At 57.1% G+C, this 55,788-nt stretch carries 59 protein-coding genes; 11 read left to right on the top strand and 48 right to left on the bottom strand.

Annotated elements, in window-relative coordinates:
• Positions 1-73 precede the first annotated feature (73 nt).
• The 13 genes from C4S72_RS04520 to C4S72_RS04580 all read right to left on the bottom strand — a co-directional run bounded on the left by C4S72_RS04520 (position 74) and on the right by C4S72_RS04580 (position 10,165).
• Positions 74-856 carry a TatD family hydrolase gene (locus C4S72_RS04520; RefSeq protein WP_104001849.1) on the bottom strand — a complete coding sequence of 261 codons (783 nt, stop codon included), beginning with the start codon at positions 854-856 and terminating at the stop codon, positions 74-76.
• Between the two features lie 30 nt (positions 857-886).
• Entirely contained in the window at positions 887-1,237 is a 351-nt protein-coding gene (locus tag C4S72_RS04525; RefSeq protein WP_104001850.1) for a PilZ domain-containing protein, read from the bottom strand.
• 20 nt (positions 1,238-1,257) lie between these two features.
• Positions 1,258-2,256 carry a DNA polymerase III subunit delta' gene (locus tag C4S72_RS04530; protein ID WP_104001851.1) on the bottom strand — a complete coding sequence of 333 codons (999 nt, stop codon included), beginning with the start codon at positions 2,254-2,256 and terminating at the stop codon, positions 1,258-1,260.
• A complete protein-coding gene (gene tmk / locus C4S72_RS04535; RefSeq protein WP_104001852.1) occupies positions 2,253-2,876 on the bottom strand; it encodes a dTMP kinase in 624 nt (207 codons plus the stop codon). The genes C4S72_RS04530 and tmk overlap by 4 nt, the downstream gene beginning before the upstream one ends.
• Positions 2,876-3,913, bottom strand: coding sequence for an endolytic transglycosylase MltG (gene mltG / locus C4S72_RS04540; protein WP_104001853.1), 1,038 nt, complete (start codon positions 3,911-3,913; stop codon positions 2,876-2,878). The genes tmk and mltG overlap by 1 nt, the downstream gene beginning before the upstream one ends.
• The gene (gene pabC / locus C4S72_RS04545) at positions 3,907-4,737 is read right to left on the bottom strand and encodes an aminodeoxychorismate lyase (RefSeq protein ID WP_104001854.1); all 831 of its coding nucleotides are present in this window, start codon (positions 4,735-4,737) and stop codon (positions 3,907-3,909) included. Before pabC ends, mltG begins: the two co-directional genes overlap by 7 nt.
• A 68-nt stretch (positions 4,738-4,805) precedes the next feature.
• Positions 4,806-6,044, bottom strand: coding sequence for a beta-ketoacyl-ACP synthase II (gene fabF, locus C4S72_RS04550; RefSeq protein ID WP_104001855.1), 1,239 nt, complete (start codon positions 6,042-6,044; stop codon positions 4,806-4,808).
• Between the two features lie 94 nt (positions 6,045-6,138).
• A complete protein-coding gene (gene acpP, locus C4S72_RS04555) occupies positions 6,139-6,372 on the bottom strand; it encodes an acyl carrier protein (RefSeq protein ID WP_027854376.1) in 234 nt (77 codons plus the stop codon).
• Between the two features lie 203 nt (positions 6,373-6,575).
• Positions 6,576-7,319, bottom strand: coding sequence for a 3-oxoacyl-ACP reductase FabG (gene fabG / locus C4S72_RS04560; protein ID WP_104001856.1), 744 nt, complete (start codon positions 7,317-7,319; stop codon positions 6,576-6,578).
• Positions 7,320-7,354: 35 nt separating this feature from the next.
• Positions 7,355-8,287 carry an ACP S-malonyltransferase gene (gene fabD, locus C4S72_RS04565; protein ID WP_104001857.1) on the bottom strand — a complete coding sequence of 311 codons (933 nt, stop codon included), beginning with the start codon at positions 8,285-8,287 and terminating at the stop codon, positions 7,355-7,357.
• Between the two features lie 91 nt (positions 8,288-8,378).
• Positions 8,379-9,434, bottom strand: coding sequence for a phosphate acyltransferase PlsX (gene plsX, locus C4S72_RS04570; RefSeq protein ID WP_104001858.1), 1,056 nt, complete (start codon positions 9,432-9,434; stop codon positions 8,379-8,381).
• A 2-nt stretch (positions 9,435-9,436) separates the two neighbouring features.
• Entirely contained in the window at positions 9,437-9,619 is a 183-nt protein-coding gene (gene rpmF / locus C4S72_RS04575) for a 50S ribosomal protein L32 (RefSeq protein ID WP_104001859.1), read from the bottom strand.
• Positions 9,620-9,637: 18 nt separating this feature from the next.
• Positions 9,638-10,165, bottom strand: a complete 528-nt coding sequence (locus tag C4S72_RS04580) for a YceD family protein (RefSeq protein ID WP_104001860.1) — start codon at positions 10,163-10,165, stop codon at positions 9,638-9,640.
• A 119-nt stretch (positions 10,166-10,284) separates the two neighbouring features.
• On the opposite strand from C4S72_RS04580, the gene C4S72_RS04585 reads away from it, so the two are divergent.
• Positions 10,285-10,872, top strand: a complete 588-nt coding sequence (locus tag C4S72_RS04585; protein WP_104003048.1) for a Maf family protein — start codon at positions 10,285-10,287, stop codon at positions 10,870-10,872.
• Between the two features lie 86 nt (positions 10,873-10,958).
• Here C4S72_RS04585 and sppA read toward each other — a convergent pair whose 3' ends face one another.
• The 13 genes from sppA to C4S72_RS04650 all read right to left on the bottom strand — a co-directional run bounded on the left by sppA (position 10,959) and on the right by C4S72_RS04650 (position 25,133).
• Entirely contained in the window at positions 10,959-12,014 is a 1,056-nt protein-coding gene (gene sppA, locus C4S72_RS04590) for a signal peptide peptidase SppA (protein ID WP_407657693.1), read from the bottom strand.
• A gap of 36 nt (positions 12,015-12,050) precedes the next feature.
• Positions 12,051-12,701 (bottom strand): HAD-IA family hydrolase, encoded by a 651-nt coding sequence (locus tag C4S72_RS04595; RefSeq protein ID WP_104001861.1) that lies wholly within the window; start codon positions 12,699-12,701, stop codon positions 12,051-12,053.
• A gap of 88 nt (positions 12,702-12,789) precedes the next feature.
• On the bottom strand, positions 12,790-14,079 hold the full coding sequence (locus C4S72_RS04600) for a (Fe-S)-binding protein (protein WP_104001862.1): 1,290 nt from the start codon (positions 14,077-14,079) through the stop codon (positions 12,790-12,792).
• Positions 14,076-14,594, bottom strand: coding sequence for a hypothetical protein (locus C4S72_RS04605; protein WP_104001863.1), 519 nt, complete (start codon positions 14,592-14,594; stop codon positions 14,076-14,078). The genes C4S72_RS04600 and C4S72_RS04605 overlap by 4 nt, the downstream gene beginning before the upstream one ends.
• Before the next feature lie 346 nt (positions 14,595-14,940).
• On the bottom strand, positions 14,941-16,251 hold the full coding sequence (locus tag C4S72_RS04610; RefSeq protein ID WP_104001864.1) for an NAD(P)/FAD-dependent oxidoreductase: 1,311 nt from the start codon (positions 16,249-16,251) through the stop codon (positions 14,941-14,943).
• 196 nt (positions 16,252-16,447) lie between these two features.
• Positions 16,448-18,211, bottom strand: a complete 1,764-nt coding sequence (locus C4S72_RS04615) for a hybrid sensor histidine kinase/response regulator (RefSeq protein WP_104001865.1) — start codon at positions 18,209-18,211, stop codon at positions 16,448-16,450.
• Positions 18,195-19,358 (bottom strand): alcohol dehydrogenase-like regulatory protein ErcA, encoded by a 1,164-nt coding sequence (ercA, locus tag C4S72_RS04620; protein WP_104001866.1) that lies wholly within the window; start codon positions 19,356-19,358, stop codon positions 18,195-18,197. Before ercA ends, C4S72_RS04615 begins: the two co-directional genes overlap by 17 nt.
• Positions 19,359-19,501: 143 nt before the next feature.
• Positions 19,502-19,897 (bottom strand): GFA family protein, encoded by a 396-nt coding sequence (locus C4S72_RS04625; RefSeq protein WP_104001867.1) that lies wholly within the window; start codon positions 19,895-19,897, stop codon positions 19,502-19,504.
• Between the two features lie 131 nt (positions 19,898-20,028).
• The gene (locus C4S72_RS04630; protein ID WP_104001868.1) at positions 20,029-21,156 is read right to left on the bottom strand and encodes a DmpA family aminopeptidase; all 1,128 of its coding nucleotides are present in this window, start codon (positions 21,154-21,156) and stop codon (positions 20,029-20,031) included.
• Positions 21,157-21,174: 18 nt separating this feature from the next.
• A complete protein-coding gene (locus tag C4S72_RS04635; RefSeq protein WP_104001869.1) occupies positions 21,175-21,996 on the bottom strand; it encodes an ABC transporter permease in 822 nt (273 codons plus the stop codon).
• 13 nt (positions 21,997-22,009) lie between these two features.
• On the bottom strand, positions 22,010-22,897 hold the full coding sequence (locus tag C4S72_RS04640; protein ID WP_104001870.1) for an ABC transporter permease: 888 nt from the start codon (positions 22,895-22,897) through the stop codon (positions 22,010-22,012).
• Positions 22,884-24,008: an ABC transporter ATP-binding protein gene (locus tag C4S72_RS04645; RefSeq protein ID WP_104001871.1), complete on the bottom strand. Its 1,125-nt coding sequence runs from the start codon at positions 24,006-24,008 to the stop codon at positions 22,884-22,886. The genes C4S72_RS04640 and C4S72_RS04645 overlap by 14 nt, the downstream gene beginning before the upstream one ends.
• Positions 24,009-24,062: 54 nt before the next feature.
• Entirely contained in the window at positions 24,063-25,133 is a 1,071-nt protein-coding gene (locus tag C4S72_RS04650) for an ABC transporter substrate-binding protein (RefSeq protein WP_104001872.1), read from the bottom strand.
• 249 nt (positions 25,134-25,382) lie between these two features.
• Between C4S72_RS04650 and C4S72_RS04655 the strand changes: the two genes are divergently transcribed.
• Entirely contained in the window at positions 25,383-26,255 is an 873-nt protein-coding gene (locus C4S72_RS04655; RefSeq protein WP_104001873.1) for a MurR/RpiR family transcriptional regulator, read from the top strand.
• A gap of 59 nt (positions 26,256-26,314) precedes the next feature.
• Here C4S72_RS04655 and C4S72_RS04660 read toward each other — a convergent pair whose 3' ends face one another.
• The 7 genes from C4S72_RS04660 to exaC all read right to left on the bottom strand — a co-directional run bounded on the left by C4S72_RS04660 (position 26,315) and on the right by exaC (position 33,512).
• Complete coding sequence (locus tag C4S72_RS04660; protein WP_104001874.1) at positions 26,315-28,177, bottom strand: S9 family peptidase; 1,863 nt, start codon at positions 28,175-28,177, stop codon at positions 26,315-26,317.
• Positions 28,149-29,369: a pyrroloquinoline quinone biosynthesis protein PqqE gene (gene pqqE / locus C4S72_RS04665; RefSeq protein WP_235009045.1), complete on the bottom strand. Its 1,221-nt coding sequence runs from the start codon at positions 29,367-29,369 to the stop codon at positions 28,149-28,151. Before pqqE ends, C4S72_RS04660 begins: the two co-directional genes overlap by 29 nt.
• Positions 29,341-29,637 carry a pyrroloquinoline quinone biosynthesis peptide chaperone PqqD gene (gene pqqD, locus C4S72_RS04670; RefSeq protein WP_104001876.1) on the bottom strand — a complete coding sequence of 99 codons (297 nt, stop codon included), beginning with the start codon at positions 29,635-29,637 and terminating at the stop codon, positions 29,341-29,343. Before pqqD ends, pqqE begins: the two co-directional genes overlap by 29 nt.
• A complete protein-coding gene (gene pqqC, locus C4S72_RS04675) occupies positions 29,634-30,404 on the bottom strand; it encodes a pyrroloquinoline-quinone synthase PqqC (protein ID WP_200826669.1) in 771 nt (256 codons plus the stop codon). The genes pqqD and pqqC overlap by 4 nt, the downstream gene beginning before the upstream one ends.
• A gap of 9 nt (positions 30,405-30,413) precedes the next feature.
• Complete coding sequence (gene pqqB, locus C4S72_RS04680; protein WP_104001877.1) at positions 30,414-31,346, bottom strand: pyrroloquinoline quinone biosynthesis protein PqqB; 933 nt, start codon at positions 31,344-31,346, stop codon at positions 30,414-30,416.
• An 85-nt stretch (positions 31,347-31,431) separates the two neighbouring features.
• Positions 31,432-31,503: a pyrroloquinoline quinone precursor peptide PqqA gene (pqqA, locus tag C4S72_RS04685; protein WP_003243383.1), complete on the bottom strand. Its 72-nt coding sequence runs from the start codon at positions 31,501-31,503 to the stop codon at positions 31,432-31,434.
• A gap of 488 nt (positions 31,504-31,991) precedes the next feature.
• Positions 31,992-33,512 (bottom strand): acetaldehyde dehydrogenase ExaC, encoded by a 1,521-nt coding sequence (gene exaC, locus C4S72_RS04695; RefSeq protein ID WP_104001879.1) that lies wholly within the window; start codon positions 33,510-33,512, stop codon positions 31,992-31,994.
• 487 nt (positions 33,513-33,999) lie between these two features.
• Between exaC and luxS the strand changes: the two genes are divergently transcribed.
• Complete coding sequence (luxS, locus tag C4S72_RS04705; protein ID WP_104001881.1) at positions 34,000-34,512, top strand: S-ribosylhomocysteine lyase; 513 nt, start codon at positions 34,000-34,002, stop codon at positions 34,510-34,512.
• A gap of 156 nt (positions 34,513-34,668) precedes the next feature.
• On the opposite strand, the gene C4S72_RS04710 is transcribed toward luxS, so the two are convergent.
• Entirely contained in the window at positions 34,669-35,535 is an 867-nt protein-coding gene (locus C4S72_RS04710) for a helix-turn-helix transcriptional regulator (RefSeq protein WP_160115443.1), read from the bottom strand.
• A 376-nt stretch (positions 35,536-35,911) separates the two neighbouring features.
• On the opposite strand from C4S72_RS04710, the gene C4S72_RS04715 reads away from it, so the two are divergent.
• Together C4S72_RS04715 and C4S72_RS04720 are read left to right on the top strand one after the other, a co-directional pair.
• Positions 35,912-38,107 (top strand): TonB-dependent siderophore receptor, encoded by a 2,196-nt coding sequence (locus C4S72_RS04715; protein WP_104001883.1) that lies wholly within the window; start codon positions 35,912-35,914, stop codon positions 38,105-38,107.
• A gap of 98 nt (positions 38,108-38,205) precedes the next feature.
• Positions 38,206-39,333, top strand: a complete 1,128-nt coding sequence (locus tag C4S72_RS04720) for an alpha/beta hydrolase (protein ID WP_104001884.1) — start codon at positions 38,206-38,208, stop codon at positions 39,331-39,333.
• Between the two features lie 5 nt (positions 39,334-39,338).
• Here the strand turns inward: C4S72_RS04720 and C4S72_RS04725 are convergent, their stop codons facing one another.
• Genes C4S72_RS04725 through C4S72_RS04745 form a run of 5 tightly spaced genes read right to left on the bottom strand, consistent with a single transcriptional unit; the run spans position 39,339 to position 41,701 of the window.
• Positions 39,339-39,674 carry a 4a-hydroxytetrahydrobiopterin dehydratase gene (locus tag C4S72_RS04725; RefSeq protein WP_104001885.1) on the bottom strand — a complete coding sequence of 112 codons (336 nt, stop codon included), beginning with the start codon at positions 39,672-39,674 and terminating at the stop codon, positions 39,339-39,341.
• A gap of 56 nt (positions 39,675-39,730) precedes the next feature.
• The gene (locus tag C4S72_RS04730; protein WP_104001886.1) at positions 39,731-40,456 is read right to left on the bottom strand and encodes a dinitrogenase iron-molybdenum cofactor biosynthesis protein; all 726 of its coding nucleotides are present in this window, start codon (positions 40,454-40,456) and stop codon (positions 39,731-39,733) included.
• Between the two features lie 33 nt (positions 40,457-40,489).
• Positions 40,490-40,921, bottom strand: coding sequence for an ankyrin repeat domain-containing protein (locus C4S72_RS04735; RefSeq protein ID WP_104001887.1), 432 nt, complete (start codon positions 40,919-40,921; stop codon positions 40,490-40,492).
• A gap of 17 nt (positions 40,922-40,938) precedes the next feature.
• Positions 40,939-41,232 (bottom strand): rhodanese-like domain-containing protein, encoded by a 294-nt coding sequence (locus C4S72_RS04740; RefSeq protein ID WP_104001888.1) that lies wholly within the window; start codon positions 41,230-41,232, stop codon positions 40,939-40,941.
• 31 nt (positions 41,233-41,263) lie between these two features.
• The gene (locus C4S72_RS04745) at positions 41,264-41,701 is read right to left on the bottom strand and encodes a F0F1 ATP synthase subunit gamma (RefSeq protein WP_104001889.1); all 438 of its coding nucleotides are present in this window, start codon (positions 41,699-41,701) and stop codon (positions 41,264-41,266) included.
• Between the two features lie 299 nt (positions 41,702-42,000).
• On the opposite strand from C4S72_RS04745, the gene C4S72_RS04750 reads away from it, so the two are divergent.
• Positions 42,001-42,318, top strand: coding sequence for a DUF3301 domain-containing protein (locus C4S72_RS04750; protein WP_104001890.1), 318 nt, complete (start codon positions 42,001-42,003; stop codon positions 42,316-42,318).
• 54 nt (positions 42,319-42,372) lie between these two features.
• Positions 42,373-43,089, top strand: coding sequence for a lytic transglycosylase domain-containing protein (locus tag C4S72_RS04755; protein WP_104001891.1), 717 nt, complete (start codon positions 42,373-42,375; stop codon positions 43,087-43,089).
• A gap of 334 nt (positions 43,090-43,423) precedes the next feature.
• On the opposite strand, the gene C4S72_RS04760 is transcribed toward C4S72_RS04755, so the two are convergent.
• The 7 genes from C4S72_RS04760 to pedF all read right to left on the bottom strand — a co-directional run bounded on the left by C4S72_RS04760 (position 43,424) and on the right by pedF (position 49,764).
• Entirely contained in the window at positions 43,424-45,202 is a 1,779-nt protein-coding gene (locus tag C4S72_RS04760; protein ID WP_104001892.1) for a PQQ-dependent methanol/ethanol family dehydrogenase, read from the bottom strand.
• Positions 45,203-45,296: 94 nt separating this feature from the next.
• Positions 45,297-45,935, bottom strand: coding sequence for an ATP-binding cassette domain-containing protein (locus tag C4S72_RS04765; protein ID WP_104001893.1), 639 nt, complete (start codon positions 45,933-45,935; stop codon positions 45,297-45,299).
• Positions 45,928-46,686 (bottom strand): ABC transporter permease, encoded by a 759-nt coding sequence (locus C4S72_RS04770; protein ID WP_104001894.1) that lies wholly within the window; start codon positions 46,684-46,686, stop codon positions 45,928-45,930. The genes C4S72_RS04765 and C4S72_RS04770 overlap by 8 nt, the downstream gene beginning before the upstream one ends.
• Positions 46,683-47,690, bottom strand: coding sequence for an ABC transporter substrate-binding protein (locus tag C4S72_RS04775; protein WP_104001895.1), 1,008 nt, complete (start codon positions 47,688-47,690; stop codon positions 46,683-46,685). Before C4S72_RS04775 ends, C4S72_RS04770 begins: the two co-directional genes overlap by 4 nt.
• Before the next feature lie 174 nt (positions 47,691-47,864).
• The gene (locus C4S72_RS25590; RefSeq protein WP_146071859.1) at positions 47,865-48,098 is read right to left on the bottom strand and encodes a hypothetical protein; all 234 of its coding nucleotides are present in this window, start codon (positions 48,096-48,098) and stop codon (positions 47,865-47,867) included.
• Positions 48,099-48,407: 309 nt separating this feature from the next.
• On the bottom strand, positions 48,408-49,334 hold the full coding sequence (locus C4S72_RS04780) for a substrate-binding periplasmic protein (protein WP_235009046.1): 927 nt from the start codon (positions 49,332-49,334) through the stop codon (positions 48,408-48,410).
• Positions 49,321-49,764, bottom strand: coding sequence for a cytochrome c-550 PedF (gene pedF, locus C4S72_RS04785; protein ID WP_104001896.1), 444 nt, complete (start codon positions 49,762-49,764; stop codon positions 49,321-49,323). The genes C4S72_RS04780 and pedF overlap by 14 nt, the downstream gene beginning before the upstream one ends.
• Before the next feature lie 300 nt (positions 49,765-50,064).
• On the opposite strand from pedF, the gene C4S72_RS04790 reads away from it, so the two are divergent.
• The 4 genes from C4S72_RS04790 to C4S72_RS04805 are packed head-to-tail and all read left to right on the top strand — an operon-like array spanning position 50,065 to position 54,732.
• Positions 50,065-51,597, top strand: coding sequence for an ABC transporter substrate-binding protein (locus C4S72_RS04790; protein ID WP_104001897.1), 1,533 nt, complete (start codon positions 50,065-50,067; stop codon positions 51,595-51,597).
• A complete protein-coding gene (locus C4S72_RS04795; RefSeq protein WP_104001898.1) occupies positions 51,594-52,535 on the top strand; it encodes an ABC transporter permease in 942 nt (313 codons plus the stop codon). Before C4S72_RS04790 ends, C4S72_RS04795 begins: the two co-directional genes overlap by 4 nt.
• The gene (locus C4S72_RS04800; protein WP_104001899.1) at positions 52,532-53,356 is read left to right on the top strand and encodes an ABC transporter permease; all 825 of its coding nucleotides are present in this window, start codon (positions 52,532-52,534) and stop codon (positions 53,354-53,356) included. Before C4S72_RS04795 ends, C4S72_RS04800 begins: the two co-directional genes overlap by 4 nt.
• Complete coding sequence (locus C4S72_RS04805) at positions 53,353-54,732, top strand: ABC transporter ATP-binding protein (protein WP_104001900.1); 1,380 nt, start codon at positions 53,353-53,355, stop codon at positions 54,730-54,732. The genes C4S72_RS04800 and C4S72_RS04805 overlap by 4 nt, the downstream gene beginning before the upstream one ends.
• A gap of 70 nt (positions 54,733-54,802) precedes the next feature.
• On the opposite strand, the gene C4S72_RS04810 is transcribed toward C4S72_RS04805, so the two are convergent.
• Positions 54,803-55,147: a hypothetical protein gene (locus C4S72_RS04810; protein ID WP_104001901.1), complete on the bottom strand. Its 345-nt coding sequence runs from the start codon at positions 55,145-55,147 to the stop codon at positions 54,803-54,805.
• 305 nt (positions 55,148-55,452) lie between these two features.
• Positions 55,453-55,755: a putative quinol monooxygenase gene (locus C4S72_RS04815; RefSeq protein ID WP_132288575.1), complete on the bottom strand. Its 303-nt coding sequence runs from the start codon at positions 55,753-55,755 to the stop codon at positions 55,453-55,455.
• Positions 55,756-55,788: the final 33 nt, after the last annotated feature.

Here is a 55,788-nt window from a genome sequence, read left to right on the forward strand (position 1 = left end):
AGATGACAGATGCAAGCACCGATGCCCGGGAATCGTTCCCGGATACCGGTGCTACAGACTACAGAGACAGGAATCAGCCCTGGCGGGCTTTACTGAAGAGTGTGTAGAAGTTGTTCTTGGTGATTTCGGCGACCTCTTCCACGCGCAGACCTTTAAGGTCGGCGATGCATTCGGCCACTTTGGGGACATAGGTCGGCTCGTTCTGCTTGCCGCGATAAGGTACCGGCGCAAGATAGGGAGAATCGGTCTCGATCAGAATCTTCTCCATGGGAACCGCTTTGACCACCTCACGCAGCTCTTCTGCGGTCTTGAAGGTAATGATGCCGGAGAATGAAATGAAGTAGTTCATCTCGAGCGCTGCCTGCGCCATCTCCAGCGATTCGGTAAAGCAATGCAGCACACCCGCAGTTTTTGGATCGCCGTGTTCACGGATGATATCCAGAGTGTCCTGACGCGCATCACGGGTGTGGACGATCACTGGCAGCCCGAGCTCGCTGCCGAGCCGGAGATGACCCGCGAAGCTCTCTTTCTGCTCTTCGGCCAGCTCTGAGCTGTAGTAGTAATCGAGCCCGGTTTCGCCGAGCGCGACGATGCGCTTGTTAGCGGCGGCTTTGCGCAGGCGCTGCTCATCCCAGGGGCATTCATTGACGTGACAGGGGTGAACACCGGCAGAAGCATAAACGTTACTGAAGGGCTCAACCTTGGCGTACATCTCGTCGAACTGGTTCAGGTCGATGGCGACGCAGAGCATCTCTTCGACACCGGCTTCGCCGGCGGCATTGATCAGGTTGGCCAGGGAACCATCATGGCGGCCGAGGTCCAGCCGGTCCAGATGGCAGTGGGAATCGATAAACATGGAATAGCCTAGAAAGATCTGAAAGTGTAATCAGAGAGTGTTGGTACGACGACCGCTACCCAGAGCGCCTGCCAGATAGGTTTCAACCTTGTTGACCAGCTGAGAGTCTTCACTGGAGAGCTGAATGCCAATACCTGGTGTACGACCGCCCTGCGCAGCCTTGGGGGTCACCCAGACGACGCGCCCGGTCACCGGTATTTTGTCGGCTTCATCCATGAGGGTCATCAACATGAACACCTCTTCACCGAGCTGGTAAGACCGCGTGGTCGGTATAAACAGACCGCCGTTAGCAATGAACGGCATGTAGGCCTTGAGAAGTTCTTCCTTGTTCCCAATTACCAGCGAAAGAATACCGTGACTGATACGTGGCACGATTGACATCTATTGCTGCTCTCCTGCTCTTAGCGAACCAGCGCTCTCCAATCGAACATCAGTTTTTCAAGGAGTAACTGTCGGTTCGGGTTATAGCGCAACATGAGGCTTTTTCGCTCACTCTGGACGCGATCAACCAATGAGAAGATTCTAACCCTGTCTGCCCGTTGTGCAACAGCAGACAGCATTTTTGTCATATCTACATTATTGAGATCAGGGTTTTCGGCGCCGGATTGCAGTCTCACCAGGTCCGAAAGCAGGCTGAGCCACCAATCGAGCAGGTGGATCAGCTCCTCCTTGTGGAGTTTCTGCGCCAGGCTGATCGCATCGGTTCGATCCCTGATCAGGTCAGCAAGACCCGACATGAAGGTACGCCGCAGCTCAAGCAGGTTGCCCTGTTTCATATCGACGGCAGCCAGGGGCGCGCCCTGAGCTATCGCCAGGAGTTTACCGGCGGCCTCTTCATCCATATCGAGCTTCTGCGCCAACCAGGGCGTCGATTCTGCCGCTGTCGGCATACTGAACTCGATACGCTGGCAGCGGCTGCGAATCGTTGGCATAAGCTGGCCAAGCTGATGACAGACCAGTATCAGCAAGGTGTCCTGCCCCGGTTCCTCCAGGGTTTTCAACAGCGCGTTGGCAGCCGCTACGTTCATCGCTTCGGCCGGTTCCATGATCATGATGCGGTAACCGCCCTGCTGGGCAGTACTGTGCAGCACCGTGGTGAGTTCACGCACCTGGTCGACACGTATCGGCTTCCCCGGCTCTTCGGGAGACAGGAAGGAGCGGTCAGGATGATGCCCGCTGGCAATCAGTTCGCAGCTACGACAGTGTCCACATGGCCGGCCATTTTGCGGCTGATGGCAAAGCAGCAGATGGGCCAGCGCAGTACCGAACGCGGCCTTGCCGATACCGGCGGGTCCGCTGAGAAGCAGTGCGTGAGGCAGGCGTCCGCTTTCCTGTTGTTGAATCAGGTGCTCCCACTGCGCCTGCAGCCAGGGGTAGATCTGTTCGTCCGCCGGGTTCATGCCTGCTCCAGCCGTTCAAGCGCGATATCGATGGCTCGCTGCACGTCAGGCAGAGATGGCGCGGCATCAATCACCGCAACCCGTGCCGGTTCACACCGGGCCTGCTCCAGATAAGCTGTGCGTACACGTTCGAAGAATGCATGCTTTTCGCTTTCTATACGGTCCGGCTTACCGCGGGCGCGGGCCCGGGCCAGACCGGTTTCAACCGGAAGATCCAGCAGCAGGGTCAGGTCTGGACGAACGCTACCCTGAACAAGTTTTTCGAGCAGCGCCACCGGCTCAGCATCGAGCTCGCGGCCGCCGCCCTGGTAGGCGAAGGTTGCATCGGTAAAGCGGTCGCAAAGTACCCAGGCACCGCGTTCCAGCGCCGGCACAATCACCGATTCGAGATGCTGGGCGCGGGCCGCGAACACCATGAGAAGTTCGGCCATATTGGCGATCTTTTCATCGCGCGGAGTCAGCAGCAGTTCGCGGATCTGTTCGCCCAGAGGCGTACCGCCAGGTTCACGGGTAACGACGACCTCTATGCCACGCTGCTCGAGCTTTTCACGTACGTAATTGAGGTTGGTGGTTTTACCGACCCCTTCGATACCTTCAAGGGTAATGAAATAACCAGACATCAGTTGCTTCCGGGGCTGGAGCGGTAGTCTTCGCGTCGTTTCAGCTGGTAACGCGCCACCGCCTTGTTGTGTTCCGACAGGGTATCAGAAAAGTAATGACTGCCATCTCCGCGGGCAACGAAATAGAGTTCGCTCCCTTCCGCAGGCTTGACGGCTGCATGGATCGCTTCGCGTCCGACCATGGCGATCGGCGTCGGCGGCAGGCCGTCGATGGTATAGGTGTTGTATGGCGTGGGACGACGCAGATCCGCGCGACCTATGCGCCCCTTGTAGCGCTCGCCCATACCGTAGATCACTGTGGGGTCTGTCTGCAGACGCATGCCGCGGTTAAGCCTGCGCACAAATACACCGGAAATGCGCGGACGCTCAGCAGCAACACCGGTCTCCTTCTCGATGATCGATGCCAGAATCAAAGCTTCATAGTCGGACTGAAGAGGCAGGTCTTCCTGGCGCTCACTCCAGGCCTGATTGAGCTGCTTTTCAAGATGATCATGAGCACGTGCGAGCAGCTCAAGGTCACTCATGCCACGCTGGAACTGGTAGGTTTCGGCGAGGAACATTCCTTCCGGCGAGCTGACGCCCAATTCCAGTTTTTCGGCAATCTCTTCGTCACTGAGGTCGGTCAGTTCATGGCTGAGCTTATCTTCGGCGGCCAGCGACTGGCGCAGCTCTGAGAAGCGCATCCCTTCGATAATGGTGAAGTGATAGCTGAGCGTATCGCCCGCAGCGAACTTCTCGAGAATCTGATGTGGAGTCATACCCGGTTCGAGCTGATATTCCCCCGCCTTGATGGCGGTCAGTTCCGGCTCGAGGCGTGAAAGCACGCGCATATAAAGCGGCTTATCGATAATCGCCTGCGCATTAAGGTCCTTCACCAGCGAGTTGAAATACTTGCCCTTTTCGATGGTGTAAATCTGGCCTTCCGCGATATTGGCTGGCGAATTGAGATAGGCCTGGTAATCCTTCCAGAACACCCCGCCCGCGATACCGGCAAGCACAACGAATAGAACAAAAACCGCAAACAGACGCTTCAGCATCGGGCGTCATACTCCTTATTGAGCAGTGATTGCAAATGACGGCTGGTGGCGCCGATCTCATAATGCTGGCCTGCCAGCTCAACAACCGGCCAGATCCCAATCAGGCTGTTGCAGACGAACAGCTCATCGGCAGCTTCCACCTCGGCGGGCGAATATTCACCCATTCGGACATCGCCGGCCAACCCAGGCAGCCTTTCCAGCACCCAGCGCCTGAGGATACCGGCCACACCGCAATTCTCAAGCGAAGGCGTATGCCATTGTTCACCTATGCGGAAAAACAGGTTGCTCATGGTGCCTTCGATCACGCGGCCGGACGTATCGCAGGTCAGTCCTTCATGGATATCTGCTGCGTTCCACTCTGCCCGGGCAAGCACCTGTTCCAGGCGATTCAGATGCTTAAGACCAGCCAGTAGCGGCTGCTGCGCCAGAGTCGTTGTGCACCAAAGCAGCCTGGCTCCCGCCTCGGCAGGATCCGGGTCACGACTGGGTACCGGGCCAAGTGTCAGTATTCGCGTTGGCACCAGGTTCTCGGTAACCGCGTAACCTCTGCCCCCTGCCCCACAGGTCACCAGCACCTTGAGGGATGCTTGCTGAGGAAGTGAAAGCCCGGCGATATCCGCTTCCAACTGTTGTTGCAGCCCATCAGTGAGGATACCCAGGCGACGGCACCCCTCAAGCAGTCGCTCCAGATGCCAGGGCCAGAAACAAACGCTGCCGTTACGAATCAGCAGGGTTTCAAATACACCCTGCCCGTAAGCAAGCCCGCGGTCATTGGCCGCAATGTTCTGTGCCGGTGTGCCGTTGATCAGTGTGAGTGGAGTCATGAGTGCGGGGTGTGGAACGTAGAATATGAAAGGTAAAAGGGAGGCCTAAGCCTCCCTTGTGTATCGCATTACAGCTTGTTGAATATCAGCGTACCGTTGGTGCCGCCGAAGCCGAAGGAGTTCGACATCGCCGCATCGATGGTGCACTGCTGTGCCGTGTGCGCTACATAGTTCAGGTCGCAACCTTCGGACGGGTTGTCCAGGTTGATAGTCGGAGGCGCCACCTGGTCGCGAATTGCGAGTACACAGAAGGCCGCTTCGACCGCGCCGGCAGCACCGAGCAGGTGGCCGATCATCGACTTGGTTGAACTCATTCTCACCTGGCTGGCTGCGTTGCCCAGTACGCGTTTAGCTGCGTTGGACTCGGCAATATCACCCGCCGGTGTAGAGGTGCCATGGGCGTTGATGTAGTGGATGCTCTCGGCGTTCAGGCCGGAATCCTTCACTGCATTTGCCATCGACAGAGCTGCGCCTGAGCCATCTTCTGGCGGAGCAGTCATGTGGAAAGCGTCATCGCTCATGCCAAAGCCAGACAGCTCGCAGTAAATCTTCGCACCGCGCGCCTTGGCTGATTCGTACTCTTCCAGTACCAGAACACCTGCACCGTCACCAAGGACGAAGCCGTCACGATCCCGATCCCAGGGGCGGCTCGCCGCCTGCGGGTTATCGTTACGAGTGGAGAGCGCACGAGCAGCGGAGAAACCGGCCACACCCAACGGTGTCGTTGCCATTTCCGCACCACCGGCGATCATCACGTCGGCATCACCATACTGGATCATGCGCATGGCGTGACCAATATTGTGGGTGCCTGTGGTACAGGCTGTGGTAATCGCGATGTTCGGGCCACGGAAGCCGAACTTGATCGCCAGATTACCGGAAATCATATTGATGATGCTGCCCGGTACAAAGAACGGCGAAACCCGGCGCGGGCCGGAGCTGTTCAATACGTCGTGGGTCTTTTCGATCATCGGCAGACCGCCGATACCTGAACCCAGGGCGCAACCGATACGGGGAGCATTTTCTTCGGTTACTACCAGTCCGGCGTCTTCAACCGCCTGGATGCCAGCAACCATACCGTACTGAATGAACAGATCCATTTTGCGCGCTTCTTTGGCGCTCATGTACGGTTCGATATCAAAGTCTTTTACGGACGCGGAAAAGCGAGTCGCATACTGGCTGACATCGAAATGTTCGATATCGGCCGCGCCGCTCTTGCCAGCAAGAATACTATCCCATGTCGCTTTGACAGTGTTACCGACCGGCGTCAGCAACCCTAACCCGGTCACCACCACTCTTCTGCGAGACATGCTTTTCCTCCAGCACTGCACAAGCTGTACAAAAGAAAAGCCGCACTATACGGGTATATAGATGCGGCCTTTCGATCAATTCGATGGGGACAGATTACTGGTGTGCGTTGATGTAATCGATCGCCAGCTGAACAGTGGTGATTTTTTCAGCTTCTTCATCAGGAATTTCAGTTTCGAATTCTTCTTCCAGCGCCATAACCAGCTCGACAGTGTCCAGAGAGTCGGCGCCCAGATCTTCAACGAAGGAAGCTTCTTTGGTGACTTCTTCCTCTTTCACGCCCAGCTGCTCAGCGATGATTTTCTTAACGCGCTCTTCAATGTTACTCATTATCTCTTCCTATTGTCTTCTCAACACCATCACATCCCAAGATGCGTGACGGAATTCTAGTAAAACCCGTAACGCCCTAGCAAGCGCGACGGCTGTATTTTTTTCTCGTCAAGCTGACGGCCAATTATCCTCAAATCGGCGGAAAAAACAATTGTTTCTACACCTTCTGATTACGATCAATCGCCCGTCATCGTTGACGCTGGTCACCCCATGTACATCCCGCCGTTGACCTGGATGGTCTCGCCGGTGACATATGCACCACCTTCGCTGCACAGGAAGCCCACCACAGAGGCGATCTCTTCCGGCTTGCCAAGGCGGTTCATTGGGATCTGAGCCTGCAGCTTAGCCTTATGCTCTTCTGGCAGACCTGCAGTCATATCGGTATCGATAAACCCTGGCGCGACACAGTTCACGGTGACGTTACGTGCACCGATCTCACGAGCCAGCGCCCTGGTGAAGCCTTCCATACCGGATTTAGCCGCCGCGTAGTTGGCCTGCCCCGCGTTACCCATTGAGGCCACCACGGAGCTAACGCTGACAATACGCCCCCAGCGAGCCTTTGTCATGCCACGCAGACAACCCTTTGCAAGGCGGTAGATCGAAGTCAGGTTAGTGCTCAGGACAGAGTCCCACTCCTCATCCTTCATTCGCATCATCAGGTTATCGCGGGTAATGCCGGCGTTATTGACCAGCACCTCGATAACGCCGAACTCGTCCTGAATCGATTTCAGCACTTCAGCGACAGAATCGGCATCGGATACGTTCAGCACCAGTCCCTTACCCTTGTTGCCGGCCGCAGCCAGGTATTCGCTGATTGCAGATGCGCCACCTTCACTGGTAGCTGTGCCGATAACGATCGCGCCCTGGGAAGCCAGGTTTTCAGCGATCGCCTTACCTATGCCTCGTGTAGCGCCTGTTACCAGGGCAATCTTGCCTTCAATACTCATTTAACCCTTTCCTTATATTGCTGTCCTAACGCTACTTACAGACCCAGAGCCTTTTCCAGGCCTGCGGCATCGTTGATCGCTGCAACGTTCAGGGAACGCTCGATCTTTTTGTTCAGTCCGGCGAGTACTTTGCCAGGACCACATTCGATAGTCGTGGTAACGCCGCAGGTTACCATGTTCTGTACGCTGGGGGTCCAGAGAACCGGGCTGTAAAGCTGTGCCAGCAGGTTGGCTTTAAGCTCTTCAACATCGCTGGGCGCTTCGCCGGTGACGTTCTGAATCACCTTGATGATCGGCATACGCAGTTCGATACCTGAGAGAGCTTCCGCCATGCGCTCGGCCGCGGGCTTCATCAGATCGCAGTGGGACGGTACGCTGACCGGCAGCGGGATAGCTCGTTTGGCGCCAGCAGCTTTGCATGCCTCGATAGCGCGCTCAACGGCGTCTTTTTCACCGGCGATAACAACCTGGCCCGGGCAGTTGAAGTTGACTGCGGAAACCACCTGCCCTTCGGCGGCGGCAGCGCAGGCATCACGCACGGCGTCATCATCGAGACCCAGGATCGCAGCCATGGCGCCGGTGCCGGCGGGGACCGCTTCCTGCATGTACTGTCCACGCAGATTGACAAGCTTCACACCATCGGCGAAGTCGATCGCACCCGCGCATACCAATGCAGTGTATTCACCGAGACTGTGGCCAGCCATCACGGACGGCGCGCCGCCCTCTTGCTGTTCCCACAGACGCCACAGGGCAACGCCGGCGGCGAGCAGAGCGGGCTGAGTATTCTCGGTGCTGTTGAGTTCTTCTTCCGGGCCGGTCTGGGTCAGTGCCCAGAGATCCTTGCCCAGGGCGTCGGACGCCTCCTGGAAGGTCTGTTCAATAATCGGATGCTGAGAGGCCAGTTCCGACAGCATACCGAGATGCTGAGAACCCTGACCTGGAAACACGAAAGCAAGCGACTGCGACATGGCGTCCTCTTTCCTAACCTTATTTACATAAACCCTGAGATAGAGACTGAATCTCTACCCTCAGGTTCAAGGGTGGCGTAGTTTACAGGATTTATCGGGTTTTAGAACCGACAGCTTGCTGCTGCGCTGTTTGTAGCGTTGCGCGTTGCACCAGACCGCTGATTCGTTCCGGCACATTCAGTCGCGCCTCTTCCAGCGCCTGGTCGATCGCATAGCCAAAATAAACCCGGTTTGCGCCGCCATGACTCTTAATGACCACGTTACGCAACCCGAGAAGCGTGGCGCCATTGAGGCGACCTGGATCGAGCTGCTGCTTGAGGTCTCGAAGAATCGGCGTTGCAAGCAGTGCGACAAGTCTGCGATACAGGTTACGGCGAAAGCTTCCCTGTACCTGCCGAACCAGCATTTTAGACAAGCCCTCGCAGCTTTTCAGCGCGACATTGCCGGCAAAGCCGTCACACACCACTACATCAGAGCGACCGGAGAACAGGTCGTCCCCCTCAAGATAGCCGATAAAGTTGATACCGCCATGCTCCTGAATCAGCTTGCTGGCCTCACGTATCTGGTCTGTGCCCTTGTTCTCCTCCGAACCCATGTTCAGAAGGCCAACCTTGGGGCTGGGGCGATTTTCTATCGCCTCGACCATCACGGAACCCATAATCGCAAACTGCAGCAGCTGTTCTGCGCTGGCATCCACATTGGCGCCCAGATCAAGCACGTAGCTGTGGCCTTTAAGGGAGGGAATCGCGGCGGTGATGGCGGGCCGCTCTATGCCGGGCAGCATACCCAGCACCAGTCGCCCCATCGCCATAAGGGCACCGGTATTACCGGCACTGATACAGGCATCGGCACGCCCCTCTTCGACCAGCTGCAGCGCTTTCCACATGGATGATTCACGACGGTTGCGCAACGCCAGGGAGGGCTTTTCCTCCATGGAGACAACATCCTGGGCATGAAACAGCTCGAGGCGCTCGAGATGATTACCGCGGTGGCGGCGAAGATAGGGGGTGAGATCGTCGGTTCTACCGACTAGGATGATCCGTAACTGCGGATGACGCTTGAGTGCGTCACAGGCCGCCGAAACGGTAACGCGGGGACCGAAGTCCCCGCCCATTGCATCGACGCTGATGCAATACGATGCGGTCAAGCTTACTCGTCGCCCTTCGCTTCGACGACCTGACGACCGCGGTAGAAACCGTCAGCGCTGACGTGGTGACGACGATGAGTTTCGCCGGTAGTCGCGTCAACAGACAGAGTCGGGTTGCCCAGTGCATCGTGTGAACGACGCATGTCGCGGCGTGAACGAGACTTTTTGTTCTGCTGTACTGCCATGGTTGTGTAGCTCCTAGATCAACTCTTATCGGCCTTGCCTTTCAACGCGGCCAATACACTAAATGGGTTGGGTTTACTTTCCTCTTCTGGCTCCGCTTCTCCAGCTTCACCAAAGGAGGTCTGAATCGTGCAGTCTTCGTGATAAGACACCAGCGGAAGACTCAGTATCAATTCATCCTCGATCAGAGACAGCAGCTCGATATCCTCAGCCTCGACGATCAAGGGATCGTAATACCGGGGCAGATTTTTCGCCTGTTCTTCGTTGAGAACCACGGCCAGATTGACCTCGGCATCAACATCTACCCCCACCGGTTCCAGGCATCGCTGGCAAGTCTGCAAGACTTTGCCTGATGCCGTCCCGGAGACGGTTCTTAAACGCTGCTCATCCAGTGCAAATTGTAGAGAAATATGAATTTCTCCGGATCCGTCGGCGAGAAGTGAGTTCAATCGTGGCATTGCGGATACATCTGCAACGCCTTCAATTTTCGCTTCACGCTCGGCAAATTTGCGTGGATCAACTCTTTTCGGTAATGGACCGTACGACATAAGCGCGCAATTCTAGGCATCTAGTAGATGGGTGTCAAAGGAAAGCAGGCGTTTTCAATGAGAAAAATGGCGGTATCATGCCGGTTTGCGAAAAACAGGACCAAACTCAGGAGATTCTGATGTCCCGCCCTCTTATTCTCGCTTCCGGCTCAGCATATCGCCGTGCCCTGCTCAATAAACTCGGTCTGGATTTCGACTGTGACTCTCCGGATATCGATGAGAGCCCTCGCCTGGGCGAGGAACCGGAAAGTCTCGTGGCACGACTCGCACAGGAAAAAGCCCGTGCGGTAGCTATCCGCCATCCCGAGGCGCTTATTATAGGCTCGGACCAGCTGGCAACTCTAGAGGGAAAGGTGATGGGCAAGCCACATACCCATGACCGCGCCACCGAACAGCTGAGCCAGGCATCGGGCAAACAGGTCCGATTTTTGACCGGTCTCTGCCTTTATGACGCTAAGGATGGCAGCTTTCAGTGCGAAGTTGTGCCCTTCGATGTGCAGTTTCGAGAGCTTAGCGATTCGCAGATAGAGGGTTACCTGCGCGCTGAGCAGCCCTACGATTGCGCAGGCAGTTTTAAATCGGAAGGACTCGGCATCGCATTGTTTGAGCGTCTTATCGGCGATGACCCGAATACTCTGGTTGGGCTGCCGCTGATCCGGCTCATAGCGATGCTTGAGAACAAGGGTTTTGACGTGCTGGCGAGCTGATCACACAACACTGAACCGCTCCTATTGAGCGCAAATAAAAAGGAGGGCCAGCTGCCCTCCTTCTTTATCACTTCGTTTGGATCGTATCAGCGCAGCTGCACGGCGCCGTTTAGACCCAGCACATTGGCCAGATGACCGGCCATGCTGACACCCAGACGGTCGACGATCTGTTCCAGGGGAGTCTGCTTGACGCTGTAATCCACCAGTTTGTCGACGCCGACCACTTCCCTGGCCACATAGCTCGAGCTGCCAAGACCGTCGATCAGACCCAGATCAAGCGCCTGCTCGCCGGTCCATACCAGGCCGGAGAACAGATCCGGATCCTTTTTCAGACGATCGCCACGGCCCTTTTCAACCTGCTCGATAAACTGGCGATGGGTAGTGTCGAGCACCTCCTGCCAGAATTCGCGCTCGGAGCTCTGTAGCGGCTGGAACGGATCCAGCAGCCCCTTGTGCTCGCCGGCGGTCAGCATGCGGCGCTCAACACCGAGTTTTTCCATCAGATCGACAAAGCCAAAGCTTGAGGAAACCACACCGATAGAGCCCACCAGGCTCGCCTTGTCGGCGTAGATATCATCGGCTGCGGCAGCGATATAGTAGGCACCGGATGCGCCGATATCGCTGATCACCGCATATACCTTCTTGTCGGGGTGCAGCTCTTTCAGACGATTGATCTCGTCATAGACGTAACCGGACTGCACCGGGCTACCGCCGGGGCTGTTGATGCGCAGCAGTACCGCTTTGCTGTGCTCGTTTTCGAACGCCTTGCGCAGCGACCATACCAGCGTATCGGCATTGGCCTTCTCGCTTTCGGCGATAGGACCATCGACTCGCACAACCGCCACATGATCTTCCGGCGTGACCGATGAGATGTTCGGGTTCTGTACGTAAAAGTAGATACCGAGCAGTGCAAATAGATAGGTGAAGGTCAGCAGCTTGAAAAAGATGCCCCAGCGACGGGTACGGCGATGTTCAACATGCAGCCCGCTGACCATTTTCTCGATCAACCGCCACTCCTTGGTTTCTTTGCGCTGTTCGCTTCGAGATTGCGGGCTGTTCGATTCAACACCAGCCGTAGAATTGGATTCGGGGCTATTGCTTTCGGGGCTCTGACCCTCTTCACCCCAGGCGTTTTTTGTCACGATAGGATCCTCTGATTCTTCCTGTCAGTCTGTACTTTAAGCCAGCTCTTCAAGCCAGAGCTCCAGCTCCGGAAAGTGATGGATCTCCGTTAACGGCTTATGGCCGCGCAAACGATCCAGGTGATGAGCGCCATAGCTTACCGCTACGGTGCCAACGCCAGCACGGGTGCCCATATCGAGATCGTACTCTGTATCACCGACCATGATCGCATCGCTCGCCGGCGTTCCGGTTTCCGCCAGAATCTGGTGCAGCATTAGAGGGTCTGGCTTGGAGCGGGTTTCATCGGCACAACGGGTGATTTCGAACAGTGGACCAAGCCGGGTCTGTTCCAGCGCCCGGTCGAGGCCCCGACGGCTTTTACCGGTGGCGACGGCAAGACGGTATCCCTGCTCTTTGAGTCGGTGAAGCGTTTTTTCAACGCCAGGATAGAGTTCGGTGGGCGTTTGGTTCTGTACCAGGAAATGATGAGCATAGCGATCCCGCAGTTGTTCCATCGCAGGATCCTCGATGCTTGGAATCAGCGCGCGGATCGCTTCAGGCAATCCCAGGCCGATGATATTGCGGACCGCTTCAGCACCCAGAGGCTCATGCCCCAACTCTTCAGCCGCCGTCTGCATACTGGCGATGATCCGCGCCTGGGAGTCGATCAGGGTTCCATCCCAATCAAAAATCAAAAGTTTGTACAAAAAGAACTCCTTGGAAACCGTTTACCAGAGGAGTCTGTATATAGGAACGTGGGGCAGGAACACAACCCCGCAACTCTCTAAACGCCGATCACGCCAGATGTCGGGCGAGGATTTCGGCGATATGGATACCTGTGGGCCCGCCCAGGCGAGCTACCTGCTCGCGACATGAAAAGCCGTTGGCAATCAGCTCCGCTCTCGGCTCTTCAGCGAGTTTCGGCAGCAGGGCCAGCTCGGCCATTTTCTGTGAGTCTTCGGCGTTTTCCGCTTCAAAGCCGAAGCTGCCGGCGCCGCCACAACAGGACGCTTCGATAAAGTCGAAATCGAGACCGGGCACAATCTTGAGCACCTTGCGCATCGATTTCATGGCGCCCACTGCCTTCTGGTGACAGTGACCGTGAACCCGCACCGGTGGCGCACCAGGCAGTTCTTTCAACGGCAGCTTAAGGCGATTGGCGGAGATCTCACGCGCAAGAAACTCTTCAAAAAGCAGTGCAGACGCGGCGATTGCCTTGGCTCGATCTCCAAGATCCAGGGTAAGCAGTTCATCGCGCAACATCAGCAGCGTTGAAGGTTCAAGGCCGATAATCAGACGCGCCTCTTCCACATGGGGCCAGAGCGCATCAATCAGCGCCTGGGCCTGATGCCGAGCGGTAGCGATCATCCCCTGCGAATAGGCGCTGCGCCCGCCACAGTGTTCCTGATTAAGCAGATGCACCCTGAACCCTGCGGCCTCCAGTACCCTCAGGGCAGCCTCGGCGCTTTGGGGAGCAAAGTGCGCGGTAAAGCTATCGACCCAGAGCAACACCTCACCGGCTACCCCAGGTGCCGTTCGCGGCGCAAGTTCAGGCGCAGGCTGCACTCTGGGCAAGGGGTGGGTCGGGTTCAGCTTCAAGGCAGATTGAAGCCAGGGGCTGGCGTTAACGGCACTATTGGCCAGATTAACGAGCCACGGATAACGTAACAGTGCGGGCAGTTGGGCAAAGAGCTTCTGCCGCAAAGACGGTGACTTGGAACGCTGGGCAACATATTCGCTACGGATGGTCGCCATATCCAGGTTTGTGTCGCACTCCCGCTTGCATCCTTTGCAGGCAACACAGGCATCCATGGCCCGGTCCAGAGTCGTCTGTTCCTCTGCGGTGATCTCGCCATTGAGCATTCGCTTGATCAGCCTGCTGCGACCGCCCGGCGAATACGCCACCTCGTTATGGACCCTGAAACTGGGGCACATTACACCGCGATCGATAGGGCGCAGGCACACCATGCTGTTGATGCAGACCGCTACGGCCTTGGCATAGTCGCCACCGGTTTTCGGTATATCGGCGTAGGCATCGCCAAGGCCAGCGTTTTCATAGCCGGACCAGTCCAACTCCGCTTTCATGCGACCTCCTCCATATCGATCTCCTCTTCGATAAAGCGTTCGGCGATCCCGAGGAAGTTGCTGCCGCCAATTTCATCGTTGCAGTCCAGCTCCAGTAATTTGCTCAGTACACGATGGGCCAGAATCACGCGGCCGCGACGTAAACGTACAACGCCCAGGGCCTTGAGACTGAAAAGATAGAGACGGGCGATGGTCTGGTCTTCAAGCCAGGGCGCGGTATCGGGTTTAAGCAAACGGTAGTTCCAGCGGAACCCACCAAGGCGCGCAGAGGCTTTCAGGGTGCGCCAGACCTGGCGTTCTGCCTCCTGGTATCGGGCGGTGCGGAAATAGAGCTTGTACAGGGCGATATAGGTGTCGAGCGATTCTGGCCATCGCTCCAGTGCGGTTAACAGCAGCTGTTCCTTTTCCAGTGGATCTGCTTTCGTCGAAGCCTGATAGAGAATCAGGCCCAGCTCATCGGGAAGATTGTCGGAAAAGTAACGTTGCTGGCCGTCGATCAGGGCGATGTTATCCATAGGATTCCTGTAAGAAAAACGACAATCACACAGACTCACACCTGCGCGGTTAAACAAGGTCAAGTCGCTAAAGCCGGCGCAGCTACTGCGTATGCAGACGACGCCGGTCAGGCTGACGCTCTTTCATCGCCAGTCCGAACCTGGAATTCAACGGGGATTTTGCAAGAACCAAACCAGCACAGAAGATCTATCTTCCGCAGCGGTATAGTGGGCGGGTACGCGGTAGGGGAAATGCTGAGAAAAAAGGCTGAGAAAAGGCGGGATAAGCAGAAGGGTTGCGAGCCTAACCCTTCTGCGTCAGTCGATCTGGACCGAATCCTTCGAGACGCGGTCCTTCAAGGGCGGATCAGTGTAGCTTCATACGCGGCCTAATCACCTTGTTGATACGGGCGACAATGGTGACCAGCATGGTCTTGAAATAGCCATAGAGCGCCACCTGGTGCAGACGATAGAGCGAGACGTAAACCAGTCGCGCCAGCGTACCCTCCACCATGATGCTGCCCTTGGTAAGGTTACCCATCAGGTTACCCACGGTGGTGTACTTACTCAGCGAGACCAGTGAGCCGTAATCCTTGTAGGTGTAGGCCGGGATATCCTCGCCCTTGAGGATGCGGTCGAAGTGCTTGTAAAGGTGGCTCGCCATCTGGTGCGCGGCCTGGGCGCGCGGAGGCACAAGGCCGCCCTCCTCGTCCCGGCGTTCGCAGGCGGCGCAGTCGCCCAGAGCAAAAACCCGTTCATCGCGAGAGGTGCGCAGATCCGAGCCGACAACGAGCTGGTTACGGCGGTTGGTTTCCAGGCCATCCAGCTGCGTCAGCAGTTCGGGCCCCTTGATACCCGCGGCCCAGACCACCAGGTGGGCCGGAATGCTCTCACCGGTGCTGGTGACCAGTTCCTTGTCGTTCACCTCCACCACCTGGGTATTCTCGCGCACATCCACACCGAGCTTACGCAGCTCTGTTTTGGCTGCGCTGGAAATGCGCGGAGGCAGCGCCCCGAGAATGCGCGGAGCAGCCTCGATCAGCGTTACTTTAAGGCTGCTCGGCTGAATACTGGAGAGTCCGTAGGAGACCAGCTCCTGCGCGGCATTATAGAGCTCTGCGGAAAGCTCAACACCCGTGGCACCGGCGCCAACAATAGAGATGCGCAGCTGATTATCGGTGCCATGGGTACTGAGCCTGAGGCAGGCTTCCAGCAGGGTATTATGGAAATTGTCGGCCTGGTTGCGATCATCGAGGAAGCAGCAGTTTTCCCGGACGCCAGAGATACCGAAATCGTTGGTGCGGCTGCCAATGGCGATCACCAGGTAGTCGTAAAATAGAGTCCGCGCCGGTACCAGCTCTTCGCCATCGCTGTTTAACACGGGCGCCAGCCGGATGCAGCGCTGCGAGCGATCCAGGCCTTCCAGCTCGCCGATCTGGAAGTGAAAGCCGGCCTGACGACCCTGGGCGCGGTAGCTGAGCTCATCGATACTGGAATCCAGACGCCCGGTGGCGACCTCATGCAGCAGTGGTTTCCAGACGTGGGTGGTCTCCCTGTCCACCAGGGTGACTTTCAATCCTTTGCGGCCGTAGCGCCGGCCCAGGCGAGTGGCGAGTTCCAGGCCACCGGCGCCTCCGCCTACAACAATGACATGCTGGTAGTAGGATTTTTCCTTCATACTCGGGTGAGTCCTTATACAGCGGGTGGATGCATTTGCTGTCGGGACGTCAGCCATGCCCGGAACCGGACGATGCAGGCTGCTTCCCGTTTCTTCTAGTGTATCTCAGTGCTGCGGCAAGGGCGTTAGCACCTTGGAGTTAAGCGCCGAGCTCCCTTTGCCGCTTAAGTATCAAAAGCACCAAATGCGATAAAACTCAGGCGACCTGGTGTTGGCCGCTGAGATGCTGGATTAATGCTCTGAGCTTGCTGGGCTTGATCGGTTTATTGAGCAAGGGCAGTTCCAGTTCGCGCAGCAGTTTACGAACTTCGCTGCTGCGATCCGCCGTGAGAATAGCGGCCGGTATCGCCTGCTTGAAATAGCCCCGCAACGCCGCCACTGCATCAGTACCGGTTGCGTCATCATCAAGGTGATAATCGGCAAGTATCAGTTCCGGCGCAAGCCGGTTTTCTGCAATCGCCTGTTCCGCGCTTGCGGCGGTCGTGACCTGGCAGCCCCAGCCATCGAGCAACGCTTTCATGCTCACCAGCACTTCCGGCTCGTTGTCGATCACCAACACCTCAACCCCTTCCAGACCGCTGTCTCTTCGCAACGGTGTTTCAAAGGATCTCAGCGGTATCACCTGATCACTGAGGGGCACCGAGAAGCTGAAGCGTGAGCCTCGCCCCTCAACGGAGTCCACCTGGATACTCAGGTCCAGTACCCGGGCGATTCGGTCGACTATCGCGAGCCCCAGGCCAACACCGCCGCTGCGCCCCGCGCGACGGCCGAGCTGCTGAAACTCCTTGAAGATATCCTGGCGCTTATCCTCAGGAATACCCTGCCCCGTGTCCCATACCTCGATTCTCAATGTGTTGGCGCGCTTCCTCAAGGCCACCAGCACACCACCGCTGTCGGTATAGCGGATAGCGTTACCGATCAGGTTGCGCAGCACCCGGGACAGCAGGCGCATATCTGACTGCACCGCCAGATCGGGTGCGCGGAACTTCAGCGACACGCCCGCTTCCTGAGCAATGGGTTGGAACTCGGCCTCGAGATTGAACAGCAGATGCTGAACCGAGAAGGTCTGGATATCGGGCTGCACCGCGTTCTGGTCCAGCTTGGAGATATCCAGCAGATCGGAGAGCAGATGTTCGGCGCCGGACAGCGCGAGATGTACCCGGTCTACCAGGTCGCCTTCATAGCTTGGCAGTTCCCGTTCACGCAGGGCGGAAACCAGCAGGCGCGCCGCATTCAGAGGCTGCAGCAGGTCATGACTGGCCGCCGCCAGGTATTTATCCTTGCTCAGGTTGGCGCTTTCTGCCGCGTCGCGTGCCCGCGACATCTCACGCTGTGCTTCCTCCCTTACCGCCATTTCCGCGATAAGACGGGTATTCAGATCGGTAAGCTCGGCGGTACGCGCCTGGACTCGCTGCTCCAGCGCTTCGTTATCGGCCAGTACCCGGTTTTGCATCTCCATGCGGCGGGTAATATCGGCGACGAAGCCCTCGATGATTTCACCCTCTTCATGGGGGCGCAGCAGCAGGTTCATGGAAACGTCAATCTGACTGCCGTCGAGGCGCTTGATACGGGTTTCGTAGAGAAACAGCTGACCTTCGCCCAGCAGCCGGTTACGGATCTGCTGAAACTCCTCCTCGCCACCCTGCAGTAGCGCGGCAAAGTAGACGCCCTCTTCGAGTCGTGCGCTGGTCTCGGTAGCGCAGATGCGCGCCATCGCAGCGTTGGCGCTCTGTATCCAGCCGCGGGTATCGGCCTGAAATATGCCGTGGAAGGCGTTTTCAAACAGCCATTTATAGCGGTTGCGCTCCGCCTCCAGTTCGACAACCTTCTGCTGCAAGGCTGGATAGTAACTTTTGCGGGCAGAATGGCCGCCGAGGCCGATCAGACCGTCTACCGAGAGGTTTTCTTCGGAGCTTGATTCGGTACTTTGGTAACTGTTTGGGTCAGAGTGCTTCTTCATAAACGAGTTCGACATCGCGCTTGTTGGAGCGCCGCGGGTTGGTCAGGATACAAGGGTCCTTGATGGCGTTGGTGCTGAGATACGGGATATCGCTCATATTGACGCCAAACTTACCCAGGGTATCCGGCAATCCTACGTCGCGCTTCAGCGCCTGAACGTGATTCCTTAATCGTGTCTGGATCTGGCGACTGGTCAGGCCGCGGGTATCTATACCCATTGTCTGAGCGATCACCGCAAAACGATCCTCGGCGGAGCTGTAGTTGTAGTCGATCACGTGCTCGACAAGCATGGCGTTACACAGGCCGTGCGGCAGATCGAGAAATCCACCCAGACTATGTGACATCGCGTGCACCGCACCAAGAATCGCGTTGGAGAACGCCAGCCCCGCCTTCATCGAGCCCAGCATGATCTGCTCGCGCAGGTATTTATCTTCCGGCTGCTCTACCAGCAGTGCCAGGTGACTGTTGATCAGGCGGATCGCATCCAGCGCATTCATATCAGTCAGCGCGCCGCTGCCGGTGGAGACAAACGCCTCGATGGCATGCACCAGTGCATCCACCCCGGTACAGGCGGTCAGGAACGGCGACATGGTGCTGGTGGTATCGGGGTCGATCAGTGATACGTCCGGGACTACCGACTTGCTGACGATAGAGAACTTCACCCTATCCTGCTGATCGGAGATGATCGCGAACTGAGACACGTCCGCTGAAGTCCCTGCGGTGGTCGGGATGAATATAAGCGGCGGAATCGGGTTAGTGGTCTTATCGATCCCTTCGAACTCACGAATCTGGGTACCGTGGGTGCTGACGATCCCGATCGCCTTGGCGCAGTCCATGGGGCTGCCGCCGCCGATGGCGACAATGACGTCGCAACCATTTTCGAGGTAGACCTGGGATCCGAGCATCACCTCTTCAGTGCGTGGGTTCGGTGAAACCTGGGTGAAGCGGACCACGTCGAGCCCTTCTTGCTGCAGTAGTGCTTCGATCTCGACAACCCAGCCGGCGTTAACGACGCCAGGGTCGGAGACAAGCAAAACCTTTTGTGCACCAAAGGTTTTTGCGTAGTTGCTCACCATCTTGCGGGCGCCGCTGCCAAAGATGATTTCGGGCGCGACGAACTTTCTGAGACTGGAAATTTCCTGGGCCATGATGATTCGGTCTCTTTATTTTTATAATTCCAGAACGCCAGTATGCGACAAATTATGGGCTTAGGCACTCCCTCTTTTGTCGACAATTAAAAATTCTGGCGGTAGCTACAGCCGCGGCCGGCTGCATCGCTCTTAGGGCAAAATCAGTGGCCAGGCGGCCACTCTTCATGCTCCACAAGGCCTTCATAGCTCAACCAATCGGCGCGATGACTGGTCCAGATATGCTGGATCGGGCGCATGCCCGGGTCTTCATCCAAAGTCGCGACGCGCAGCACCACATGAGGGTTAGCGCTGCGCTCGGCCATCAGGTGCGACCCACAGCGTGAGCAGAAATGACGCAGCTTGCCCGGTGAGGACTCAAAGGAGGTCAACACCGACTCGCCGGCGGTCCAGCGGAAGTGCTCCCGCATGACGCCAGCGGTGGTATTGAACGCGGCCGCATGGGCTTTGCGGCAGGTTTGGCAGTTACAGTGCGTCAGCGGCATGTCGATACTGTCGACTTCATATTTAACGGTGCCGCAAAGACAGCTTCCTTGCATGGTTTAACTCCCGGGCAGATATGTCGAAGGGCTGGCTACCCAGCCCGTCGCACAATATAAGCTGGTGACGCCGATGCTGACCAGTCGCAAGCCGGAAAACATCACAGGAGTTACCGCTTCCCCCCTGTTTCCTATCCCTGGAACGCTGCCAGCGAGACGGCGTCATTACTGGCCGCCTCGTAGAAAGAGCGGACCAGACTCGCCAGCTGCTCCGCGTCCACTGCCTTACAGATCTGCCCGGCGGGCTGTTTGAACGTCGGCGTATCCTCAGCCGCCACCATGGCGTTGATCACCGATTCATCGACCGCATCAACGGCCGCCATATACAGGTCATCGAATACCTCGTCATTCAGGTATTCCATGCTGCACTGAGCCCCCGACAGTTGGGGCAACGCCTTTTTATTGGCGGTGCTGAAGGCAAGGAAGATATCGCCAGAGTTATTGCCGCCGGGCGAGCCGTTACGACCGATGCCTATGGCCGCACGTTTGGCCATGCGCTTGAGCTGATGCGGCAGCATCGGCGCGTCGGTGGCCAGCACCACGATAATCGAGCCCTGCTCCTTGGTATGCACCCGCTCTACTTCCATCAGCCGCCCCACGGGTACGCCGCGCACGGTAAACCAGGGGCGAATACCGTGATTGGCCTGCACCAGCGCCGCGACGGTATAGGTCTTGCCATTTACGTCGATAAGTCGCGATGAGGTACCAGTGCCGCCCTTGTACTCGTAGGCAATCATTCCGGTGCCGCCGCCCACGTTACCTTCGGCGATGGCCCCGCCCTGGGTGTTCTCCAGCGCGGCCAGGGCATCCGCCTCGGTAACGTGCTGGGCATTGATGTCATTGATCACACCGTCGTAGGTTTCCGCTACCACCGGCATCGCCCAGAGATGGTTGTCACGCCAGTGATCACGGTAATGGTTGATCATCCACTTGGTCGCGGCGTGATGCACTATGCCAACGCTGTGGCTGTTGGTCAGCATCACGGGGCCTGCGAAGTAGCCGCCATCCTGAATCCAGTGGGTGCCGGTCATCTCCCCGTTACCGTTAAGGGCGTAGGTTCCCGCCCAGACCGGCTGCGGCTCTTTGTTTTTACCGCGGGGCAGAATGGCGGTGACGCCGGTCCTGACAGGAGACGCCGGGTTATCGCTGATCAATGTGGTGTAACCCACCTCAACACCTGCTACATCCGTAATGGCATTGTTTGGACCGGTTTTTCCGGTAAACGGAATACCAAAGTCACGGGCACGTTTGTTTGTCATCAGATTTAACCTTAACTGTCAGGCTTTACGGGATTTGAAATAGATACCGGCAGACGCAATCAGCACCGACGCCATCAGCATCATCGTGGCGATAGCGTTAATCTCCGGCTTAATGCCGCGGCGGATCATGCTCATGATGAATACCGGCAGCGTGGTCGAGTCGACACCGCTGATAAAGTAGGTAATCACCAGGTCATCCATAGAGATAATGAAGCTCAGCAGCGCCCCGCCAATCACGCCGGGCAGGATCAACGGCAGCGTCACGCGGCGGAAGGTCTGCCATTCATTGGCGCCCAGATCTGCCGAGGCAGATTCAATCATCGGGTTCATACCGGCGAGGCGCGCACTGACCACGATAAAGACGTAGCTGGTCAGGAAGGTGCAGTGACCGATAACGATCGATGTCACACCCAGGTTCATGCCCACGCCAACGAAAAAGATCAGCAGCGCAATCCCGAGGACGATATCGGGCATCACCATCGGCACCATCAGCAGCAGCCGATAAAAGCCCTGCAGCCTGAAGCGATAACGGGCGATGGCGACGGCAACACTGGTGCCCAGCACGGTGGAGACAATCGTCGCGAACGCGGCAACAGTGAGGCTGACCTGCAACGCCGCAAACAACTGGTCGGTGGATTCCACATAGGCGCTGGAGTCACTGAGGTTCGTTTCACCGCCAAAGAGATTGATGTACCAGTCGAAACTGAACTCTTTCCAGATCATCACGTTGACCGGGTTGGAGTTGAACGAGTAGGCAACAACAAGAATGACCGGCGCATACAGAAAGATGAAGAACAGAGCGCCGTAACCTGACATCAGGTGATTTAGAAGTTTACGCATCAGCTGTAGATCCTCAGGCGGCGTGCTGTTTCTTCATTACCTTGAGCAGGTAAAAAGAAACCACCAGCAACATGAACAGAATCATGATCATCGACAGAGTCGCGCCGAACGGCCAGTTCCTTGAAGCCAGGAACTGCTGCTCGACCAGATTACCGATCATCACGACCTTGGCGCCACCGAGCATGGACGGCACCACGAAATTCCCCAGCGCGGGAATGAAGACCAGGATCGATCCCGCAATAACGCCGGGCAGCGTCATCGGGAAAATCACTCGGCGGAAGGTAGTGAAAGGCGTCGCACCGAGATCCTGGGACGCTTTTATCAACTTCGGATCGAGATTCTCCACGCTTGAGTAAACCGGCAGGAACATAAACGGAACAAAGATGTAGACCATGCCGAGAATCACCGCGGTACCGGAATACATAAGATCCAGCGGCTCCGCGATAATGCCGAGCGAGAGCAGAATCTGATTAGCGAAGCCAGAGTCGCGCAGGATCAGGATCCAGGCGTATAGCCGGATGATCATGCTGGAGAAGAACGGCAGCGCAATCATAAAAATACAGAACGACTTCCAGCGTGATGGCATCCGACTGATCCAGAACGCGACCGGATAGCAGAGCAGCAGCGTGACCGCCACGGTTGCCAACGCCAGCCCTGCAGAGCGCAGCAGAATTTCGAGATAAACGATATCGAACTCTTCGTAGAAGCCATCTGCCCAACCGAGTACCCGACCGTAACTCCAGGGGTAGAAGCTCCACTCGACACCGCCATACAGGCCCGGCTCAAGGAAACTGGAAACCGCCATGATCAGCAGCGGTCCGAGGAAGAACACACTGAGAAACAGCGTCGCCGGAGTCAGCAGTACCAGCAGCTGTTTCTGCTGACCGTTAAATGACCTCATTGACCCGCTCCCTTTCCGGAATCACGTGCCAGGCAGCCGGGTCATACTCCAGCGTCAGCGGTTGTCCGGCCTGCAGCGCTTTAAAGGAGCTGCGAATCAGTGCCGAAACCTCCTGCCCGTTACCCATGCGGCAATGCAATTGATGGTCACGACCGATAAAGACCGACTGCTCAAGCACGGCAGTAAGCCCCCTGCTTGAGCTGGGCTCGTCGGCAGCTTTGAGATGGAAATGCTCGGGCCGGATCAACAGCGATACCTGCTCGCCGGCGCTCAGGGTCGGGTTGTTACAGATCACCTCTGCGCCACCCAGGTCAACGCGACTAAACTCGGGCGTTGATTCAAGCACTCGTCCTGAGAAGATGTTGCTTTCACCGATAAACTCAGTGACAAAACGGCTGGCGGGACGGTGATAGATCTCGTCCGGCGTACCCAGCTGTTCGATCTTGCCACCATTAAGCACAACAATCCGATCCGACATGGTCAGCGCCTCTTCCTGATCGTGGGTAACGAACAGGAAGCAGATGCCCAGCTCGGACTGGAGATTCTTCAACTCGATCTGCATCTTCGAGCGCAGGTTGCGGTCGAGCGCGGACAGCGGCTCGTCCAGCAGCAGCATTTTGGGTCGGTTGATGATCGCGCGCGCCAGGGCGACTCGTTGCTGCTGACCTCCGGAAAGCTGCGACGGCCGGCGCTTCTCGACGCCGCTAAGCCCCACCATCTCGAGCGCTTCGGACACCCGGCGGTTGCGCTCTTTTTTCGCCACACCGGCCACATCCAGCCCGTAGCCCACGTTATCGCCGATGTTCAGGTGCGGAAACAGCGCATAGGACTGGAACACGGTGTTAACCGGGCGCTGGTGCGCAGGCAATTCAAGCAGCGAGCTACCTCCCAGCAGGATGCTGCCGCTGTCGAGCCGCTCAAACCCGGCGATAATATTCAGCAAGGTGGTCTTGCCACAGCCGGAAGGCCCCAGCAGCGTGATGAACTCATTCGACGCAACATTCAGGTTGATACCATCCAGCGCGCGTACGGAACCGCCTTCCGGCGTCGCGAAATGGCGAAATGCGTTTTTTATTTTTAGAAAATCCGGAGTCGGATCTGAAACAGCCATACTAAACCTCGGAAAAAAGACGCAGGCGCGGCGGCCTGCGTGGTCTACAGATGATCAGGACGCGGTACGGAACTTGGTCCAGACGCGGTCGTAAAGGCGGGTGCCTGTGCCCAGCTCGCGGAATATCTGCAGTTTTTCCTTGGTTTCTTCGCCCGGATTGATGTTTTCGTCGTTACGAATGTCATCCGGCAGCAGCTCGATCGCCGCCTTGTTCATGGAGCCGTTGGTCTGCTGAACGGTGTTCAGTGCGGAGATTTCCGGCTGCAGGAAGAACTCGAGGAAACGCTTGGCGTTCTCCTTGTTCGGTGCAGTTTTAAGCACGCACATGTTTTCCTGGTACATGGTGGCGCCCTCTTCCGGGATCACGTACGCAAGGGTATCCGGCATCTCTTTCACGTAGATCATCGCACCCACGTACCACTGCGCCGCGGCGATATCGCCGGACTGAACCATGGGGATGCTGTCATAGGTAAAGGCGGACACCTTGGGCTTGGTGTCGAGCAGGAACTGCTGGGCTGACTTGAGCTCGTCAGGGTCCACCGAGTTCACGCTGTTGCCATCAAGCAACAGCGCAAGGCCGATATCTTCACGCATATCGTCGAGCATAACGATCTTCTTGCCCTGGTCCGGTAGCGCGAAAAACTCTTTCCAGGAGTTCAGTTCAGGTACCAGCGTTTTGTTATAGACGATACCTACACTGCCCCAGCCGTACGGCAGACAGTACTCACCTTCCGGATCTGACTCGGCCAGCAGGTGACTAGTATCGATATTCTCAAAACCGGGCGACTGGTTGATGCCGGTTTTTTCCAGCAAGCCCAGTTGCGCCATGATGTCCTGCATGTGAACCGAGGGGAAAACAATGTCATACCCTGTCGCGCCAACCTGCAGTTTGGCCAGCATCTCCTCGTTGGATGAGTATGTGTCCAGGTTCACCTCGATGCCGGTCTCGGCGGTAAAACGCTCAAGCACCTCGGGATTGATATAGTCGCCCCAGTTGTAAAGATTCAGGGTTTCATCTGCCTGCGCAGATACCGAAGCACCGGCGCACGTCACGCCCAGGCAAGCCAGGGCCAGGGTTTTCTTGATCCATCTGTTACCAGCCGCAGCGGTATTAACCGACTTCATATTTTTCGCCTCCAGGTCTGGGTGTTGAACCACCTATTTCCTATAAACACTAGGGCGACTGGTATCTATCATTCAATATCAGTATTAGGTATATCTATAACAATATAAACTGGCTATTTCAGTGGGCATAAACGGTTAATAAACCGTTAAAATTACATATAACGCACTATTAAAGTGCATTCTATAGGCAGATCTACTCACTACGGCCCTATATGAACGGAAAATAGTGACCATTTTGAGGGCATACAGTTGGACAGCACCTTTTCAACCAGTGGTGACTACATCTCAAGCCGCACCGCGAACAACATTCACGGCCTGTTGCCGAGCCTATCTGCGTCAGAAGCGCGAGTGGCCCAATACATCCTGCTTAACCTGGATCGCATCGCCTATGAAACGGGCGCTTCCATTGCTGAAAAGGCACTGGTCAGCCCGATTACCGTAAGCCGCTTCCTGAAACGCGCCGGCTACAAGGGCATCGTCGAGCTCAAACAGGAGGTACTGCAGGACGATACGCTGGCGGTCGAGGAGCGCTCCGGCAAAGAACCGCTGAGCGATGAAACCCTCAAGCCGATCTTTAACAAGGACCTGCAGACACTGGTCGATCTGTTCGAGCAGTTCCAGTCGGACACCTGGCTGGGACTGGTGGATTGCGTCGCCTCGGCAAGCCAGGTCTATGTTTCCGGCTTTCAAACCGTGCGTGGTATAGCGGAAGATTTCAGCCGCCGGCTGTCACTGGCGCGGCATGAGGTGCGTTACCTTTCGGCCCATGAAAGCATGCTCGGTGAGTGGATCAGCGATAACCGTGAACCGCAGGAGAACCCCAAGGTACTGGTACTGATCGATGTGGTGCCCTACGCCCAGGAAGGGCGAAAGCTGTGTGAGATCGCCGCAGCCAAGGGAATCAAACTGGTGATTCTTACCGACGAATTCTGCTACTGGGCGCGGGATTACACGCCGTACATTATCCATGCAAAGTCGAAAACAGGACTGTTTCTTGAGTCTACCTGGGGACTGGTGCTGACCACCAATATGCTCTGCGACCAGGTTGCGCACCGTAACCAGGACAGCGGGCGGCGAACCAAGGAGTGGTTGCAGCTGGCCCAGCATCTGAATCTATTCTGATCCAGGCCTATCTTCTGGCCAGTGCTATGACCTGCTCTCGGACGTCTGTTTGATCCGGTTCAGCGCTCCTGATTGATCAGGCGGCGATAGAAACACAACTCACGCTCGAGCACCTCTACCTGGTTACTGGCTTTGCGAAAACCGTGGCCCTCGCCGGCAAAATGATACTCCTCTACTGGAATAGCCCGCTCACGCAGGGATTGCGCCATGCTGCGGGTCTGTTCCGGCAGCACCACCGGATCCTCCTCGCCCTGGAAGAAGATCACCGGCGCGTTGATCTTATCGACGTTATGCAGTGGGGAACGCTCGTTATAGGGGCTGGATTCAAGCTCCGGATCACCGATCAGCCAATGCAGATAACGCGACTCGAATTTGTGGGTGATATCGTTAAGACGACGGGGATCCGAAACACCGTAAAGGCTGGCACCGGCGCTGAACAGATCGGAGTTCGCCAGCGCACTCAGCACCGTATAGCCACCGGCGCTGTTGCCGCGAATAAACAGCGCGCCCGAATCAGCAACGCCCTCGCTGACTAATGCTCCAGCCACCGTTTCTACATCTTCCACATCCGCTTTGCCCCAGCTCCCGGCCAACTGCATGCGAAAATCACGGCCGAAGCCTGTGCTGCCGCGGTAGTTAACATCGGCGATCATAAAACCGCGCTGCAGCCAGAACTGGATCGCCGGCCGGAAACTCGGCGCGGTCATCGCCGTGGGTCCACCATGGGTGTAGATGATCAACGGCAGCGGTTCGGAGCCAAGCGGCGTGGGCCGGTAGAGAAAATAGGGAATCTGATCCCCTGCCTTGCTGGCAGCGATGCGCGATTCCGGTGCTGTCACAGGGTAATCCGGCGTTTCGCCTCCGGTCAGGGTTGCGCTTGCCGCCGTGGCGGTCTGGTTATCGATGGTGAGGTGCAGAACTGCAGGCATGCGGTTGGTAAACTCGGCGGCGCAGCTGCAGTGGCTATCTTCCAATACCAGTGAATGCAGTCGCGCAGCGGGCTGATCGATATAGAGCTGCTGCCACTGGCCCGCCTTATGAACAAACAGCCGGGAATAACCGCGACTCTGACCTATCGCGATCAGTTCGCCACCTGGCGCCCATCCATAGGTGCTCAGGCCAAACTGCCAGGGTGCGGTCGTGAATTCGGTTTGGGCGGGCGTTTCGCCCTGCAGAGGTACAAAGCCTGCGCCGCTAAGCTGCTCGATACTCCACCAGCCGTCACGATCGACCACTGCATGCAAACTGCCGGATGGCGAGAACTTCGGCTGCGCCCAGGCGGCATCGATATCGGATACCTGACGTATCTGTACCAAACGCCCGTTGGGTTCAATATCGGCCAGCATCAACCGGGTCCGGTCCCAGGGCTGATAGGGATGATTCCACTCTATCCACGCCAGTTGCGCCCCATCCGGGCTCAGCGCTGGGGAGCTGTAAAAGTCGGCCCCCTCTGCTAATACCGTTAACCGCCCCTCTTCCGTGATTGCGCTCAGATAGTTGGCGGGTTCGTTACCCCGGTCGCTGCTGGTCTCGCAAACACAGATCAGGCGCTGACGCACCTCATCATATTGCAGATCCGCCATTCGCGTGCGGTTATAGGCGGTCAGTTTTCGCGGTGCGATCGCACCGGAGAGGCTGGTCACCCAGATCTGCTGATCCGAATCATTGACGAAAAACGCCTGATCCCGCCCTCGACACCAGGCACCACCGCCATAAGAATGCACCTTGCTGCGTACGCTGAATTGTTCCGGCAACAGCGACACCGCATGATGGCTTTCAAACCTGCAGAGCTGGTTGATCCCCTTTTCCGCGTCGTAACGAACCCCATAGGTGCGGCCGCGAAAAATGCACAGTGACGAATACTGATGAAAGGATGCGACCGCGTCGGTCGCACTAATCGGTTGGACTGCCTGATCGGGCAAAAACACGCGGATCCTCTACCTGACCTCGAGCGCCTTTCGCAAATTCCCTGGAGTTACGCTCGTTCCTGAAGGTGATGTTGCTTTCAGTATACTCAGCTTCCGCCGCTTGTCTCGCCTCCAGGATAAGGCCGTGATCCGGCGACTTGCCGCACACCGGGTCCGCCGCGTGCATATCACCGGTCATCATATATGCCTGACAACGGCAGCCGCCGTGGTCCTGCTCTTTTTCACTGCAGGAACGACAGGGTTCCTTCATCCAGTGGTCGCCACGGAAGTAGTTAAAACCGGTGGACTCGTTCCAGATCTGCTCAATGCTCGAGTCTTTCACATTGGGGAATTCCAGCGGCAGCATGCGGGCGCTGTGACAGGGCAAGGCGGTGCCGTCCGGCGTGACGGTAAGGAAGATCTCGCCCCAGCCATTCATGCACTTCTTCGGCCGCTCTTCGTAGTAATCCGGGGTGACAAAGATCAGCTTGACCGGGTTGCCCTCGGCCTGAAGCTTTTCCCTGTACTCATTGGTGATCCGTTCGGCACGTTCAAGCTGGGCGCGGGTCGGCAGCAGGTCCTCACGGTTCTCATAGGCCCAGCCGTAATACTGGCAGGTGGCCAGTTCGACATAGTCTGCTTCCAGCTCAACGCAGAGCTCGATAATCCGGTCGATGCGATCGATATTGTGTTTATGCGTTACGAAGTTAAGCACCATGGGATAACCCTGGGCTTTAACCTCGCGGGCGATTTTCAGCTTCTGCTCGAACGCCTTCTTGGAGCCCGCCAGCAGGTTGTTGACCTCCTCATCGGCGGCCTGAAAGCTGACCTGGATATGATCGAGCCCCGCCTCGCGAAACGCCGCTATGCGCTGCCCAGTAAGACCTATACCTGAGGTAATCAGGTTGGTGTAAAAGCCAAGCTGACGCGCTTCGGCAATCAGCGTTTCCAGATCACGGCGTACCAGGGGCTCTCCCCCGGAAAAGCCGAGCTGAGCAGCCCCCATGGCGCGGGCCTGACGAAACACATCGATCCACTCTTCAGTGCTGAGTTCCGCACCGGCGCCAGCGAAATCTAGGGGATTGCTGCAGTACGGACACTGCAAAGGGCATTTATAGGTCAGCTCGGCCAGCAGCCATAGGGGCTGACCATGGGGGCGTGCTTCTCTTGCCAAATGATTAGCGGTAGTGGATCCAGCGTTGCTCACGGGCCACCTCCATAAACTCCAGGACATCGCCGCTCAGGTCACCGGCATCGGGAAAGCGCTCCATCAATGCCGCGCAGATATCGACCACGGAGCGCTCGCCATCCACCAGTGACAGAATTTCGCCGGCACTCTGGTTCAGCTTCACCATGCCTTCAGGGTAAAGCAGTACGTAGGCCTGCTGAGCGGGCTCCCACTGGAAGCGGAACATCCGCTCCAGCGCCGGAATCTGACCTGATCCGTTCACTGCAGAATTTAGTTGATTGCTCATCGGAACAGCCCCTTGTGATAGACCCTGTCACGAGTAACTGTGTGATAAGGCGGACGGTCGAGCTCATAGGCCATTGTCATCGCATCGAGCATGCTCCAGAGCACGTCGAGCTTGAACTGAAGGATCTCCAGCATCCGCTGCTGCTGCTCGCGGGTTTTGTAGAAATCCAGGGTGATCTCCATCCCCTGCTGCACATCGCGGCGCGCTTCACTCAGGCGATTGCGGAAGTACTTGTAGCCCTCCTCCTTGATCCAGGGATAGTGAGTTGGCCAGGTATCGAGGCGGGACTGGTGGATCGTTGGTGCAAACAGCTCGGTCAGCGATGAGCTCGCCGCCTCTTCCCAGCCTGCACGGCGGGCAAAGTTTACGTAGGCATCCACGGCAAAACGCACGCCCGGCAACACGTGTTCCTGGGACAGGATCTCTTCGCGGGTCAGACCCACCGCCTCACCAAGTTGCAGCCAGGCCTCGATACCACCAACCGCGCCATCGTAGCCGTCATGATCGAGAATACGCTGCACCCAATGGCGCCGCACTTCACGATCCGGACAGTTCGCCATGATCGCGGCATCCTTCAGTGGGATGTTGATCTGGTAATAGAAGCGGTTGGCGACCCAGCCGCGGATCTGTTCGGGAGTTGAGCGTCCCTCGTACATATCGACATGGAAAGGATGGTAGATATGGTACAGGTCGCCCTTGGCGCGCAGAGCTTCTTCAAACGCTTCGCGGCTCAGCGGTGCATCGATCTTGGCTGCTTGCATATTCATGCCTGTCTCCTACAACTCTATGCTCATACCGTCGTAGGCAACCTCGATATCGTGGCGCGCCAGTTCAGCACGCTCCGGCGAGTCCTCGATCAGTATCGGGTTGGTATTATTTATGTGAATCAACACTTTGCGCGGCTTTTCTAAGGTATCGAGGAAAGCAATCATGCCCTCCTCGTCTGAGCCTTCGCCGGTCTGCGACAGGTGCCCCATATGAACACCGAGCTTGTCGCCAACACCGGCGTGGATCATTTCATCATCACGCCAGAGCGTGCCGTCCACCAGGAGGCAGTCCGCTTCGGACATGATGGTCGGCAGGTGCGATTCAATCCGGCCAAGGCCGGGAGCATAGAACAGGGATTTTCCGTTGCCGGTATCGCGGATCAACATGCCGATATTGTCACCGGGGTGCGGATCGTTGCGATGCGGCGAATAAGGGGGCGCGCTGGAACGCAGGGGCACGGCGATAAATTCCAGGCCCGGTGCGCATTCGATGGTAAAGCGGTTGACGCTTTCGTCCACCGGAATTCGTTTGCGGTTCAGGCCGCCATTCCAGTGCTCCAGCATGTTGAACACCGGGAAGCCGGTGGTCAGATCCTGGTACACCATATCGGTACACCAGACCTCATGAGGGCAACCCTCACGCAGCATCAGCAGGCCGGTAGTATGATCGATCTGGCTGTCCATCAGCACGATGGCGCCGATACCGGTATCACGCTTGGCTCGGGCCGGCTGCATAGGTGCAAAGTCCGCCAGCTGGGCGCGAATGTCGGGTGAGGTGTTAAAGAGTACCCAGTCAACGCCGTTGCTGGAGACCGCAATAGAAGATTGGGTGCGGGGTTTGGCGTTCAACGTACCGTTTCTGACGCCGGTGCAGTTGTCGCAGTTGCAGTTCCACTGCGGGAAGCCACCGCCGGCAGCTGAACCCAGAATCTGTATTTTCATTATTATTGTGTGCCCTGAGTCTGGTTCTAGGGGCTTGAAGCAAGGCTACCGGCGGGCGCCGGCAGCTTTATCTCTGATCGGTCGCTCAGCGGTTTGCGAAGTACATGGTGACTTCGAAGCCGATGCGCAGGTCAGTGTAAGCAGGTTTAGTCCACATAATGTTTTCCTCGTTTTTATTGTTTAACGACACCCCTGATCATAGGAGCAGTGAGAACCCGCCAATATGGTACTTTGGAACTAATTCCGCCCCGAAAAGGTAGGTGGTCGTGCAGCCGGAGCGACGTTTGAACATGACAGCCTCTATCCAGGACCGCAGGTTCACCAAGAATCGTAGGAGCGACGCCCCCGTCGCGATAGCCGCGGCTTTGAAGCACTACCCTGCCAGCCTAATCGGCACGAGGGCGTACCTCCTACAACAGCGGCTCAACATAAAAAATCGGCTCCCGAGGGAGCCGATAAGAGTGCCTGCAAACTAACAAACAGGGCGGAGACTTCGTGGGGGTAAAGCCCCAAACCTCAGGAGGCGGTCACTCGCCTCCTTCAGAACCCTGAGGATGCACTGCAGGGCACAGAGAGGTTCTGTTGTTCCTCTTAAAGCCGTTTAAAATCTTTATCTCGGTAAAGCAGATAGATTTTTGGCAGCTTTTAGAAGAAGCCCAGCGGATCAGTGCTGTAGCTGACCAGCAGGTTCTTGGTCTGCTGATAGTGATCCAGCATCATCTTGTGGGTTTCACGGCCTACACCAGACTTCTTGTAACCACCGAAGGCAGCGTGTGCCGGGTAAGCGTGGTAGCAGTTGGTCCAGACTCGACCCGCCTGGATACCGCGACCCATGCGGTAAGAACGGTTCATGTCGCGTGACCATACGCCTGCACCCAGACCGAACTCGGTGTCGTTGGCGATCGCCAGGGCTTCAGCTTCATCTTTGAAGGTAGTGACCGCTACTACCGGGCCGAAGATCTCTTCCTGGAAAACGCGCATATCGTTGCGGCCTTTCAGCAGGGTCGGCTGGATGTAGAAGCCGCTGTTCAGCTTGTCGCCCAGCTGCTCGGCTGCACCACCGATCAGGCACTCTGCGCCCTCTTCGCGGCCGATATCCAGGTAACCCAGGATTTTTTCGTACTGCTCCTGAGATGCCTGAGCGCCAACCATGGTTTCGGTGTCCAGCGGGTTGCCACGCTTGATCTGGCCGATACGCTCAATGACGAGACCGATAAATTTCTCGTAGATGCTTTCCTGAACCAGCAGGCGTGACGGGCAGGTGCAGACCTCGCCCTGGTTGAAGAATGCCAGCACGGTACCTTCAACACACTTGCTCAGGAAGCTGTCTTCATGATCCATCACGTCTTCGAAGTAGATGTTCGGCGACTTGCCGCCCAGTTCTACGGTAGACGGGATGATGTTTTCGGCGGCGCACTTAAGGATGTGGGAACCGACCGGGGTGGAACCGGTGAAAGCGATTTTGGCGATACGGGTGCTGGTGGCCAGCGCCTGACCCGCTTCTGCGCCGTAACCGTTAACCACGTTCAGCACACCTGCCGGCAGCAGGTCGCTGATCACTTCCATCAGTACAAGGATAGAAGCCGGAGTCTGTTCGGCCGGCTTGAGCACGATGCAGTTACCTGCAGCCAGGGCCGGAGCGATCTTCCAGGCAGCCATCAGCAGCGGGAAGTTCCACGGGATGATCTGACCAACGACGCCGAGCGGCTCGTGGAAGTGGTAAGCAACGGTGTGCTCGTCGATTTCGCCGATGGTGCCTTCCTGCGCACGGATACAACCGGCGAAGTAACGGAAGTGGTCAGCGGAAAGCGGCACGTCTGCTGCGAGGGTTTCACGAACGGCTTTACCGTTATCCCAGGTTTCGGCGACAGCGAGCTTTTCCAGGTTAGCTTCGATGCGGTCGGCGATCTTCAGCAGAATGAGGGAGCGCTCTTGAACGGAGGTGCGGCCCCAGGCGTCTTTTGCCTTGTGAGCGGCATCGAGGGCAAGATCGATATCTTCGGCGGTGGAGCGCGGAATTTCACAGATCGCTTCGCCGGTGCAAGGAGTGATGTTGGTGAAGTACTGGCCTTTTACCGGTGCAACCCATTCGCCACCGATAAAGTTGCCGTAACGCTGCTGGAAAGTTACTACTGAACCTTCTGTACCGGGCTGTGCGTAGATCATTGTCGTAAGCCTCTTTGTTTTTATTTCCCTGACTCCGCAGTTAACGCGAAGTCTTTCTGTGATTCGACACTGGCATCTTAGGTCTGCCGTTTCAGTGCCGGTATCGTCCCTTTGAGTCGAAAAACGGGTACTTTGGTAGTAGGTTTTTTCGACCGACCCGAGCAAAATCAAGGCTAGACCAGATTTAGTCAATAGCACCTTAAAGTTGTAAAAATCGTCCTGAAACCGTTGCTTACCGGCCTAAGACCTTGGTTGTCGCGGGCTTGAAGACTCGCAGCTGGCATTTCAGCCAGACCCACTTTCGCCACTCTGTTTGACCCAGCGCAATACCCGCAAAGGCGGCAAACCGCTGTTGACGGGCTTGCTTAGCGAACCTCTTGGCAAGGCTCTTGAGCAGAGTGATTCCATCCCGAGCAAAACGCTCGGATAAACGATATAATTTCCGTTTAGCCAATCTCTATCCATATCGACTCTGAAAGGATCATCTATGCCTCTCCTAGACAGCTTTACCGTCGATCACACCCGCATGCATGCGCCGGCAGTGCGTATCGCCAAGACCATGAACACCCCGAAGGGTGACGCTATCACTGTGTTCGATCTGCGTTTCTGCCTGCCGAACCAGGAGATCCTGTCCGAGAAAGGGATTCACACCCTTGAGCACCTGTTCGCAGGCTTTATGCGCGATCACCTGAACGGCGACAGCGTAGAGATTATTGATATTTCCCCCATGGGCTGCCGTACCGGCTTTTACATGAGCCTGATCGGAACTCCGGGTGAGAAAGACGTAGCTGCAGCTTGGCGCGCAGCGATGGAAGATGTTCTCAACGTGCAGGCCGAAGCTGACATCCCTGAACTTAACCAGTACCAGTGCGGCACCTACACCATGCACTCTCTGGATGAAGCCAAGGGCATCGCGAAAAACATTCTGGACCGCGGCATCGATATCAACATCAACGCCGAACTGGATCTGGATGAAGAGTTCCTGAAAGAACACAGCTAAGCGCTTGATCGCGACGGGGGGCCGTTCCTACCGGTTGGTCTGTGGCACCCCGCTGTAGGAGACGCGACCCGCGCCGATTGAACCCCGTCCGGTGGTTATTAGAACCCGGACGGGTGATCGCGACGGGGGCGTCGCTCCTACTCCCCTGACTCCGCTTCAATGCCCGTTCAACTCCGTTGGGCAGATACCAAACTGGCGCCGGAACGCGGTGGTAAAGTTCGCCGGATGACCATACCCCGCCAATAATGCAGCTTCAGCGATACCCATCTGCTGTGAGGCCAGCGCCCGATAGGCTTTTTCCAGACGCCGGGTACGCAGATAACGGTTAAGGCTCATCCCCAGCGTATTACGGGCATGACGCTGCAGCGTCGCCGCGCTCATTCCAAGCCGATCTCCGATTTGTGCCATCGACAGCAGATCCGCCTCACCGCTGTGCAACAGTTCCAATAATCTCTGACCTCTGCGGGAGGTATCGCTGGCCTGGCGCCCTGCTGCTTCCTCTCCACTGTTAATCCTGCTGATCAAGCCGCCAGCCAGGCTCAACGCAAATCCCTCTCTAACCAGTCTTGCGGCTGCATCCTGCGCGGTATAAGCGAACAGCTGATCCGCCAGCAGATGGATCGCCTCGGGTAACTGCCACTCCAGGGTTTTAAGATGACTGGCGGAAAATCGCGCAACCTCCTCGGAGTTCAGTCCCTGCTGTTCCAGCCAAACCGGCGATAGTGACAGGGTCAGCGAGCGGCGGATATCCCCTTCCCGCGCCTGTTGGGAGAAGCCCTCCCTCTCATTGAGCGCGATGACATTTGCCACCGATGCACCCCTTCCTTCCCGCCGACCAAAGCCTGGCCCCATATCCAGATGCCGGGTGCCGTAACTCAGGCGCGTCTGCCCTCTGAGCACGATCGACACCTTCAGGCAGGGTTCCAGCTCGGCCTCAAAACCGAACGGCTGGGCAATGGTCGCATCCACCATATGCAGCTGCAGTCCAGGTTGCAGCTGTTCGGTCGCCAGATGTCCCAGCAAAATCGGGCTCTTATGGCTGCGCCTGGCCGAGAGCTGGTAGTTCTGAACATGGGCCGAGGCGTTACTGAGCAGGTCCCCGTGGTTAAGGCCTGGGCAAGGAGCCGACCTGTTATGTGACCTCTTATGTGAAGAGAGCTCTGAGGAGACGGAAGTGAGCTGCATTCAGATACCTGTAGAAAAATGCTTACCGGTTCCCTGGGCCGCTTCACTTTGAGCGAAACGCAAAAAAGTCTGAGAGTTTCGCAAAGGATACGGGGCCAAGGTTCTGAAATAATGCTCTCTAAACGCATTTAATGCAATTCGTTATCATTTGCACTATATGTCGTATTTATAGTTGTAGCCTTGTTTCAGAGGCGCTTCATCATCGAGGATGATTATGGATTACGTTACTAAACGCCCGGCGTGCAGCCTGGCTCCCGGTTACTTGAGCCCCCGTCGTTTAAAGACAGCCAAGCTGGTTCTGCTGGCAGGTCTTTGCGCGCCCTTTCCGCTTAACGCGCTGGCAGCCGAAGTCGGCGCCGCCAGCGAATCGATCCGTCTGGAGACCCTGACGGTAGAGGGAAACAAGCTCTACGACATGGAAGCGTCAGAGCAGACAGAGGGATATAACGTCGAAGCCGCCACGGTGGGCACCAAGACCCCGGCGTCGCTGCGCGATATTCCGCAATCGATCACGGTGCTGACCCGCGATTACCTCGATGACCGGCAGTTCGTTACCCTCGATGATGCGGCGAAATACACCCCGGGCCTGAGAACGCTGACCAACGACAGCGGCCGCTCCTCAATCTTTGCCCGTGGCTATGAGTACGACGAATCCAATATCAACGGACTGCCGGCGCCCATGTCGAGTATCTTCGGTACTGTGCCCTCCCTGTCGGCTTTTGACCGCGTCGAGATCATGCGCGGTCCCTCTGGTCTGTTTAACAGCACCAGCGAACTAGGCGGCATCATCAACCTGGTGCGCAAGCGCCCCACCGAAGAGTTTCAGGGCCACCTGACCGGCCGTTATGGCAGCTGGGATACCAGCATGCTGGAGGCGGATCTTTCCGGCGCGATGAATGAGTCGGGCAGCGTGCGCGGTCGTTTTGTCGCCAATAGCTCGCAGAGCAACGGTGAGGTGGATTACAACGACAGCGAAGACCAGACGCTTTACGGGGCGCTGGATATCGACCTGTCCGATGACACCCTGCTCTCACTGGGTGTGCTGCATCAAACCCGTGACCTGACTCCTTCAAATGGCCTGCCTTCTTATGCCGATGGCTCACTGCTGGATATAGACGAAAGCACCTTCGTCGGCGCGGACTGGAACAACTTTGAAGGCGAAATGACCGACCTGTTCGCCGAACTGACCCACCGCTTTGATAACGGTGGCTATGGACACATCGCCCTGCGCGGTTCTCAGCGCGATACAGACTTTATCTATGCGTATACGGGCGCCGGTGTTGATGCAGACGGAAACACCAGCCTGGTGGGTCTGGCGCGCGATTTTGAGCAGGACACCTACTCCATCGATGCGAGCTACAGCCAACCGTTTGAAACCTTCGGTAACGTCAGTGAATTCGTTGTCGGCGGCGACTACAAACATTATGACACCGCCTATAAAGAGGCGCGCTTCCGCGGCCTCGCCAGTATCAACGTATTCGACTTCGATCCCTCTTCAGTGGCGAAACCGGAGACAAACTACAGCACCAACAACGAGAGCGAAGAGAGTGAAACCGGGATCTACTCCAAGCTGACGCTGAGACCGGTTCAGGATCTGGCGCTGATTGGTGGCGCTCGCGTGAGCTGGTATGAGGGCGAGTCCACAACGACAACCCTGGCGACCGGCGCGAAGTCCACAGATGATCAGGATCATGATGCCAAGATCACTCCGTACGCAGGCCTGGTCTACGACCTGAGCGATAACCACTCGCTCTACGCCAGCTACTCCGAGGTGTTCAAGCCGCAGACCGAAGTTGGCAGTAACGGTGACCTGATCGATCCGCGTGAAGGCGAACAGTATGAGATCGGTATCAAGGGCAGCTACTACGGTGGTCTGGTGAACTCCCGCTTTACCCTGTTCAGGATGTACGACAAGAACCGCGCCTTTGAAGAGGTTCCCAATAGCGGCGAATACGTCGCTTCAGGCGAGACCCGCATTACCGGCGGCGAGATCGAAGTGAGCGGCACGCTGATGCCGGGCTGGGATGTGATGGCGGGTTACACCTACATGGATACCGATACCCTGGAAGGTGACGTCAACTCCCGCTTCATCATGATGCCGACTCACCAGGCATCGCTCTGGAGCAAGTACACCTTCTACAACGGCGAGCTGGCGGGCCTTTCCCTGGGCGCCGGCGTTACCGGCATGAGCGATTTCGCCGCTCTCAGCCGCGGAGTGAAACTGGAAGCACCGGGCTACGCGGTATTTGACGCCAAGGTGGGTTACCAGATCACTCCGAACCTGAAGGCCACCCTGGACGTGAACAACCTGTTTGACCGCGAGTACTACTCCCGTGTCGGCAGCCCGACCACGTTCAACTTCTACGGTCCATCGCGAAGCGTTGTCGCAGGTTTGCGCTACGACTTCTAAACTTAATAACAGAGCTGGTGCTTATCCCCTTCAGTGCTGGCTCTGCACAGTAACAGCGCTTCCTTACGGGAGCGCTGTTCTCGTTTCCAGGAAATAAAATGCGATTTAACAGGATACTGCGCCAGGGTTGCTCCGCATTGTTGCTGTGCCTGGCTAGTACAACAGGTGTTTATGCCGAACCTGAAACTACGCCAACCGCTAACCCTAATGGCACCCTAGCAGCCACCCTCGGCATTGAGCGGACTATTCACTCGCAACGGCTCGACCAGGAACAGTCCTACAGCGTATTTCTTCCAAAGCATTATGATCCAGCCAAAGCATACCCTGTGCTCTACCTGTTTGATGGCCAGGAGCACTACCTGAAAACGCTGGGAGTGATTGAAGGACTCACCGACGGTATCTGGCCAAGCATGCCAGATCTGATTCTGGTGGGGCTCGATAACCGCGACCGGATGCGCAACTACACCCCGACCCACACCCTGCTGCTGCCCAACGGCGAGAACGGCTCCCCCGCGTATGCGCGCACCGGTGGCGGCACGGCCTTTCTCGATTTTATCGACAAGGAACTTAGGCCACGGATCCAGCAAGATTATTCGACCTCTCATTTGAGTATTCTGGCGGGTCACTCCTTCGGCGGCCTGATGACTCTTGAAGCCTACCGGGACAAACGTGATTTCAACGCCTTTGTCGCCATCGACCCCAGCCTTTGGTTTGACTACCCAGATTACTATCGCCAGTTGGAAGCGGATTTGAAAACAGGTGATGACGAGGGTACAAAGCGCGGTGCGCTGTTTATCGCCGCCAGCGACAATCCGTTCACACCGGGCCTTGGAATGTCGTCTTTGCACCGAGACCTGATTCAGGCGCTGGGTGAGAGCCTGAGCGCAGGCGATGCAGACCGGGTACTGAGCACCTTTTACCCGGCAACGGACCACTCTAGCGTTGTATTACCGGCACTGGAGCAAAGCCTGGCATGGCTCTTTTACGGCTACAGAATTGGCCTGACTGCAAATGGGCCAAACAGCCCGGAGGTGATCAACGGTTACAGGGTGCTGAGCCACAGGCTCGGCGCCGAGATAAAACCGGAACGTCCCGACCTTCAGTTTCAGTGGGCCTACCTGAGTCAACGGCTGCCGGCGAGTGATCAGACACCCTTATTCAAGGAGCTTCTGGAGCATTACTATCCGGATCAGCCGATTGAACCCAGGGGTAAGATGGCGCATTAAGTCCTTCAGGGCTGGCCCAGCAAGCCATCGATACGGGCGGCCAGTATGAAATCATTTTCATGCAGGCCGCCGATCTTGTGGGTCCAGATCTCGATCTCCACATGGCCCCAGCCAAAACTGATTTCCGGGTGATGATCCTGCTTCTCGGAGATCTCTCCGACACGGTTTACGAACGCCAGGGCCTCAGCGAAGTTCTTAAAGCTGAAAGCCCGGCTGATGCGACCCGCGTCGTCAGATAATGTCCAATCAGGTAACTGTCCCAGCATCTCCTGCGCTTCTTCACGCCTTAGGGGATCGACGCCGCCGCGGCAAGGGACACACTGCTTTTCTGCCAGAGACATACTGACCTCCTCAATCTTGGTTTTTCAGGGAGGTCAGTGTAGATGAAAGCCTGGAATCAGACCTCCTCTTCGAGCACCTGCTCCTCGGAGCGGAAGCGTTTACGCGCCTCTGCGTCGAGCCCAAGAATCTTCGCGAACCAGGGAGGCGGCGCCGCGAAAACGCTCTGGAACTCAACCAGTTTCTGCGGCGCCTCGACCACATCCGGCACCTTGATCGGATAGATATCCGCCCGAATCACCTTGGCAGCTGCAGGACCACCCATGGTCTGCACGAACAGCACCTGACAATCGCGGATCAGGTTCACCCGGAACTGGTTCTTGTCGGCGGCATTGTCCGCATCCACCGCCGAGCGGATATCAACCAGTCGATAATCGGTAGCGGAGAGCTGATACACCAGGTAGCGGATGCAGGAACCGAAATGCCCGTTGAGCAGGTTGCCGGCGTTGGACGCGACAGCCACCCGGATCGATCCCGGCAGATCCCCCTCACGATAGGGCAAAATCTCCGGAAGGTTCTCATCCGCCTCTTCGCCCCAGAGATAACGCACCGCCAGCTTGATATTCTCAAGGCCGATGCCGATATCCTCGCCGTCCTCTTCGCCGTCCAGGCTACCGATACCGGTTTTGAGGTTGGTAACGGTGACACGCTTCAGCGCCTCGTCATCCAGCGGCGAACCCACCCTTTCATGCAGGATATCCAGCAGTTCGCCAAGTTCGACACCGGGCAGCACCCGGCTGGCCAACGCTATACGCAGCGCCAGTTCACGATCCAGAGCTTCCATCGCTTATCTCCTAAAGTGGGCGTCAGGTGGGCCTCAGGCGGCACAGACCGCGCGCAGCAGTTTGAAGCTGGTCAGGCTCGCGGCCAGATCCAGCGGTGTCATGTCGTCATCGTTTGCGATGTTGGGGTCCGCGCCAAGTTCCAGCAGCAGATGAACCAGGCCATCCTTACCACTGGAAGCGGCGTAGGCCATGGCGGTATTGCCGGCGGGGTTACGATAGTTGGGGTCGCATCCAGCCGCGATCAGTTCGCGCACGCAGCCTTCCGATTCGGCGTAACAGGCGGCCCAGACCGCATTGTTGCCGTAACCGTCCAAGGCAAAGATATCCGCACCGTCGGCGAGCAACTGCATCAGTATGTCGGCGCGCCCCTGGCGGGCGGCCAGGATCAGAGCACTGTCGCCGTCAGAATTGGGCGCGGTCGCGCTCTCGAGGTGGTTTTCCTTGAGCCATTGCACATCTGTCATCGAGGACTCCTCCGGGCTCACTGCCAGGCAGCGTACCCGTCCTTGAGGCTGTATACGTCGGTGAAGCCAAAATCGCTGAACATCTCCGCCACATGCTCGCTGGCGTGGCCGTGGTAGCAATAGATCACCATCGGACGAGCCTTGTCGCCCTTCATCAGCAGGCTTTCACGCAGCCCCTCGTGCAGATGCAGTGCGTCTTCGATATGGCCAGCGCGGTAATCTTTCACATCGCGGCAGTCGAGCACCATGGGGGTGCTCTGCTGCAGCATCGGCTTGAGTTCACTGACGGTAATCGTCTTGAACTTGCTCATAGCTGGTCTCCTCTGTGGCGGGCCTGGGGAATCAGTTAAGAGTGGTCGAGGTGTAGCTGACGGTTTCCATCGGCACGCCGATCAGACGGTCGACCAGTTCAAAGTACTCTTCGCTGGTGAAGTCCGCTTTCTGACTGGTGAAGAACTCCTTGGCGTTATCTATAGCATCCTGCATTGCGGCGATAACAAAGGCTTCGGCGTGGGTGGAACCCAGCATCCGGCCTGGCACCGAGGATTCGATACGCAGCGTTCGGGAAGCGGGGTCGTATGAGTGAAAGCGCATCCCTTCAAACCCTGGCAGTTCAGACTGACCGGGCATGAGGAAATGCAGATCCACGTTGGGGGCACTGCTCTGAACCGTGTTCTGTCGCAGTTTGGCGAGGCCGGCCGCCACGCGGGTCAGGGCTTTGCTGAACGGGGTATCGTCAAGCCGGCGATCCGGCAGGTATGCACCGATGAAAAGAGCCATAACATTCCCTCCTGAGTGTTCGTAGCTTCACTAAGCAGGGAGCAAAACATTTGCCACAGATCAATGTTTTAAGATAATTGATATAAATCATAAGCTTAGGCAAATATGGGCAATAGGACGGGGATACCAAAGAAGTCGGTTCTGTTACAAAGCCTACAAACGAGGTTGTATTGGCTGTGGTGTATCTGCCCAATGCACGGTGCTTTCGAATCGTCTATCATCGCCGCCTTTGCTTAGAAAAATAGTGCGTAAAAGCGTTAGAAAAATCCCAGCCAAATAGAAGATAGGGAAAAAGAGTGATGCTCGAGCTGAAAGACCTGTTCTGGCTGTTTTTGACCGGGTGTCTCTGTCTGATCTGGTGGCAGGGCCAGAAGGTTCGGGAGATCGCGTTGCGCGAGGTACGCCGGCAGTGTGAAAAGATGGATCTGCAGCTGCTCGATGAAAGTGTCGGTCTGAGGGCGCTATGGCTCAAGCGTGCCGATGACGGCAAGATCCGGGTCTGGCGCCGCTATCACTTCGAGTTCACCTCTACTGGCGATGAACGTTATTCCGGCGAGATCATAACTCTTGGCCACAAGGTGACCGGGTTCAATGTTTCACCCCACCGAATCGGGTAGCCTGTTACCTCAGATAATCTGGTCAATTAAATTCAGAGCCACTAATATCCGGGTATGAAAAAGAGTCTCCCCACCCTGACACTTGCCGCATTGATCGGTTTTAGCCTCCTATCAACAACAGTCGAGGCTGAGGGTATACGTCGCATCGTGCATCCCGATGGCCGGGTGGAATACACCAACATGAGCCCGAAGGAAGCCAGCAAACGACTTTCCGGTGGCCACCGTAACGAGACTATCTACAAGTATCGTCGCCCTGACGGTATCCTCGCCTTCACCGATGAGCGCCCCCTGCATATCCGCGAGTACGACGTCCTCCGGTTCGACTGCTACGCCTGCGCCCCGGGATCGACCATCGACTGGCACACCACCCCGCTCAACCGCGAAGCCTTCAGCAACGCCGTGGCCACCGCCTCTAAAACCTTCGGTGTCGACGCATCCCTGGTACGCGCAGTGATCCACGCCGAATCGGCCTTCAACCCCAAAGCCCTCTCTCACAAGGGCGCCATGGGACTGATGCAGCTGATGCCCGGCACGGCAAAAGACCTGGGCGTGGAAGATGCGTTGAACGAACAGGAAAATATCAGCGGCGGCGTACGTTATCTGGCCGCTCTGCTGGAACGCTACAAGGGTGATACCACCCTCGCCACCGCCGCCTATAACGCCGGCCCCGGCGCGGTCGCCAAATACAATGGCGTGCCGCCCTACGCCGAGACCAAGGCGTATGTCGAGCGCGTTGGTATTTTGCAGAAGCGCTACGCGCAGGTGCAGTAACCGCCACAATTCGAAAGTATGAGACACGACCCCATGCCGATTGAACCTAGTGCCACAGTAATCCAAAGCCACGGCGGTTGATCGCGACGGGGGCGTCGCTCCTACAATCCCAGAGATTGGTTGGTCCTCAACAACATAGCTCTGTCTCGAAAGTAGGAGGCGCGCCCTCGCGCCGATTGAACCTCGTGCCGCAGTAATCCAAAGCCGCGGCGGTTGATCGCGACGGGGTCGTCGCTCCTACTATGGCCCACTTCACGGCGTCCCCCATGCAAACGGTCATTACGCCGAAACGCAAAAAGGGCCCGAAGGCCCTTTTAGCTACTGCGTGTAGATATTAGCGGCTGGCCATCTCTGCCGAAGACGGCAGTTTGAAGGTCCAGACCGAGCCACCCTGGTTCAGGTGCTTGATGCGCTTGGCAACTTCGCCACCCCAGAGCGGTACCGCACCACCCCAGCCGGAAACCACGGAGACGTACTGTTCGCCATCCATTTCCCAGGTGATCGGCGAGCCGACGATGCCTGAGCCGGTGTTGAACTTGTACAGCATCTCGCCGGATTTGGCGTCGAATGCCATAAGGTAGCCTTCTGGGTTACCGGTGAATACCAGGTTACCCGCGGTTGCCAGAACGCCACCCCACAGAGGAGCGTAGTTCTCGTAGCGCCAGGCTTCTTTGCCGGTTTTCGGATCGATGGCGCGAAGAACACCGATGTATTCTTCGTTGATCGGATGGATGGTGAAGCCAGCACCCAGGTAAGCCGCGCCTTTCTTGTAGTTGATCGGCTCGTTCCAGATGTCCATTTCCCATTCGTTGGACGGCACGTAGAAGTAACCGGTGTCCTGGCTGTAGGCCATCGGCATCCAGTTCTTGCCGCCGAGGAAGGACGGAGCAGATTTCACCACCTCGCCTTTTTCAGCGTCAGCCGGGTTACCCGGGCGGTTGGTGTCGTCGTAGATCGGGCGACCCTTGTCGTCCAGGCCTTTGGCCCAGGTGATCTTGTCGACGAACGGGAAGCCACGGATGAAGTCGCCGTTTTCACGGTTGAGGACGTAGAAGAAGCCGTTACGGTCAGCGGTCGCCGCTGCTTTTACGGTCTTGCCGCCATCTTCATAGTCGAAGGAGATCAGCTCGTTCACACCGTCGAAGTCCCAGCCATCGTGCGGCGTGGACTGGAAGTGCCACTTGATGCTGCCGTCATTTGGATCGATTGCCAGGCGTGAAGAGGAGAACAGGTTATCGCCCGGACGCATGTGGGAGTTCCACGGAGCCGGGTTACCGGTACCCATCAGGATGGTGTCGGTGTCCGGATCGTAGTAGCCGCCCAGCCAGGTTGCGGCGCCACCGGTTTTCCAGAGATCGCCCGGCCAGGTTTCGCCGGCTTTACCGCCAGAGATACCGTTTTCGACCTGCTTGCCATCCTTGTAGACGTAGCCCATGTGGCCTTCGACGGTCGGACGGGTCCAGACGATGTCGCCGGTAGTAGCGTCGTAGGCTTCGACCTTACCGACCACACCGAACTCGCCACCGGATACACCGGTAATGACCTTACCCTTGATGATCATCGGCGCTGCAGTCAGGGAGTAACCTTCCTGGTAGTCAGCTACGGTTTTCTTCCAGACGGTTTTACCGGTGTCCTTGTTCAGGGCTACCAGTTTGGCGTCCAGGGTACCGAAGATCACCAGGTCGCCGTACAGCGCAACACCACGGTTGATCACGTCACAGCACGGCATGATGCCGTCCGGCAGACGGGCGTTGTATTCCCAGAGTTCTTCGCCGGTTTTAACGTCAACAGCGAAAACGCGCGAATAGGAACCGGTGACGTACATGACACCATCTTTCACCAGCGGCTGGGATTCCTGACCACGCTGTTTTTCACCGCCGAAGGAGAAGGACCATACCGGGCGCAGCTCCTGGACGTTATCGGAATTCAGTTTGGTCAAAGGGCTGAAACGCTGCCCCTGAACCCCCAGTCCGTTGGTGACCACATCCTCCGTGGTCATCTGGTCGTTCAAAATATCTTCGTCGGTGACACCGGCCTGGACAACGCTGGCCGTAGACATCGCTGCAACCAGGGCAGTCACTGCAAAGCCTGTACTGAGCCCGATTCGTTTCATTTTGATCTCCTTGCGGATAATTCTTATTAGTTTCGGGTTTTCCCGTGCAACCGGGAGCTGATCCCGATTCTGAAGCTATTTTTGATGGCGGCCGCTAAACCAACAACTGACCGGCCGAAGCAGTTTTCTCGTTATTTGGTAGTAATACCTCGCCGGTGACGGTATCGAACTGCAGCAGTTGAGCGCCGATCCGATCTGCGTCATCCGGGTTGTGGGAGACCAGTACCAGCGCCATCTTCGGGCGCTTTCTAAGCAGTTTTTCGACCAGCCGAAGCATCCGCAGGGCGGTTGACGGGTCCAGGGAGACGAGGGGTTCATCGAGTAGCAGCAGATCCGGCTCCAGCGCCAACGCCCTTGCCAGCGCCACCCGTCTGGCCATACCCAAAGAGAGCTCGCGCGGATAACGGCAGGCCGCATCCAGCAGCTCCACCTCATCAAGCAGATCCAGCGCCTGATTCCGGCATGAGCACACCATACGCAGGTTTTGCTCCACCGTACGCCAGGGCAATAGCCGCGGTTCCTGAAACATATAAGCGATCTTCGGCTCGGGGTCCGCAAGTCTGCGCTGGCCTTTGAACGCCCTGTCGAGGCCTCCAATAATATTAAGCAGCGTGGTCTTGCCGCAGCCGGATGGCCCCACCAGCGCCAGCCTGTCCCCCGCCGATATCTGCAGATTCAGGTTGCCCAGCAGGCGTTGGTCATAGCCTTTTTCTTCAAGCTCCAGCTCAAGCATGTTGCATCTCTCCCTGCCAGCGCCGTGCCCTCTTTTCCAACGGCTGCAGCACTCCCCATTCGATCAGCTGCACGATGGCGATAAAGCTGAAGCTGTAAGCCAGAATCGAGGTTACATCGAACAGCTGAAACGCCAGATGGAGCTGAAAGCCAACGCCGTCCGAGCGCCCCAGGAGTTCAACCACCAGTACAATCTTCCAGATCAGCGCGAGACCGGTGCGCATGGACGCCATCAGGTAGGGGAAAAGCTGAGGCAGCCAGAGATCGCGGATGCGCTGCCAGCGGGTGAAACGGTAAGCCTCGGCCATCTCCTCGAGCTGAGGGTCCAGGCTTCGTGCGCCCTCGCGGATTGTCGCAGCCACGTTGGGCACTTTGTTAACGATAACCGCCAGAACCGCGGCGGCCTCCACCAGCCCCATCCAGACATAAAGCAGGATAATCACCACCAGGGCTGGCAAGTTGAGAAACAGCAGCAGCAAGGGATCCAGCAGTCGATTGGCGCGCAGAGAACGCCCCATCACCCAACCCAGCAGTGTCCCTAGAATCATCGCACAGACAAAGGCGATGGTGACCCGCCTGAGCGTGACGCCGAGATGATGCAGCAGAGCGCCGCTGCGCCATTCGGTAACAATGCTCTGAAACACGGCAACAGGCCCGGGCAGCATCGGATCGGCAATCAGGGTCGCAGCCAACTGCCAGATGCAGACCAACCCGGCGGTTACCGCCAGATAATCACGCAGACGACTGCTCATTGTTGGGCCTTACTCTGGTAGAGAGTTAACCCCTGCCCCTGACTAACCCCCTGAAAAATGGCCAAAGGAAGGGGGTGTTTCTCGTGCCGCAGATAGGGCCAGGCGCGGTTAGCCGATTCCAGCATGGCGGCGCTGAGAAGCGCCTCGGGCTCCCCGGAACGATAGCCCTGACGCAGCGCCTGGAATGACGCATCGTCGTTCACCCGCATCAGCGGGCGCAGGGTTTCCCAGGGTCTATCCTCACGCAGGTCAGATTTTGAAGCGTAGATAGAACTTGCAAAGTTTGATGCAAGCGTTTGATTTTCAACAACCCATTGTTGATTTGCCAGGTAGCCAAGTAACGGCAGACGGCTGTCGAGGCCCAACGACTCACTGATAGAAACGGCGCTGATCGCCGGCTTGAACTGCCCGCTCGCTTCTAACCGGGCGGCAAAATGCCAGAAGGTCAGCAGAGCATCGAGCCTCCCCGCTTCGAGCTCTCGGCTCAGCAGAGGCGGCGCACCGAAACTCACTTCCGCCGCTTGCGCGAGGTCGATCCCCTGCTTTGCCGCTGCAGCGTTAAGCAGCTGCCAGCTTTTACCCTGAGGACCACCTGCCACTCCAATTCGCTTGCGACGCAAATCAGCTACCGAAGCGATGCCACTATCGGTGGGTACCATGATTTCGCCGATGCGAGTGGAGAAAGGAATAAACCTGAGAGGCGCGCCCTGAAGAGTACGTTCGGCAGCCCAGACCCAATCACCGACGATCCAGTCCACATTGCCGGCGGTCAGTGCAAGACGGCCAGCGGAGCTGTTGGCCAGGGGCAGAAGTTCCAGCTTATAGCCGTGTTTCCGGTCGAGTCCTGCCTGCTGTATATGAGCCAATTCCCAGTGGGCGGTGCCAAACTGCAGCATGCCGACCCGCACCTTGGGTAGCTCATTCGCAGCTGCGTCTTTCGCTGCATAAAGCGCCGCAGGCAGGTAGAGGGCCAGCAAAATCAGGATGCGAAACAGTGTAGCCATGGTGACGCTCTTATTAGAGTTATGGGTTATCCCACACGCTAATTGGATGCGTCACTCTACCCCATACTACTTTGGACCCTGTTTTGTCTTTTCAACGCCCGCCATTGGTCTTAGCCGGCAGTTTAGACACTCAATTTCTAGGCTCGCAGTTTTAGGCGCTCAGTTTTTAGGCACTCAATAGCCAAGGTTGAACCAGCCAACGCCCTGACCGGATACGGCCATGACCGCGCTGTTTCGCTGCTGATAGTCGGGGTTTAATATCTCGGCTTTTGCCAGCGCAGCCACAAAGACCAACGCCAACATCAGTCTCAGGGTGGGGAAAAACCATCGAAAGGAGGAGTGCCCGCCATTCTCGGATCGAGATGACGAACGGATAGAGGCCTGTGCGTCCGTTACTGATTTTTTCATCGCTAAGCCTGCGTAATTATTTTTTTATCGGCTAGTGTCGCTGCCCTCAGGGAACAGCGGATTCCTGCAGTTTAGGCGGCCTTAGCGATGTTGCGTTGACAGAAAACGACAATCGCTTGATAAAAAGTGTCACCCCAGGGCTACGAGTGGCGCACGACATAGAAAACGCATAAAAAAGCCCGGACCGGCCGGGCGTCGCAATAACGACAGGAGTAACAACAACGAGGGTTGTAAGGGGCTATCAGGTAGTCAGCTATCAGTTACAGGCCATCAGTTACCGGCTAGTTACAGGCCATCAGTTACCGGCTATCAAGGCGTATCCAGGTACAGGCTCGGGCTCTCGTAAGTCACGCCGTAACGAGCGAAGAGCTCAGCCATGCTGCCATCACGGATCATCCGGTCGAACAGGGTTTCCACCGCGTAGCCCAGGTCTCTGTCTGCTTCGCCCACGGCGATGCCTATATCCCAGGCCTGCTTACCCATGTCCGGAAAGCCGTTTTCAGCGAGTCGGTAGCGATCGCTGTGATCGTTACTGACCAGCCAGTCGATTTCACTGCGCATCGCCATCACGGCAGACACCTCACCCTCTTTCATCGCTGCAAAGGCGACTCGCGGGTTGGTGTAATGGTGGGTTTTCTCACGCATCCGCCCCTGCAGCGCAGAGGTCATGTAAAACGCCGGTAGACTGTCGACTTCAACGCCGATGGGGTTGTACTGGAACTTGGCCAGCGTGCGCACTGAATCGAGCTTTTCGCTATCAAAGGCGAGCTGCCAGCGCTCCTGGTGATAGGGAGACATCATCACGACAAGATCGTTGACGATCAGTCCCACATCATCGCGCTTCATCGAGTAATCCCGATCGTAGGGAACACGCATCATCACGTCGGCGACGTTTTTCATCGCCAGCGGATTGTCTTCATCCTTGTCGAGGTAGTGGCCTTTCCAGACATTGTTGCGAAGGTCGTCGTCGAGGGTCTCGTCAGGAGTCATCCAATGCACGCGCATGGAGACGCCGAGTTCCTCTGCGATCGCTTCACCCAGGTCAACATCGATGCCTGCAGGCTTGCCGTCCTGCTCGAACGAGTAAGGTGGGAAGTCGCGGTAGACGCCGATACGGACAAAACCGGAGTCGACCACATCATCATAAATACGCGCCTGGACATCGCCGCTGCCAAGCACCATCAGTGCCGGCAGCAGGCAGCTTCCGAGGGCGGCCGGGAGCTTATTCCATTTCATCGTGCCGAACATCCAGGTAGCTCTTGATTGCCCAGAGCGCCTCCTGGCTCAGGTAATCGGCCATCTTCGGCATGTAGACCTTGCCGTCACGTACGGCACCGTTAATGACGCGGTACTTGTACCAGTCATCACCATCAAAATCCGGTGCCAGCAGGCGCAGATCCGGTGCAATACCACCGGAGATCGCTTCCAGGCCGTGGCAGCGTGCGCAGTTCTGGTTGTACGCGGAAGAGCCGATTTCAACGGCACGCTCGAACGCATCGGTGTCGCGGTAAGGGTTGGTATCAGGCCATTCCTGGCCCAGCGTCGGCAGACCATCGGTGTTTACGCCCTGAGGGGTAACGTCACCATGGGCCATCGCCAGAGAGCTGCCACCCAGCGCCACCAGCGCGGAAAGAGTCAGTGCAGGAATAGAACGTCGCTTAGCCATAATTTCTCACCCGTTATTGTTATAAATCTGCTGTTTTAGTCGGCAGCCAGTGCCGAGAGTGCATCGAGGTTGGGTACACACGAGAACACTGTATTGGGAGACATAATGGCCGAGGCGGCGCTATCCGTGGATTGCACCTTGGCAGGTTTGGGTGGGGTCTTTAGTAGTAGTTCCGGGTAGCGATTGGGAGAAGATTCGGCGGTTAGCTAGCCGCTTTCACGGATCTTTTATCGGTTGATTTTAAGATATGTTATCACATAACATTCCGTCGATTTTATCGTCCCCCAGGTGCCCAACTACATGAAAAACAAGCTAATAACCGTATTTCTAGGTGGTCTGGCGCTGCTTCCAGCCGCCGTTACTGCCGAGCCGAACCAGCAAAATACCGTCAATATCCAGGCTGCGTTCGAGTTCTCAAGCCTCGATCCGACCCGCTCGGGTTTCGTCTTTACCCGTATGCAGGTGCTCGAAACCCTGCTGAACGTGGATAGCCAGGGCGGCCTGCTACCAGGTCTTGCCAGTGAATGGAGTATTGAAGATGGGGGCAAGCTGTGGCGCCTGACGCTGCGAGACCAGGTTCACTTCCATGACGCCAGCCTGCTTACCGCCCAGCAGGTTGCCGATGAACTCAATCGCGGCCTGAATAAAATCAGCGCACTGCGAGGATTACCGATTACATCGATCAATGCCAATGCCGACAACCAGGTTGAGATTAAACTCAGTGCCCCCTATCGCCCGTTGGGGGCCGCCCTCGCCCACTACTCCACGGCGATCCTTGCCGATGCCGCCTATAACGATGCTGGCGAAGTCACCGCCCTGATCGGTACCGGGCCGTTCTCGGTACAGGAGATCGCCGTACCGCACAAGCTGGTGGTCGAGCGATTCGATGATTACTGGGGCAAAAAAGCGCAGATCGAATACGCCAGTTACCTCACTGGCCACCGTGCAGAGGCTCGCGTGCTGCAGGCACGCAGCGGTCAGGCCGATATTGTCTTCGGGCTCGATCCTGCTTCAGTACCGATGCTGAAACGTCTGCCCACACTGGAGATTGTGCGCTCCGACCTGCCCCGTACCCTTGCGCTCAAGCTCAATGCCGGGCATCGCTTTATCGCAGAGCCCGAGGCCCGTCAGGCGCTGAGCCTGGCCATCAACCGCCAGGGTATCGCGACCGCCATTCTGCGAGCGCCGGATGCTGCCACCGATCAGCTGCTACCCGCGTATATGAGCGACTGGTACCTGGACGGCCAAAGCGAAGCTTACAACCTGGAAAAAGCCGCCGGGATGCTCGCCCAACTGGGCTGGACCAAAAACAGCGAAGGCTGGCTGGAACGTGACGGCGAGCGCTTTGAACTCGATCTGATCACCTACGCAGACCGCCCGGAACTCACCACCGTGGCCACCGCGGTTCAGGATCAATGGAAGCAACTGGGCGTCAAACTGAACGTTAACGTCACCAACTCCAGCGCCATCCCCTCCGGTCACAGCGATGATTCCCTGGAGGTCGCCCTCATTGCCCGTAACTACGGCATTATCGCCGACCCGCTCGGCATCCTGCTGAAGGACTTCGCCAGCTCCGACAAAGGCGGTGACTGGGGCAGCATGAACTGGTCCAACACCTGGGTACCGGAAACGCTCAACGCAATGGTCAGTGATAACGACGCCGCGCATTACCAAGAACAGGCCCAGAGTATCGCTGAAGCGCTCTACAACGAACGCCCGCTGATCCCGGTCGCCTCTTATGTTCAGCAGACCGCCATCAACAAGCGCTTAAGCGGCTTCCGCTTTGATCCTTACGAGCGCAGTTACTTTCTTAACGAGCTGAGCTGGAAATGAGACTTCGCAATCTACTGTTAAAACGCCTGCTGCAACTGCTGGCGGTTTCCTGGGGCGTGGGAACCCTCACCTTCCTATTGATGCGCGCCCTGCCAGGCGATATGGCGTATCGCATCGCCGCCGGTCGTTACGGCATGGACGCGGTGGACAGCGATGCCGCGGCGCTGGTGCGTGAAGAGCTAGGTCTGGATCAGGGCGCCTGGAGCACTTACTGGAGCTGGCTCGGCGATCTGCTGCAATGGAACCTGGGTAACTCCCTGGTCAGTGGCCAGCCGGTCAGTGAATCGCTCTGGCATATGCTCGGTCACTCCCTGCTGCTCGCCGGTGCGGGAATCCTGCTCGCCGCGCTGATCGCCATCCCTCTGGGACTGGCCAGCGCCTACCACGGCGGCTGGCTGAATCGCATTTTGCTGACACTTTCGACCGGCATGCGTGCCCTGCCTGTGTTTGTGATCGGCCTGCTCGCGGTGGTCGTTTTTGCGCTTGAGCTGAACCTGCTGCCTGTGGCTGGTTTCGGCACTCCGGCTCATCTGGTACTGCCTGCACTCACGCTGGGGCTGAGCCTGGCGGCCATCGCCAACCGCGTGGTGCATACCGAGGCCGAGCGAGTCTTCAACGCACCGTTTTACGAGTTTGCCCAGACCAAGGGGCTCTCGGCCTGGCAGGCGTTCCTGCGCCACGGCGTGCGCAATATGTCTGTCCCTGTTGTCGCGTTCTTTGGCGTACAGCTGATCACCGTGGTGGAAGGCGTAGTTATGATCGAATCCCTTTTCTCCTGGCCGGGTATCGGCCACGGCCTGGCACACGCCATCTTTGCCCGGGACATTCCACTGATTCAGGGGGCGGCGCTGATGATGGGAATCCTGTTTGTGCTGCTAAACACCCTGGTTGATCTTGCCTGTTACTGGCTTGATCCGCGCGGAGGGCAACTGGCATGAAACTGAGCTATCTATCCACCTCGCAAATATCCACCTCGCAAATATCTACCTCCCGTCTATGTGGAGCAGTGCTCCTTCTCCTGCTATGCGTATACGCTTTCGCGACGCCGCTACTAAGCGCGCAGGATGCGGCCAGCCAGAATCTGAGCCAGATTCTCAGCCTGCCGGATGGCAATAGCTGGTTCGGTACCGATCATTTCGGTCGTGATATGTGGGTGCGCCTTGCGGATGCTTTGCGGCTTTCACTCTCCATGGCGGCACTCTGTGTACTCACATCCGCCGTAATCGGCGTCACCCTCGGCATCCTCGCAGCTACGGGTCCTAGCTGGGTTGACCGTACGCTCGACGGCGTGACCACGCTGATCCTGGCCCTGCCGGGCCTGGTACTGGTGCTGATTTTCGCCGCCATCGTGCCCGGTTCGTTCTGGATGCTGTACGTGGCGATTTCACTGATTCAGTGGATTGAGTATTTCCGCGTCACCCGCGCCATTACGCAACGTATTGCGAGATCTCCGGAGGTTCAGTCATCGCGGCTGATGGGATTTGGCGCGTTCTACCTGTTCCGTCGTCATTACTGGCCCGCTATCGCACCACAACTGGTGACACTCGCCTCCTTCGGCGCTGCCAGCGCGATTCTGATGATGGCTTCACTGGGTTTTGTCTATGTCGGCATCCAGCCGCCACTGGCAGAGCTGGGGCTGATGATCGTGGAGCACTTCCCCTATTACAGCGACGCGCCCTGGCTACTGGCGCAACCGCTGATCGCACTGGCGCTGGTGGTGCTCAGCTGCCACCTGCTTGGAGGTAAAAAGGCGTCATGAGTCTAATTTCAGTCGATAAACTCGCGGTTTTCGTGGGCGATACTTGCCTGCTGGAGCCGATCAGCTTCACCCTTGAAGCCGGTGAAAAGCTGACAATCCTTGGCCAGACCGGCTCGGGGAAAAGCCTGCTGGCCCAGGCGATCATGGGCAACCTGCCCAAGGGATTGAGAACCGAAGGCGAGATTCGCCTGTTCAACAGCCCCGCGAGCGCTAAATCACGGCGCGAACTTTGGGGCCGCAGGCTCAGTATGCTGCCGCAGGAACCCTGGAACGCGCTTAACCCTCTGATGAGTGCCAAGGCCCAGCTCGCAGAAACCTACCACCGTGTCCGCGGCGATAGTTACGATGCTGCGCAGCAGAACGCTGATTACACCCTGGAGCTTCAAGGCCTGGGCGAGAGCCGTCATAAACGGGTCGACCAGCTTTCAGGTGGTATGGCGCAGCGTGTCGCCATCGCCTGTGCCATGGCCGGTGGCGCTCCCCTGCTGCTGGCGGACGAGCCCACCAAGGGGCTGGATGTAAACCGCCGCGATCAGGTGGTTGAGCAGCTGATCTCCCAATCGCAAACCGGGGCACTGGTCACCATCACTCATGATGTGGCCGTGGCCCGGCAGACCGGCGGCCGCCTGATGGTGATCAAGTCTGGTGAATTGATTGAACATGGCGAGGCCTCGCAGATTCTCAACAATCCGCAACAGGCCTTTACCCGGGAGTTGATCGCCGCTGACCCGCAAAGCTGGCCGACACCTGAGCGAAAGCCACGCCCTGAAACTTCAGTGCTGATGGAAACCGAGTCTCTGGCGATCGGCCGCGGCGAGCAGACACTGGCAAAGGATCTTTCATTCAAGATCCATCGCGGTGAAGTGATCGGCGTGGTCGGTGACAGCGGCTGCGGCAAAAGTACCCTCGGCGACACCCTGCTGGGACTTCAGCCGAGCTATGGCGGCAAGATCAAACGCCACTGCAGCAAAACGACACACCGCTGGCAGAAGCTGTATCAGGATCCTACCGCTGCAGTCTCCCATGCGGTGAGCCTGGGTACACTGCTTAACGATACGATCAAACGCCACCGCATCGATAAAAGCCGGGTGGCGCCGCTGATGGAACGGCTCGGACTGGCAGAGGCGCTGCTCACGAGGCGCGCCGACTCTGTCTCCGGTGGTGAGCTGCAGCGCTTCTGCATGCTGCGTGCGTTGCTGCTCGATCCGGTATTTCTGTTCGCCGATGAACCCACATCGCGGCTGGATCCTATCACCGCCCAGTCGGTGAGCCAGTTACTGGTGGATGTCGCTCGCGAAACCAACTGCGCGGTGATGCTGGTCAGCCATGACCCGCATCTGATCGAAAAGCGCTGTGACCGGGTGGTAAGGATCTAAGGCCTGGCGTACGAAAAACGCCACTTCACCTGTGCTGGTTGAAGTGGCGTTTTGGTTGGCGCAAACCCAATCAGAGGCTAAGCCGGATTCTTAAAATTTCTCTCTGTAACTCAAAGCCCCTTAAATCCCGGGTTCTGACACCAGTATCGGAGAAATAGGTGGGTTGGTAACTCTCACCCTGAAAGTAAGCCTCTTCGAGATCGGCAATCTGGTTGTTGGCCTCGATAGTTGACTGTATTTCGTGGATGACGCGGTAAAACTGCGCCGGAGTTCTGTCGGCGCGCTCATTCTCGCTCGCACGGATATGCGCGCCGCTGGCAACACTGGCAAAAACAGAGATGGTCAGTAAAACCGATAAAGCGACCACAAGCAGAGCATTTCCCTGTGGTGCATAAGGTAGCGCAAGGATGGACATGTCCGCCTCCTTCGATTCACCCCCGGCAGACATGGAAACAGACATGACTGACTGGCGTATATGATTCGGTCGGCGGTCCGAATGGCTTAACAGGTTAGCGCTTAGGCAGGCAGCGGCGGTTTAACGCTTGGCATATTTTCCTGAGAACGCTTTCCTTAAATCACTTTCTTGAAGTCAGTGTTATTAAAAATACTATAGCCTCAAATCCCCAAGATGAGGGATTGCGCAGTGGAACCTCGCCCGGCGCGGGAGCATTCCGGCCTGTGCCCTGTGGCATAGACCGGTCAAAGATCTAGGTAAGACGATCAAACGATGGAGTGATGAACCTCATCGCTGACAATCGCCTGCACATGCAGTTCACCATTAACGACACAGGACTTAAGAACCGGCACATATTTGATCGCATGTTCCGTCTGCATATGCTGATCCAGCGCCGCCTGATCCTGCCAGAGCTCCGTGAACACCAGCTGATCGCCATCCACATAGCAGCGGTACATCTCACAGCCGGGTTCAGATTCACCATACTGGTTCTGAAAGACATCGATCACTTCTCGCAGTGTCTCGTGCATGCCCGGTTTCACTTCGGCTTTTACGGTAATAGAAAGCATCATTTCACCCTTGTCTGAGTTCCTGGCCGACAG

Origin of the sequence: Marinobacterium lutimaris, from assembly GCF_900108065.1 — a bacterium.
GTDB classification, from domain to species: Bacteria; Pseudomonadota; Gammaproteobacteria; order Pseudomonadales; family Balneatricaceae; genus Marinobacterium_D; species Marinobacterium_D lutimaris.

Excerpts from the sequence above, each read along its gene's own strand:
- C4S72_RS25590 (WP_146071859.1), bottom strand. The coding sequence starts at position 48,098 with ATGAAAAAATCAGTAACGGACGCACAGGCCTCTATCCGTTCGTCATCT.
- C4S72_RS04760 (WP_104001892.1), bottom strand. The coding sequence starts at position 45,202 with ATGAAACGAATCGGGCTCAGTACAGGCTTTGCAGTGACTGCCCTGGTT.
- C4S72_RS04795 (WP_104001898.1), top strand. The coding sequence starts at position 51,594 with ATGAGACTTCGCAATCTACTGTTAAAACGCCTGCTGCAACTGCTGGCG.
- C4S72_RS04765 (WP_104001893.1), bottom strand. The coding sequence starts at position 45,935 with ATGCTTGAGCTGGAGCTTGAAGAAAAAGGCTATGACCAACGCCTGCTG.
- C4S72_RS04615 (WP_104001865.1), bottom strand. The coding sequence starts at position 18,211 with ATGAAGAAGCACTCTGACCCAAACAGTTACCAAAGTACCGAATCAAGC.
- C4S72_RS04740 (WP_104001888.1), bottom strand. The coding sequence starts at position 41,232 with ATGAGCAAGTTCAAGACGATTACCGTCAGTGAACTCAAGCCGATGCTG.
- C4S72_RS04735 (WP_104001887.1), bottom strand. The coding sequence starts at position 40,921 with ATGACAGATGTGCAATGGCTCAAGGAAAACCACCTCGAGAGCGCGACC.
- pqqD (WP_104001876.1), bottom strand. The coding sequence starts at position 29,637 with ATGAGCAATCAACTAAATTCTGCAGTGAACGGATCAGGTCAGATTCCG.
- C4S72_RS04790 (WP_104001897.1), top strand. The coding sequence starts at position 50,065 with ATGAAAAACAAGCTAATAACCGTATTTCTAGGTGGTCTGGCGCTGCTT.
- C4S72_RS04630 (WP_104001868.1), bottom strand. The coding sequence starts at position 21,156 with ATGACAAACAAACGTGCCCGTGACTTTGGTATTCCGTTTACCGGAAAA.
- ercA (WP_104001866.1), bottom strand. The coding sequence starts at position 19,358 with ATGGCCCAGGAAATTTCCAGTCTCAGAAAGTTCGTCGCGCCCGAAATC.
- C4S72_RS04525 (WP_104001850.1), bottom strand. The coding sequence starts at position 1,237 with ATGTCAATCGTGCCACGTATCAGTCACGGTATTCTTTCGCTGGTAATT.
- C4S72_RS04520 (WP_104001849.1), bottom strand. The coding sequence starts at position 856 with ATGTTTATCGATTCCCACTGCCATCTGGACCGGCTGGACCTCGGCCGC.
- pedF (WP_104001896.1), bottom strand. The coding sequence starts at position 49,764 with ATGGCTAAGCGACGTTCTATTCCTGCACTGACTCTTTCCGCGCTGGTG.
- mltG (WP_104001853.1), bottom strand. The coding sequence starts at position 3,913 with ATGCTGAAGCGTCTGTTTGCGGTTTTTGTTCTATTCGTTGTGCTTGCC.
- pqqC (WP_200826669.1), bottom strand. The coding sequence starts at position 30,404 with ATGAATATGCAAGCAGCCAAGATCGATGCACCGCTGAGCCGCGAAGCG.
- exaC (WP_104001879.1), bottom strand. The coding sequence starts at position 33,512 with ATGATCTACGCACAGCCCGGTACAGAAGGTTCAGTAGTAACTTTCCAG.
- C4S72_RS04815 (WP_132288575.1), bottom strand. The coding sequence starts at position 55,755 with ATGCTTTCTATTACCGTAAAAGCCGAAGTGAAACCGGGCATGCACGAG.
- C4S72_RS04780 (WP_235009046.1), bottom strand. The coding sequence starts at position 49,334 with ATGAAATGGAATAAGCTCCCGGCCGCCCTCGGAAGCTGCCTGCTGCCG.
- C4S72_RS04720 (WP_104001884.1), top strand. The coding sequence starts at position 38,206 with ATGCGATTTAACAGGATACTGCGCCAGGGTTGCTCCGCATTGTTGCTG.
- C4S72_RS04605 (WP_104001863.1), bottom strand. The coding sequence starts at position 14,594 with ATGGATAACATCGCCCTGATCGACGGCCAGCAACGTTACTTTTCCGAC.
- C4S72_RS04810 (WP_104001901.1), bottom strand. The coding sequence starts at position 55,147 with ATGTCCATCCTTGCGCTACCTTATGCACCACAGGGAAATGCTCTGCTT.
- C4S72_RS04730 (WP_104001886.1), bottom strand. The coding sequence starts at position 40,456 with ATGGAAGCTCTGGATCGTGAACTGGCGCTGCGTATAGCGTTGGCCAGC.
- C4S72_RS04600 (WP_104001862.1), bottom strand. The coding sequence starts at position 14,079 with ATGAAAGCGGAGTTGGACTGGTCCGGCTATGAAAACGCTGGCCTTGGC.
- C4S72_RS04610 (WP_104001864.1), bottom strand. The coding sequence starts at position 16,251 with ATGAAGGAAAAATCCTACTACCAGCATGTCATTGTTGTAGGCGGAGGC.
- acpP (WP_027854376.1), bottom strand. The coding sequence starts at position 6,372 with ATGAGTAACATTGAAGAGCGCGTTAAGAAAATCATCGCTGAGCAGCTG.
- C4S72_RS04715 (WP_104001883.1), top strand. The coding sequence starts at position 35,912 with ATGGATTACGTTACTAAACGCCCGGCGTGCAGCCTGGCTCCCGGTTAC.
- pqqB (WP_104001877.1), bottom strand. The coding sequence starts at position 31,346 with ATGAAAATACAGATTCTGGGTTCAGCTGCCGGCGGTGGCTTCCCGCAG.
- C4S72_RS04645 (WP_104001871.1), bottom strand. The coding sequence starts at position 24,008 with ATGGCTGTTTCAGATCCGACTCCGGATTTTCTAAAAATAAAAAACGCA.
- fabG (WP_104001856.1), bottom strand. The coding sequence starts at position 7,319 with ATGAGTATTGAAGGCAAGATTGCCCTGGTAACAGGCGCTACACGAGGC.
- luxS (WP_104001881.1), top strand. The coding sequence starts at position 34,000 with ATGCCTCTCCTAGACAGCTTTACCGTCGATCACACCCGCATGCATGCG.
- C4S72_RS04530 (WP_104001851.1), bottom strand. The coding sequence starts at position 2,256 with ATGAACCCGGCGGACGAACAGATCTACCCCTGGCTGCAGGCGCAGTGG.
- C4S72_RS04805 (WP_104001900.1), top strand. The coding sequence starts at position 53,353 with ATGAGTCTAATTTCAGTCGATAAACTCGCGGTTTTCGTGGGCGATACT.
- rpmF (WP_104001859.1), bottom strand. The coding sequence starts at position 9,619 with ATGGCAGTACAGCAGAACAAAAAGTCTCGTTCACGCCGCGACATGCGT.
- C4S72_RS04650 (WP_104001872.1), bottom strand. The coding sequence starts at position 25,133 with ATGAAGTCGGTTAATACCGCTGCGGCTGGTAACAGATGGATCAAGAAA.
- C4S72_RS04640 (WP_104001870.1), bottom strand. The coding sequence starts at position 22,897 with ATGAGGTCATTTAACGGTCAGCAGAAACAGCTGCTGGTACTGCTGACT.
- C4S72_RS04750 (WP_104001890.1), top strand. The coding sequence starts at position 42,001 with ATGCTCGAGCTGAAAGACCTGTTCTGGCTGTTTTTGACCGGGTGTCTC.
- C4S72_RS04625 (WP_104001867.1), bottom strand. The coding sequence starts at position 19,897 with ATGCAAGGAAGCTGTCTTTGCGGCACCGTTAAATATGAAGTCGACAGT.
- C4S72_RS04800 (WP_104001899.1), top strand. The coding sequence starts at position 52,532 with ATGAAACTGAGCTATCTATCCACCTCGCAAATATCCACCTCGCAAATA.
- C4S72_RS04770 (WP_104001894.1), bottom strand. The coding sequence starts at position 46,686 with ATGAGCAGTCGTCTGCGTGATTATCTGGCGGTAACCGCCGGGTTGGTC.
- C4S72_RS04635 (WP_104001869.1), bottom strand. The coding sequence starts at position 21,996 with ATGCGTAAACTTCTAAATCACCTGATGTCAGGTTACGGCGCTCTGTTC.
- C4S72_RS04775 (WP_104001895.1), bottom strand. The coding sequence starts at position 47,690 with ATGGCTACACTGTTTCGCATCCTGATTTTGCTGGCCCTCTACCTGCCT.
- C4S72_RS04755 (WP_104001891.1), top strand. The coding sequence starts at position 42,373 with ATGAAAAAGAGTCTCCCCACCCTGACACTTGCCGCATTGATCGGTTTT.
- fabF (WP_104001855.1), bottom strand. The coding sequence starts at position 6,044 with ATGTCTCGCAGAAGAGTGGTGGTGACCGGGTTAGGGTTGCTGACGCCG.
- C4S72_RS04585 (WP_104003048.1), top strand. The coding sequence starts at position 10,285 with ATGTCCCGCCCTCTTATTCTCGCTTCCGGCTCAGCATATCGCCGTGCC.
- C4S72_RS04725 (WP_104001885.1), bottom strand. The coding sequence starts at position 39,674 with ATGTCTCTGGCAGAAAAGCAGTGTGTCCCTTGCCGCGGCGGCGTCGAT.
- pabC (WP_104001854.1), bottom strand. The coding sequence starts at position 4,737 with ATGACTCCACTCACACTGATCAACGGCACACCGGCACAGAACATTGCG.
- tmk (WP_104001852.1), bottom strand. The coding sequence starts at position 2,876 with ATGTCTGGTTATTTCATTACCCTTGAAGGTATCGAAGGGGTCGGTAAA.
- C4S72_RS04580 (WP_104001860.1), bottom strand. The coding sequence starts at position 10,165 with ATGTCGTACGGTCCATTACCGAAAAGAGTTGATCCACGCAAATTTGCC.
- C4S72_RS04745 (WP_104001889.1), bottom strand. The coding sequence starts at position 41,701 with ATGGCTCTTTTCATCGGTGCATACCTGCCGGATCGCCGGCTTGACGAT.
- fabD (WP_104001857.1), bottom strand. The coding sequence starts at position 8,287 with ATGTCGCAGTCGCTTGCTTTCGTGTTTCCAGGTCAGGGTTCTCAGCAT.